Here is a 55774-nt window from a genome sequence, read left to right on the forward strand (position 1 = left end):
TACCGTGCTGGGATTCCCGTGCAACCAGTTCCTGGGCCAGGAGCCGGGCAGCGAAGAAGAGATTAAAACCTTCTGCAGCACCACCTATGGCGTGACGTTCCCGATGTTCAGCAAAATCGATGTCAATGGGGAAGACCGCCATCCGCTGTATGCGAAGCTGATCGCTGCCGCGCCGAAGGCCGTTGCGCCTGAAGGAAGCGGTTTTTATGAACGCATGGCCAGCAAAGGACGCGCGCCGCTTTACCCGGACGATATCCTGTGGAATTTTGAAAAATTCCTGATTGGTCGCGATGGCCAGGTCGTTCAGCGTTTTTCGCCCGATATGACCCCAGAAGATCCGATCGTCATGGAATCGATCAAGCTGGCGCTGGCGAAATAATGTCTTTGCTGATGCAGCTCATGGACGTTGCCGAGAGGGGACGTCTTGAGCCGATGACCGGCGCCGTCAATGCGGGAGAAATCCTGCATCTTGTCGGGCCGAACGGCGCAGGAAAGAGCACGCTGCTGGCACGGATGGCAGGCATGACTGACGGAGAAGGGCAGATAACGCTGCTTGAGCATACGCTCGCCGACTGGTCACCGGTCTCGCTGGCGCATCGGCGCAGTTACCTCGTGCAGCAGCAGGTGCCGCCCTTTGCGATGCCGGTCTGGCATTATCTGATGCTGCATTTGCACGACAAACAACATACAGCACTGCTGACTGACGTGGCCGCGGCCCTCGGGCTGGAAGATAAACTATCCCGGCACGCCAGCCAGCTTTCCGGCGGAGAGTGGCAGCGGGTGCGACTGGCGGCTGTCATCCTTCAGATCCACCCGGCAGGCAATCCTCACGGGCGGATGCTGCTTCTCGATGAACCCATGAGCGGTCTGGATGTGGCGCAGCAGGCAGCACTGGATACGCTTTTAAGCGCCCTGAGCCGACAAGGCATCGCCGTGGTGATGAGCAGTCATGACCTCAACCACACGCTGCGTCATGCCCACCGGGTGTGGCTACTGTCGCAGGGAAAGATGGTCGCCAGCGGTACTCGGGATCAGGTGCTTACGCCGCCCCATCTTGCCCGCGCATACAACATGTCGTTCCGAAGGCTGGATATAGAGGGACATAAGATGCTGATTTCTACCGGGCAAACGTAACCGTTTCTTGCCTCTTAGCACAATTGCACGCTAAATTACGAAAAGAACAAAAAGAGCAGAGGATTCGTCTGAAAATGCGATTCTGGTTTATCCTGATGGCCGCACTCTTTCTTGCGGGATGCAGTAGCCATCGTGCGCCGCCGCCTAACCCACGGCTTTCAGATTCGATCACCGTCATTGCCAGCCTCAACGACCAGCTGAGCAACTGGCGCGGTACGCCTTATCGCTACGGTGGCATGAGCCGCGGCGGCGTAGATTGCTCCGGCTTCGTTCTGATGACGTTTCGCGACAAGTTTGATTTACAGCTTCCTCGCGAAACGCGCAAGCAGGCCGAAATTGGTACTGAAATTGATAAAGACGATCTACTGCCCGGGGACCTGGTTTTCTTCAAAACCGGCTCGGGTGAAAGTGGTCTGCACGTGGGCATTTATGATACAGACAATCAGTTCATTCACGCCTCGACCAGCCGCGGCGTGATGCGTTCTTCTCTTGATAATGTTTACTGGCGTAAAAATTTCTGGCAGGCACGACGTATATAGTCTTTGTCAGAAACTTCTCTTATGGCGGCATGGTAACTAATAAATCATGCCGTTTTTTCTCAAATAAGATGCTTAAAGTTAAATTTATCTAAAATTATCGAATCCTGCATGTGTCTGTTTTATCTAAAACTGGCTATTATTTTGCAACCAGGATAAAATTATTTTAGATTCAGGGATAAATCTGAAAATAAATACGGAACTAATGAAATTATTCTTATTAAAATCAAGACAGTGGAATTGTGTCGGCAATTGCTCCAGGATGTCCTCTCTCATCTTTAATGCGGAGCGAGTGCAATGATTATTACGCTAGATAATGCTTACCAGTCTGAACTGCTGCTTCTGCCCGCCCGTAATAGCGCAGGGGAGCTTAAAGGTTTAGAGGTTCTGGTTAACTTTACTGGCGTCGGCAGCGATGTGAGGATCCCCACTGAACTCGTTATCCCTCGGCTTTCAGCAGCTGAAGAGTTAGTGCTTTTTAACGAAAAACTGCAATTGCTTGATACCTGTAAACTGTTTTTTATTCAGCATCAGTTAATTGCATGGATCAATATTACACCTGCAATAGTTGAATTTTTATTAAGTAATGGAAACGCTGTTTCAATTCTTGAGCGTTATCCGTTTCTTGAGTTTACTGTTAATGAGAATTATCCAGGTTTAAATAACGGCAAGGACGATCTGCAGCTGGCGAGAATGGCAATCCATTTCCCGTTGGTGCTGGCAAACTTTGGCGCAGGCGCCGCCTCGCTCAAAGCTGTCTATGATGGATTATTTAAACGGGTAATCCTAGATAAAGGATTCATTCAGCAGCGCGCACCGGAGCTCTCTTTTGAGCCTTTTATGCGCGCCATCCTCTGGCAAATCACACCGCATTGCCAGTCAGTGATCGTCTCGGGCATTGACGATCACAGCCTGTTGCAACGCGTGTTGTCCTTCAATTTTGGCGCCATGCAGGGCGCACTTTGGCCAGCCGTCTCTGCCGAGCACGTTACAACGCTGGTTCAGCAGCGATAACCCTTGCTTTCGCCCGTGTTTAAGTCCGGGTAAACCCTCTACACTAAAAGCAGGAGGACCTATGACCCTGTCTTTTACTGCTCAATGGCATGATGAGTTGCCCGGCTTTTACACCGCACTCAAACCAACACCGTTACAAAATTCACGCCTTATCTGGCATAACGATTTGCTGGCAGAAGAACTGGCCATTCCGCCTGAGCTGTTTCAGCGTTCAGAGGGCGCTGGCGTCTGGGGAGGTGAAACGTTACTCGCCGGAATGCAACCACTGGCGCAGGTTTATAGCGGACATCAGTTTGGCGTCTGGGCGGGTCAACTGGGCGACGGCAGGGGGATCCTGCTCGGTGAACAACTGCTTCCCAACGGAGAGACGGTTGACTGGCACCTGAAAGGCGCGGGCCTGACGCCCTATTCGCGAATGGGCGACGGGCGTGCGGTTCTGCGTTCAACGATCCGCGAATGCCTGGGCTCCGAAGCGATGCATGCCCTGGGGATCCCCACCACCCGCGCGCTGTCGATCGTTACCAGCGATACGCCGGTTGTGCGCGAAACCGTGGAAAAGGGCGCAATGCTGATGCGTATCGCGCAAAGCCATCTGCGCTTCGGTCATTTTGAGCACTTTTACTATCGTCGCGAGCCGGAAAAGGTGCGCCAGCTGGCAGACTTTGCCATTCGCCACCACTGGGCGCATCTGATGGACGAGGCGGATAAATACGTTCTCTGGTTCAGGGATGTGGTGGCCCGTACCGCAACCCTGATTGCCCGCTGGCAAACGGTAGGCTTTGCCCATGGCGTTATGAATACGGACAACATGTCGCTTCTCGGGTTGACCTTCGACTACGGCCCGTTTGGTTTCCTGGACGATTATCAGCCGGGGTATATCTGCAACCACTCCGACTATCAGGGGCGCTACAGTTTTGACAATCAGCCCGCGGTGGGCCTGTGGAACCTGCAGCGGCTTGCGCAAACCCTGTCGCCGTTTATCGACGTTGATGCCCTAAATGATGCGCTCGACAGCTATCAGGACATATTACTGCGGGAATATGGCACGCTGATGCGCAACAAGCTGGGGCTGGTGACGCAGGAGAGGGGCGATAACGACATCCTCAATGGCCTGTTTGCCCTGATGGCGCGCGAGGGCAGCGATTACACGCGCACCTTCCGGATGCTGGGGCAGACGGAGCAGCACAGCGCCGCCTCCCCGCTGCGCGATGAGTTTATTGACAGACAGGCGTTTGACGACTGGTTTGCATCGTACCGCGCGCGGCTGCAGCAGGAACAGGTAGATGATGCGACTCGCCAGACGCAGATGAACGCAACAAACCCCGCAATGGTGTTGCGCAACTGGCTGGCGCAGCGGGCGATTGAGCAGGCGGAGCAGGGCGAGTATGACGAGTTACACCGTCTGCACGTGGCGCTGCGCACGCCGTTTGCCGACCGGGATGATGATTACGTCAGCCGCCCGCCTGACTGGGGCAAGCGGCTGGAGGTCAGTTGCTCAAGCTAGATATTTTTTGCCGGGAAGCGGCTTCGCCTTACCCGGCCTGAACATCACTGCGCGACCCAGCCGCCATCCATATTCCACGCTGCACCGCGAACGTTAACGGCGCTGTCGCTGCACAAAAACAGCGCCAGTTCGCCCAGCTGCTCCGGGGTAACAAACTCGCCCGAAGGCTGTTTCTCCGCCAGAAGCTGTTCCCGAGCCTGCTCCGGCGGAATGCCGTCGGCGATACGCTTGTCGATTTGCTGTTGCACCAGCGGCGTCAGTACCCAGCCGGGGCAGATCGTATTGGCGGTAATGCCGGTGCGCGCGGTTTCCAGCGCCAGCGATTTCGTAAAGCCCACTACGCCATGCTTGGCAGCAACGTAGGCTGACTTCTCTTTTGACGCGACCAGCCCGTGAACGGAGGCGATATTAATGATGCGCCCCCAGTTTTTCTCGCGCATGGCGGGCAGCGCCAGCCGGCTGGTGTGAAATACCGAGGAGAGATTAATGGCGATAATGTCGTTCCATTTTTCTACCGGAAACGCGTCAACCGGCGCCACGTGCTGTATGCCCGCGTTGTTGACAAGAATGTCCACGCCGCCAAACTGCGATTCGGCATAGCGCATCATGGCTTCAATTTGCAGCACGTCACGCAGGTCCGCATCGTGATAGCCCGGCTTTTTGCCCAGGTGCGCAATAGCTTCTCTTGCTGAGTCGCTATCGCCGAAACCGTTGAGGATAAGCTGCGCCCCGGCCTTCGCCAGTACGCGGGCGATCCCAAGGCCAATGCCGCTGGTCGAGCCGGTGACCAGGGCGGTTTTACCGTTCAGATTCATCTTTCTCTCCTTACACAATGCCGGTCAGATAAAACACGGCAATGACAAAAAGCACTGCCAGACTTTTAATGATGGTGATAGCGAAAATGCCGCCGTAGGCCTGGCGATGGCTCAGGCCTGTAATAGCCAGCAGGGTAATCACCGCGCCGTTATGGGGAAGGGTATCCATCCCCCCGCTCGCCATTGAAGCCACGCGGTGCAACACCTCTAGCGGGATATTGGCGGCATGGGCGGCGGCAATAAACGTGTCGGACATAGCGGCGAGTGCAATACTCATCCCGCCGGACGCCGAGCCGGTGATCCCCGCGAGAACGGTCACGCTGATGGCTTCATTCAGCAGCGGATTCGGAATAGCCGCCAGCGCGTGGGATAACACCAGAAAACCGGGCAGGGCGGCGATAACCGCGCCGAAACCATACTCCGAGGCGGTATTCATCGCCGCCAGAATGGCGCCGCTCACCGCCGTCCGGCTGCCTTCAGCCAGGCGCCCCTGGATATTGCGAAAGCCAAAAATCAGCACCAGCAAAATACCGGCGATCAGCGCCGCTTCCACGGCCCAGATGGCGGTGATCTTGCCCACCTCGGTCACGATCGGTTTCGCCAGACCGGGCAGGGTCAGCTCGTGGGTCGTGCCGTACCAGACGGGGATCCAGCGGGTAAACAGCAGGTTCAGTATGCCCACCACCAGCAGCGGGGAGATAGCAATAAGCGGGTGAGGAAGGTTAATGTTGTCCGGCGTTTCGGGCTCATTTTTCAGATCCGTGCCGTAACCTTCTTTGTTATTGAACGCCTTACGACGCTGGCGCTCCAGCCAGAGCAGGCCAAAGACGATAATAAACAGAGAGCCGATAAGCCCCAGCCACGGGGCGGCCCAGGCGTTGGTACCAAAGAAGCTGGTGGGGATGATGTTTTGGATCTGCGGCGTACCGGGCAGGGCATCCATGGTAAACGAGAAGGCCCCCAGCGCCACGGTGGCCGGGATCAGCCGTTTAGGGATGCCGCTCTGGCGGAACAGCTCCGCGGCAAACGGGTAAACCGCAAACGCCACCACGAACAGCGACACGCCGCCGTAGGTTAACAGCGCACACACCAGGACAATTACCGGGATGGCGTGGCGACGGCCCAGGATCTGAATCGCGGTGGCGACGATGGATCGCGAGAAGCCGGAAAGCTCAATCAGTTTGCCAAACACCGCCCCCAGCAGGAACACCGGGAAGTAGAGCTTGACGAAGCCCACCATCTTTTCCATGAACAGGCCGGTAAAGGTTGGGCCGACGGCGCCCGGATCGGTCAGCAGTACGGCACCGAGCGCCGCAATTGGCGCAAACAAAATCACGCTATATCCGCGATAGGCCGCCAGCATCAGCAGCCCCAGCGCCGCCAGGGCAATTAACACGCTCATTACGACTCCTCACTTTAATTATTATTCGGGTACCAACGAGATGCTTAACGTTCAACGGTGAGGGCGATGCCTTGCCCGCCGCCTACGCACAGGGTGACGAGTCCTTTTTTAACGTCACGGCGCTGCATTTCGTACAGCAGCGTCACGAGGATGCGGCAGCCGGAGGCGCCAATCGGATGACCCAGGGCGATCGCGCCACCGTTAACGTTCACCTTTCGCTCATCCCAGCCGAGCTGCTTACCCACCGCCAGCGCCTGCGCGGCAAAGGCTTCATTGGCTTCAATGAGGTCCACGTCATCGAGCGTCCAGCCCGCTCGTGCCAGCGCGGTCTGGCAGGCGCTGACCGGACCGATGCCCATCACCGCCGGATCAACGCCCGTCACGGCGTAACTCACGATGCGGCCCAGGATCGGCAGTCCGCTCGCCCGTGCGTTTTCGCCGCTCATCAGCAGCACCGCAGCGGCACCGTCGTTGAGGGTGGAGGCATTTCCGGCCGTGACCGTGCCTTCCTCCTGCAAAAAGGCGGGGCGCAGCTGCGCAAGCTGCTCGGCGGTGGTGCCTGGCCGGGGCTGCTCGTCACGGCTGACAATAAGCGGAGGCTTTTTACCCTGTTTCACCGTCACCGGCGCAATCTCCGGGGCAAAACGACCCGCTTCGGCGGCGGAAGCCGCTTTCTGCTGCGACCGGGCAGCGAAGGCGTCCTGCTCTTCGCGTGAAACGCCAAACTGCCGGGCGACGTTTTCAGCGGTGATCCCCATGTGGTAATCGTTGAACGCATCCCACAGGCCGTCCGTAATCATGCTGTCCTGCAGGCCCGTATGGCCAAAACGCAGCCCTGAACGCGCGCCGTCCAGTAGATAGGGGGCGTTGCTCATGCTCTCCTGACCGCCTGCGATAATCGCGTCCGCGTCGCCGCAGCGGATCGCCTGCGCGGCGAGCTGAACCACTTTCAAGCCCGCGCCGCAGACCAGGTTGACCGTTGTCGCCGGCGTGCTGACGGGCAATCCGGCGGCGATGGCCGTCTGGCGCGCAGGGTTTTGTCCGCATCCCGCCGTCAGCACCTGGCCGAAAATCACCTCGTCTATCGTCTCTGCTGGAAGACCGCTGCTTTCAAGCAGACGATGAACCGCGACGGCTCCCAGCTCGGCCGCAGAGAGGGGCGCGAGCGATCCGCGAAAACTGCCAATGGGGGTTCGCGTGGCCCCGACAATCATGACCTCTTTCATGGTGAGTCCTCAGCTAAAGCGCATCTCGCGAACGTCGTCCGCCACAATCATTTTTCCGGCCGTCTTAGCCGCTATTTCGTCGATACTGACGCCGGGGGCGTATTCCCGCAGGATGAACGCGCCGTCCGCGATCTCGAGCAGCGCGAGGTCGGTTAAGACCCGGCGGATACAGCCCGCCCCCGTGAGCGGCAGCGTGCAGCGCGACAGTAGCTTTGACTCACCGCTTTTCGACGCGTGGGTCATCACCACAATGATGTTCTGCGCTCCGGCGACGAGATCCATCGCGCCGCCCATACCCTTCACCATCTTTCCGGGGATCATCCACGAGGCGATATTGCCTTCGACATCCACCTCAAACGCGCCCAGCACAGTCAGGTCAACATGGCCGCCACGGATCATGGCAAACGACTGGGCCGAGTCGAAAATGGCCGCGCCCGTCCGTGCGGTCACGGTCTGTTTACCGGCGTTGATCATGTCCGCATCAAGGCTCTGTTCGTCAGGAAACGCGCCCATCCCCAGCAGTCCGTTTTCCGACTGAAGCATCACGTCCATTCCTTGCGGAATGTAGTTCGCCACCAGGGTAGGAATACCGATCCCCAGGTTGACGTAATATCCGTCGCGCAGCTCGCGGGCGACGCGCATGGCCATCTGTTCACGGGTTAACATCGTCACACTCCTTCCGCGCGCAGGGTGCGCTGTTCAATACGTTTTTCAAACTGGCCGACAATCAGCCTGTCGACGTAAATGCCCGGGGTATGAATGGCCGACGGGGGCAGCTCGCCCGGGGGAACAATCTCTTCCACCTCGACGACCGTTATCCGGCCCGCCGTTGCCATCAGCGGATTAAAATTTTGCGCGGTATGCCGGTAGACGACGTTACCGTACCAGTCCGCTTTCCAGCCCTTGATCAGCGCGAAATCACCGGTAATGGCTTCTTCGAGGATGTAGTGCTTACCGGCAAACTGGCGCACGTCTTTGCCGGTAGCCACGGGCGTGCCGTAGCCTGTGGCCGTGTAAAATGCCGGGATACCCGCACCGCCCGCGCGCACCTTTTCCGCCAGCGTGCCCTGAGGCGTGAGTTCAATCTCCAGTTCGCCGCTCAGCACCTGCTGCTCGAACAGCGCGTTTTCGCCGACGTAAGAGGCCACCACTTTGCGAACCTGCCGCGTCTCAAGCAGAAGCCCGAGACCGAAGCCGTCCACGCCGCAGTTGTTTGATACCACCGTCAGATCTTTCACCTGACGGCGTCTGACCTCTGCAATCAGGTTCTCCGGAATACCGCACAGGCCGAAGCCGCCCGCCAGCAAAGTCATTCCGTCCGTCAGCCCATCCAGCGCCTGCGCATAGCTGTCGACGCGCTTATCCAGTCCCGCCATCGTCATTCCTCCTCTTAACCGTGGCGGTATCATTAGGGGCGGCGACTCATTTGTTAATTTTGAATTTGTGACCCACTCATTTGGTTTTTTTATTAATTTCCTGTTAACTAAATTTTTTCAATTAGTTAACAAGGTGAAAAATGAGAATGAGTGTCAAACAGTTACGCGCGTTTTTAGCGGTAGCTCACACTCTCAATTTCGCGCACGCCAGCGAACGACTGAATCTTTCCCAGCCGGCCCTGAGCCTGACGATTAAAGCGCTGGAGGACGCGCTCGGCGGACCGCTGCTGCAGCGGAGCACGCGCAAGGTCGCGCTGACGCAGGAGGGCGAGACGTTTTTGCCGATGGCGCGCCAGCTGCTTGCCGACTGGGATAACGTCGAAGAGGCGATGCACCAATGCTTTACCCTGCAGCGCGGTAAAATTTCGGTTGCGGCCATGCCGTCGTTTGCCGCGAACGTCCTGCCCGAGGTGCTGAAAGCGTTTCGCGATCGTCATGCCGGGATTAACGTCACCGTGCATGACGTTATCAACGAGCAGGTGATAGAGATGGTGCGGGAAGGGCGCGTGGAGATGGGCATCGCCTTTGAGCCCGCGCCCACGCACAACCTGCTGTTTACCCCGCTGGGTCTCGACCGCTTTGTTGCCATTGTGCCGAAAGATTCCTTGCTGGCGGGCAAGAAGCGCCTTACATGGGAAGCGCTGCTGACGCTGGATTTCATCACCCTGCAGCGCCCCTCGGCGGTACGTCTGATGATGGAGGAGGAGCTGGCGCGAAGCGGCAGAAAGCTGGACGTGGCGCTGGAGAGCCATCAGCTGGTTACGGTCGGGCGAATGGTCGCGTGCGGGCTGGGCGGCAGCGCCGTTCCGGCGCTCTGCGAGGCGCAGATGACGGCGCTGGGCGCGGTCTGTATTCCGCTGGATAACCCGCCGATTGAAAAGTGCATTGGGGCGATCCATCCCGGGCACACGCAGCTCTCAAAAGCGGCGCATGCCCTGCTGGAAACGCTGAAGGATTTTTATCAGCCGGGTCAGGCGGTGTGACCCGGCTGACCCGCATGCTTCAGAAGCGGGTATCTACTGCTGCAGCCAGCTTCTCCAGCAGCAGCTCGCTGTCTTCCCAGCTCAGGCACGGGTCGGTGATCGACTGGCCGTAAACCATCTGCTGTCCGGCAACGATTTTCTGCGTGCCTTCCTTGATGAAGCTCTCGGCCATAATCCCGGCAACGGCGGTCGAGCCGCTGCGGATCTGCTGGCAGATCTCATCGCAGACGTCCAGCTGGCGGCGATGCTGCTTCTGGCAGTTGCCGTGGCTGAAATCCACTACCAGATGTTCCGGCAGGTCGAATTCGGCCAGGGTTTCACAGGCCGCCGCAATATCTTGTGCATGGTAATTCGGTTTCTTCCCGCCGCGCATAATGATGTGCCCGTAAGGGTTACCGCTGGTCTGGTAGATGGTCATATGACCGCTTTTATCCGGCGACAGGAACATATGGCTGGCACGGGCCGCGCGGATGGCATCAACCGCAATACGGGTGTTGCCATCGGTCCCGTTTTTAAAGCCGACCGGGCAGGAGAGGGCGGAGGCCATCTCGCGGTGGATTTGGCTTTCGGTGGTGCGTGCGCCAATTGCGCCCCAGCTGATCAGATCGGCGATAAACTGCCCGGTCACCATATCGAGAAACTCGGTCGCCGTCGGCACGCCCAGCTCGTTGACCTGCAAAAGCAGCTTCCGCGCCAGCTCGATGCCGTGGTTCACGCGATAGCTGCCGTTGAGGTCAGGATCGGAGATCAGCCCTTTCCAGCCCACCACGGTCCGCGGTTTTTCAAAGTAGGTGCGCATAACAATCTCAAGGCGGTGCTGATACTTATCCCGCAGGCCCTGAAGCCGTTTTGCATAATCCATCGCGGCATCCAGGTCGTGGATGGAGCAGGGACCAATCACCACCAGAAGACGCTTGTCTTCACCATTGAGGATTTTTTCAATGCGGCGGCGGGAGGCCGTCACGTGTTCCGCAACGGCAGCGGAAACAGGATGCCGCTGGGCCAGTTCAGCCGGCGTAACCAGGCTGTCAATGCGCGCAGTGCGGAGTTCATCGGTTTTATTCATGGAATGTCTCAGAAAATTTTTGCTTCATCGGCAGACTACCGGGAAGTGATGGGCATCACCTTAAACCAATCCCTGCTGATTTCAAGTTCGGGGCGACACCGCCCCGTGGTTGCCGATGATGATACCTGAATCTGAGTTAATGTACTAGCATATTAGTACATGCGGCGGTTTAGCCCCATGATGTCGAGAATTTTGGTGGCAATTTCTTCCACCGAATAGTTGGTGCTGTTCAGCCATGGGATCTGATTTTTGCGGTACAGGGCTTCCACTTCGGAGACCTCCATCCGGCACTGGCGCATGGAGGCGTAGCGGCTGTTCTCGCGGCGCTCTTCGCGGATAGCGGCAAGGCGCTCCGGATTAATGGTCAGCCCGAACAGCTTGTGCTGCAGCGGCTTGAGGGCAGCGGGCAGCACCAGGTTATCCATATCGTCAGCGATAAACGGGTAGTTGGCGGCGCGAATGCCGAACTGCATCGCCAGGTAGAGACTCGTCGGGGTTTTGCCGCAGCGCGACACGCCAAGCAGGATCACCTGCGCCTGGTCGAGATTGCGCAGCGAGATACCGTCGTCGTGCGCGAGGGTGTAATCGATGGCGGCGATACGCGCGTCGTACTTGGTCAGGTTGCCGGGGTTCAGCCCGTGGGTACGGTGGGCGATAGGGGTCGGGTCGAGCTTCAGCTCGCTTTGCAGCGGAGCCACCAGCGCCTGCACAATATCCTGGCAGAAGCCTTCACTCTGTAGAATGATGGAGCGAATCTCGTGGATAACGATGGAGTAGAACACCAGCGGGCGGACGCCGGTCTGCTGGTAAATGGCGTCGATCTGGTCCTTCACCGCTTTGGCGCGGCTCTCATTTTCGACAAACGGCAGCGTAATGCTGTTGATCGATACGGGAAACTGCGACATCACCGCGTGGCCCAGCACCTCGGCGGTGATCGCCGTACCATCAGAAATATAAAAAACGTGACGATCGACAGCACTATCCATTTTACCCACCCTGAATATCAGACGTAATTGTCTGAAAGCATAAATTAAAAAAGTAATTTACACAGCAAAGAACTTATCCTAATTATGAGTGAAACACTGTTTTTGATTTTCCTGAAAAGTGGATTTCATTCTTCAAATAGCGACTTTATTTTTGGGGTTTCTGGCTGAATATAGAGGAATCATCGGGTTAATCGTTGATGGGAAAGTATCCGAAAAGTTGAAATTTTAAATTGCTTACACGATTCACCGTTTTTTTAGCGGAAATAAATATGCCAGTATAAAAACGTAGTCAGGTGTTACTTACTCCGATCAAATATCACAAAAGGATTGTTTCGATGTCCAACAATGGCTCGTCACCGCTGGTGCTTTGGTATAACCAACTCGGCATGAATGATGTAGACAGAGTTGGGGGCAAAAATGCCTCCCTGGGTGAAATGATTACAAACCTCTCGGGTATGGGTGTCTCCGTACCGAACGGGTTTGCCACCACCGCCGATGCCTTTAACCTGTTTTTAGACCAGAGCGGTGTTAACCAGCGCATTTACGACCTGCTGGATAAAACGGATATTGATGACGTCACCGAGCTTGCCAAAGCCGGGGCGCAGATCCGCCAGTGGATCATCGACACACCTTTCCAGCCGGAACTGGAAAAAGCCATTCACGACGCGTACAACCAGCTCTCCGCTGACGATGCGCAGGCCTCCTTTGCCGTACGTTCCTCTGCGACCGCAGAAGATATGCCGGACGCCTCATTTGCCGGGCAGCAGGAAACCTTCCTGAACGTCCAGGGTTACGATGCGGTGCTGGTGGCGGTGAAGCACGTGTTTGCTTCCCTGTTCAACGACCGTGCCATCTCCTATCGCGTGCATCAGGGCTACGACCATCGCGGCGTGGCGCTCTCCGCTGGCGTACAGCGCATGGTGCGCTCGGACGTGGGCTCATCCGGCGTGATGTTCTCCATTGATACCGAATCCGGCTTCGACCAGGTGGTGTTTATCACCTCCGCGTGGGGTCTGGGTGAGATGGTCGTGCAGGGTGCGGTAAACCCTGACGAATTCTATGTTCATAAGCCTACGCTGGCCGCTGGCCGTCCGGCGGTAGTACGCCGCACCATGGGTTCAAAGAAAATCCGCATGATTTATGCCCCGACGCAGGAACATGGCAAGCAGGTTAAAATTGAAGACGTACCGCAGGAACAGCGCGACCGCTTCTCCCTGACCGACGCTGAAGTTCAGGAGCTGGCGAAGCAGGCGGTGCAGATTGAAAAACACTACGGCCGTCCGATGGACATCGAATGGGCGAAAGACGGTAACACCGGCAAGCTGTTTATCGTGCAGGCGCGTCCGGAAACCGTTCGCTCTCGCGGTCAGGTGATGGAGCGTTATACGCTGCACGCCCAGGGCAAAATCGTGGCGGAAGGCCGTGCTATCGGTCACCGCATCGGTGCCGGTCCGGTTAAAGTGATCCACGACATCAGCGAGATGAACCGTATTGAGCCAGGCGACGTGCTGGTGACCGACATGACCGATCCGGACTGGGAACCGATCATGAAGAAAGCGGCGGCTATCGTTACCAACCGCGGCGGTCGTACCTGTCACGCGGCGATCATTGCCCGCGAGCTGGGTATTCCTGCGGTTGTCGGCTGCGGTGATGCCACCGAGCGCATGAAGGACGGCCAGAACGTGACCGTTTCCTGTGCCGAAGGCGATACCGGCTACGTGTATGCCGATATCCTCGACTTCAGCGTGAAGAGCTCCAGCGTGGACACTATGCCGGACCTGCCGCTGAAGATCATGATGAACGTCGGCAACCCGGACCGCGCGTTCGACTTCGCCTGCCTGCCGAACGAAGGTGTAGGCCTGGCGCGCCTGGAATTTATCATCAACCGTATGATCGGCGTCCACCCGCGTGCGCTGCTGGAGTTTGACGACCAGGATCCGAAGCTGCAGAACGAAATCCGCGAGATGATGAAAGGCTACGACTCGCCGAAAGAGTTCTACGTCGGCCGTCTGACCGAAGGGATCGCGACGCTCGGCGCCGCTTTCTATCCGAAACGCGTGATTGTGCGTCTGTCTGACTTTAAGTCTAACGAATACGCCAACCTGGTAGGCGGCGAGCGTTACGAGCCGGAAGAAGAGAACCCGATGCTGGGCTTCCGCGGGGCCGGACGCTACGTGTCCGACAGCTTCCGCGACTGTTTCGCGCTGGAGTGCGAGGCGGTGAAGCGCGTGCGCAACGACATGGGGCTGACCAACGTCGAAATCATGATCCCGTTTGTGCGTACCGTCGATCAGGCGAAAGCCGTTGTTGACGAGCTGGCGCGTCAGGGTCTGAAGCGCGGCGAGAACGGGCTGAAGATCATCATGATGTGCGAAATCCCGTCCAACGCCCTGTTGGCCGAGCAGTTCCTGGAACATTTCGACGGCTTCTCTATCGGCTCGAACGACATGACGCAGCTGACGCTGGGTCTGGACCGTGACTCCGGCGTGGTCTCCGAGCTGTTCGACGAGCGCAACGAGGCGGTGAAAGCGCTGCTTTCTATGTCCATCCGCGCGGCGAAGAAGCAGGGCAAATACGTCGGGATTTGCGGTCAGGGTCCATCCGACCATGAAGACTTTGCCGCCTGGCTGATGGAAGAGGGGATCGATAGCCTGTCCCTGAACCCGGATACGGTGGTGCAAACCTGGCTGAGCCTGGCGGAACTGAACAAGTAACGCCACGCTGACCCGAAAAGGCGAGGATATTATTCCTCGCCTTTTTTATTTCATTTCTTATTTGCTCCCCATCACAAATAAAGTAAAAAACCAAATATCATAATTTGCCTGTTAATTTAGACAATTGTTAGCGCGCAACGCGTTGCTAATACTTGAGCCTTACTGCGCATTTCCCTTCAGATGATGCGCAACTGGTTGAAATACGTTTTAACCTGATAAAAAGGCAAATAACAATGACACTCTCCTCTGTATTGCGTACCAAAGATAAAATAGGTTATGGCTTAGGTGATATGGCCAGCGCGCTGGTCTGGCAAACGGCAACGTTATTTCTCGCTTATTTTTATACAGACGTTTTTGGGCTTCCCGCCGCGATTATGGGCACCATGTTTTTAGTGGTGCGCGTGGTCGATGCGTTTGTCGACCCGTGCATTGGCGCGCTGGTTGACCGCACACAGACGCGTCACGGACGTTTCCGTCCCTGGCTGCTGTGGTTTGCGATCCCGTTTGGCGTGAGCTGCCTGATCACCTTCTATGTGCCGGACGTTGGTCCAACGGCAAAAATCGTCTATGCCTGCGTGACCTACGCAATTTTAAGCCTGATTTACTCCGCGATTAACGTGCCTTACTGCGCCATGCCCGGCGCGCTGACGCTGGACCCGCGCGAGCGTCATTCTCTGCAGTCGTGGCGTTTTGGCCTGTCGTTTATCGGCGGGTTGATTGTGACGGTTATTGCCCTGCCGCTGGTCTCATTGTTAGGCCAGGGCAACGTGCAGAAAGGCTATTTCTATGCCATGAGTCTGATGGGCCTGCTGGGAATCGTTCTGTTCTTCTGCTGTTTCCTGATGACCCGCGAGCGTTATTCGCCGCGCAATGATACCTCCGGCTCGATGCTCACCGATTTAAAACTGCTGGCCGAGAACAGCCAGTGGCGTATTGTGTTCCTGTTTAATATTTTGCTGTTAACGGCGGTGGTGACGCGCGGGTCCGCCACGATGTATTACGTGAACTATGTGCTGTTGCGCCCGGATCTGGTTTTTGCCTTTATTGTTTCCGGCATGGTGGCCTCCCTAAGCGGCGCATTATTATCTGAACGGCTGCTGGGAAAATTTGACCGCGTGCGCGCCTATCAGTGGACGATAATTTCCTTCGTGATTTTTGGTGCGCTGATTTTCTTCCTGCCGCCTTCGCAGGTGTGGCTGATCTTTGGCCTCAACATCGTCTTTAGCTTTATTCAAAACCTCACCACGCCGCTGCAGTGGACCATGTTCTCCGATGTGGTCGACTACGAGGAGCATCGCAGCGGTCGCCGCCTGGACGGGCTGGTCTTCTCCACCGCGCTGTTTGCCATCAAATTTGGCCTGGCGCTGGGCGGCGCGGTCGTCGGCTGGGTGCTTGGCATGGTGGATTACGCCCCGGGACATGCAACCCAGGCTCCAGGCGTTCTCTCGACCATCAACGCGCTGTTCACCCTCATCCCTTGCGCGCTGTTCCTCTGCATGGTCGCGCTGCTGGCCATCTACAAGCTTAACAGCCGGCTGGTGGATTCCATCGCCCGTGAGCTAGCCAGCAAACGTGAAGTCAGACCCGAAGCGGGGCAGCTCAGCCCGGCAACCCCTTCCGCACTACAGGAGTAAAACATGACAGCTATCTATAAGGACGCGGGACGTCCCGTGCACGAGCGCGTCGCCGATTTACTGGCGCGTATGACCCCGGAAGAGAAGTTCGCCCAGATGCACGCGTACTGGCTGATCCTCGATGAAAACGGTAACCACCGCGAGCGCAGCGATCTCAGCGATGAATTCGCCGGCGTGAGCGAGCAGGCAGCGCTAGGCGAACGGTTAAAGCTGGGCGTCGGGCAGATCACCCGTCCGCTCGGTACCCATATCGTTGACGCGAAAACCGGCGTGCGCGCCGCGAACCGCCTGCAGCGGATGATGATGGAGGAGACGCGCCTCGGCATTCCGGCCTTGTTCCATGAAGAGTGCCTGGTGGGGCTGCTGTGCAAAGACGCTACGCTGTTCCCGTCGTCGCTGAACTACGGCTCCACCTGGGATCCTGAACTGGTACAGCGCGCGGCGGAGCAGATCGGTAAAGAGGCGCGATCCGTCGGCTGTCAGCAGGGGCTGGCGCCGGTGCTGGACGTTTCCCGCGACGTGCGCTGGGGGCGAACCGAAGAGACCTTCGGGGAAGATCCGTGGCTGGTGGGCGTGATGGCGACCGCCTACGTGAAAGGCTTACAGGGCGATAAGCGCGACCTGCTGGCGACGCTCAAGCACTACGTGGGCCACTCGTTCAGCGAAGGGGCGCGCAACCACGCGCCGGTACATCTGGGGTTCAGCGAGCTGAACGACACCTTCCTGCTGCCGTTTGAAATGGCGGTGAAGCTGGCCAATGCCGGGTCGGTGATGCCCGCCTATCACGATATCGACAATCAGCCGGGGCACAGCGACAGCTTCCTGCTGACTACCGTCCTGCGCGAACAGTGGGGATTCGACGGGATTATTGTCGCGGACTACGGCGGCATCAGCCTGCTGCACCAGCATCACGGGATTTCCCACGATGCGGCGGAATCCGCCGCGCTGGCGTACAACGCGGGGCTGGACGTTGAGCTGCCGAAAGACGACTGTGCGCGGCATCTGGCAGACGCCGTTGAGCGCGGGCTGATCTCTATGGCGAAAGTGGATGAGATCGTGGCGCGCGTGCTGACGGAAAAATTCCGTCTGGGGCTATTTGAAAACCCGTACGCGGATGAGAACGGTATCGATCTGCAAAACGACAAGACCCGCCAGATCGCGCGGGAGGTGGCGACGAAATCGCTCACGCTGCTGGAAAACAACGGTATTTTACCGCTCGGCGGTAAGCCCCGCGTGGCGGTGGTGGGGCCGACGGCAGACGATCCGCTGGCGTTACTCAGCGGCTACAGCTTCCCGGTACATCTGATCATCAGCGATATGGTGGAAGAGACCTCGCAGGTCACGACCCCGCGCGCGGCGCTGGAACAGTATCTCGGTGCATCGAACGTCCGCTATGCCAAAGGGTGCCACATCATCGAGAAACGGATGGCGGGTGCGCCGGTCTTCCCGGGCGACAGCGGCGGCAAGCCGATGCAGCAGTCGCCGGTGTCGCAGAGTACCGCCCTGATCCCCGAGGCCGTGGACGCGGCGCAGGAGAGTGACGTGGTGGTGGCCTGCGTGGGCGATCTTGCCGGGCTGTTCCAGAGCGGCACCGTGGGGGAAGGTTCCGATACCGATTCCCTGAACCTGCCGGGCGTGCAGCAACAGCTGCTGGAAGCGCTGGTGGCGACGGGCAAACCGGTGGTTGTCGTGATGACCGGCGGGCGCCCGTACAACCTTCAGGGGCTGGAGGATAAGGTCGCGGCGCTGCTGTTGGCGTGGGCGCCGGGGCAGGAAGGGGGCTGGGCGATTGCGGACGTGCTAACGGGACGCGCAGAGCCGCAGGGCCGTCTGGTGGTGAGCGTGCCGAAAAGCGCCGGGGCCATGCCGTATTACTACAATCACAAGCTCAAAAGCGGCGGCACGCCGTTTGCTTTCCACTTCGGTTCACGTTATCCGTTTGGCTTCGGCCTCGGCTGGACGACCTTTAGATGGGGCGCAGCCCGCCTCGCCGAAAGCAGCGTGCCGGTTGACGGCGAGGTGACGCTGAGCGTAGATATCGCCAATACCGGAGAGCGCAGCGGCAGCGAGGTGGTGCAGGTTTACGTCAGGGATAAGGTCGCCACCCAGGTACGACCTCTTCAGGAGCTGAAAGCCTTCCAGCGCGTCACGCTCTCGCCGGGCGAATCCGCCACGCTCAGCTTTACACTACCGGTAGAGATGTTCAACTTTACCCGCCGGGACGGGAAGCGCATCGTTGAGCCGGGCGAGTTTGAACTGCAGGTTGGCGCATCGTCGGCGGATATCCGCGAGGCGGTGACGGTCAATGTGACCGGGGAAACGCGGGTGCTGCCAGCGGAGTGGCGGATGCTCAGTACCTGTGAGGTTAAGCGCGCGTAGTCAGGATAAAAAAAAGCCCATCGTGGGAGATGGGCAAAGACTACACACAGCAATTCGTTGTTTCACTCAGGGGATTTCCATGCTTATAAATCAAGGTGTTGATTTATAACCGTGTGCTAATAGTAGGCATGTCATCTTTGAGCGTCGATCGGATTCGTCTCAATAGTTAAAGAGACGTAAAGATTTCTTGAGGTTAAGAGCAGAATGAGTGCGTGAATAGCGGGTCTGACCAGTGTGCAACGAATAAATACTTTAGCAGCGTTAAAGTATTGTGAGGGAGAATGTAGGCCGGGTGCGCGTTAGCGCCACCCGGCAAAAAACTTAATGGGTGTTTTTCTCTTCCAGCTCTTCCAGTTCGCTCAGAATCACGTCCGGGTCGGTTCCCGGCGGCGGAATTTCATGCACCCAGGCGGAGAACAGACGCCATGTGACGGCGAGCAGCACCGGGCCAATAAACAGGCCGATCATGCCAAAGGCAATCAGTCCGCCAATGACTCCGGAGAGGATCAGGATCAGCGGCAGGTCTGCACCCATGCGGATGAGGATCGGACGAATGACGTTATCCATGGTGCCGACCACGCAGCTCCAGACCAGCAGCACCGTTCCCCACGTGGTATCACCCGTCCAGTAGAGCCAGATAATACTAGGGACCAGCACCAGCAGCGGTCCCAGTTGCGCAAGACAGGTCATCAGCATGACAACGGTGAACACGGTGGCGTACGGTACGCCGGAAATCGCCAGACCAATACCGCCCAGCACCGCCTGTACCAGCGCGGTCACCACCACGCCCAGCGCAACCGCGCGCACGGCCTGCGCAGCCAGCAGTACCGCAGCGTCACCGCGTTTGCCCGCCAGGCGGGTGGCGAAGTGACGAACGCCTAAAGCCACCTGCTCGCCGCGCCAGTAGAGCAGGGCGCTGAAGAGCAGCATCAGGGTACAGTGCATCATAAATCGGCCGATATGCGCCGCCTGACCCACAAACCAGGTGGTAGTGGTGCCAATATACGGGCGGACTTTTGCCATTAGCGCGCTGCCGCCCATCTCCAGCAGGCTATGCCAGCCGCTGTAGAGCTTAGCGCCCACCACCGGAATGCTGTTCAGCCAGGCGAGATCCGGCAGCGTCAGGTCACCGCTGCTAATGGCGCGAATAACGGGGCCACTGGAATCCACCAGGCTATTGACCAGCAGGGCAATCGGAATAATAAACAGCAGGAACAGCAGGAGCGTCATGACCAGCACGGCTAACCCGCGGCGGCCAAACAGCAGCTTCTGCAAGCGCAGCAGCAAAGGCCACGTGGCAACGACAACGGTCGCAGCCCACGCGAAGCCGAGAATAAAGGGTTGAACAATCCACAGACACGCAATAATCATGAGGGCAAGAAACAGCACCGACAGCAAAATTTGCGCAACATCCCTGGGCTGGCGAAGATTGACCATAAATGAAACTTTCCTTAAAAGAACGCCAGTACAACTGGCGGGAACGGAAAACCGCGTCTCTTTAATCATTAATGATCTCAGCGGTTTTTGACAGGCGGATTTTGCCTGTAATTCAGCAGAGATTATAAGAAAAAAATGTGATAAAACTTTTAAGATACACGCAAACGATTTCATACAACTCTAATTAGGGTCGACAGTCATGATCCCACAGATTTCTCAGGCACCTGGCGTCGTTCAGCTGGTGCTTAATTTTTTGCAAGCACTGGAGCAACAGGGTTTTACAGGTGATACCGCCACGAACTATGCCGACAGGCTGACGATGGCGACCGATAACAGTATTTACCAGCTTCTTCCCGATGCCGTGGTTTTCCCTCGTTCAACGGCTGACGTGGCGCTGATTGCCCGGCTGGCCACACAGGAGCGCTTTGCCTCGCTGGTCTTTACGCCGCGCGGCGGCGGCACCGGGACCAACGGTCAGGCGCTGAACCAGGGCATCATTGTTGATATGTCGCGTTATATGAACCGCATCATTGAAATCAACCCGGAAGAGGGGTGGGTGCGGGTCGAAGCGGGCGTTATCAAAGATCAGCTTAACCAGTACCTCAAGCCTTACGGTTACTTTTTTGCCCCGGAGCTTTCCACCAGTAACCGCGCGACCCTCGGCGGGATGATCAACACGGATGCCTCCGGTCAGGGCTCGCTGGTCTACGGTAAAACCTCCGATCACGTGCTGGGCGTGCGTGCTGTTCTTCTGGGCGGCGATATTCTCGATACGCAGCCGATGCCGGTCGAACTCGCGGAAACCCTTGGCAAAGATAACACCGCCAGCGGACGCATCTATCGTACCGTACTGGAGCGCTGCCGCGACAACCGCCAGCTTATTCTTGATAAGTTCCCCAAACTAAACCGCTTCCTGACCGGATACGACCTGCGTCACGTCTTTAACGACGACCTGACCCAGTTCGATTTAACCCGCGTGCTGACCGGTTCCGAAGGGACGCTGGCGTTTATCACCGAGGCGCGGCTGGATATTACCCGCCTGCCGAAAGTACGTCGTCTGGTGAACGTCAAATATGACTCCTTCGACTCTGCGCTGCGCAATGCGCCGTTTATGGTGCAAGCTAAAGCGCTCTCGGTGGAGACGGTCGACTCCAAAGTGCTCAACCTGGCCCGGGAAGATATTGTCTGGCATTCCGTCAGCGATCTCATTACCGACGTGCCGGATAAAGAGATGCTCGGTCTCAACATCGTGGAATTTGCCGGCGACGACGCGGAGCTGATTGAGCGCCAGGTCACCACGCTCTGCCAGCGGCTGGATGAGCTGATTGCGCAGGGGGAAGGCGGCGTGATCGGCTGGCAGCTCTGTAACGATCTGGCCGGGATTGAGCGTATCTATGCGATGCGTAAAAAAGCCGTGGGCCTGCTCGGCAATGCGAAAGGGGCGGCGAAGCCGATTCCTTTTGCCGAAGATACCTGCGTGCCGCCTGAGCATCTGGCGGATTATATCGTCGAGTTCCGCGCCCTGCTGGACAGCCACGGCCTGAGCTATGGCATGTTCGGCCACGTCGACGCCGGGGTACTGCACGTGCGTCCGGCGCTGGATATGTGCGACCCGCAGCAGGAGATCCTGATGAAGCAGATCTCCGACGATGTGGTGGCCTTAACCGCCAAATACGGCGGCCTGCTCTGGGGGGAGCACGGGAAAGGGTTCCGCGCGGAATACAGCCCGGCATTCTTCGGCGAACAGCTCTACGCGGAGCTGCGCAAGGTGAAAGCGGCGTTTGACCCGCATAACCGCCTCAACCCGGGCAAAATCTGCCCTACTGAAGGCGTGGACGCGCCAATGCTGCAGGTGGATGCCGTCAAGCGCGGCACGTACGACAGACAGATCCCGATTGCGGTGCGCTCCTCCTGGCGCGGCGCGATGGAGTGCAACGGCAACGGACTGTGCTTTAACTTTGATGTGAAAAGCCCGATGTGCCCGTCGATGAAAATCACCAGCAACCGCATCCACTCGCCGAAAGGGCGGGCGACGCTGGTGCGGGAATGGCTGCGTCTGCTGGCCGACCGCGGGGTGGATCCGCTCAGGCTGGAGCAGCAGCTCCCGGAAAAACGGGCCAGCCTGCGCTCGCTGATTGAGCGCACCCGCAACAGCTGGCATGCGAATAAGGGCGAGTATGATTTCTCCCATGAGGTGAAAGAGGCGATGTCCGGCTGTCTGGCCTGTAAAGCCTGCTCCACCCAGTGCCCGATTAAAATCGACGTGCCGGAATTCCGCTCGCGCTTCCTGCAGCTGTATCACACCCGCTACCTCCGCCCGGTGCGCGACCATCTGGTGGCAACGGTAGAAAGCTACGCGCCGCTGATGGCGCGCGCGCCAAAGACCTTCAACTTCTTTATCAACCAGCCGCTGGTGCGCAAGCTCTCCGAAAAACATATCGGTATGATCGATCTGCCGCTGCTGTCGGTACCGTCTCTGCAGCGCCAGCTCGTCGGTCACCGCTCGGCAAATATGACCCTGGAACAGCTCGAGGCGCTCACCCCAGAGCAAAAAGCGAAGGTGGTGCTGGTGGTGCAGGATCCGTTTACCAGCTACTACGATGCGCAGGTGGTCGCGGATTTCATCCGCCTGTCGGAAAAGCTGGGGTATCAGCCGGTGGTTCTGCCGTTCTCACCCAACGGCAAGGCGCAGCACATCAAGGGCTTCCTGACGCGCTTTGCAAAGACCGCGCAGAAAACGGCTGACTTCTTAAACCGCGTGGCGCAACTCGGGATACCGATGGTCGGCGTCGATCCGGCGCTGGTGCTTTGCTATCGCGATGAATATAAGCAGACGCTCGGCGACAAGCGCGGTGATTTCAACGTGATGCTGGTGCACGAGTGGCTGCCGGTGGCGCTGGAAGATAAGGCGGTTCAGGATGTCAGCGGGGAACCATGGTATCTGTTCGGACACTGCACGGAAGTCACCGCGCTGCCGGGCGCGCCCGCGCAGTGGGCGTCCGTCTTTGCCCGCTTCGGCGCGAAGCTGGAGAGCGTCAGCGTCGGCTGCTGTGGAATGGCCGGCACCTACGGACACGAAGTGAAAAACCACGCCAACTCGCTCGGCATCTATGAGCTGTCCTGGCATCAGGCGATGCAGCGTTTACCGCGAAACCGCTGTCTGGCGACGGGCTACTCCTGTCGCAGCCAGGTGAAACGAGTAGAAGGTAACGGTGTACGTCACCCACTGCAGGCTTTACTGGAGATAATTGGATGATCTGGAAACGTGCCGTGACGCTGCAGGCGCTGAACGCCATGGGCGAGGGAAATATGGTGGGGCTGCTGGATATCCAGTTCATCCGCATTGGCGACGATGAGATTGAAGCCACCATGCCCGTCGATAGTCGCACCCATCAGCCGTTTGGTTTATTGCACGGCGGAGCGTCCGTCGTGCTGGCCGAAACGCTGGGCTCGGTGGCGGGCTATCTCTGTACCGAAGGGGAGCAGAAGGTGGTCGGACTCGAGGTGAATGCTAACCATATCCGCTCGGTGCGCAGCGGGCGCGTGCGCGGTGTATGCCGCGCGCTGCACGCCGGTAGCCGCCATCAGGTGTGGCAGATAGATATTCTCGATGAGCAGGATCGCCTGTGCTGCTCGTCGCGGCTGACCACGGCGGTTGTGTAAAGTTTTCAGATGTTTTGCCTTTGGTCAAAAACTAGCCAGATGGTTGTGATATACTGGTCAGGTTTTGTACATAAGCGAGGACATCATGGATACTGAAATAACCCCAACGCAGCTGGCAATTGAATATTTACGTCGCGATAAGAGCAACCTGTCTCCGGCGCAGTACCTGAAAAAGCTGAAACAGCTTGAGCTGGAGTTTACAGATTTGCTGGCGCTCTCTTCGAATGAACTAAAAGAAGAGATCTACTTTGCCTGGCGGTTGGGCGTTCACGTCCATTGAGCACTTAAGAATAAAAGGGCCGCGAGTGCGGCCTTTTTTGTGTCTGAAATTCAGTATCGGGGGACTCGTTGTTAAAAGACGGCTATAGTGTCCGGGTCAGCTCATTTTCCGTCCGGACCATCACATGCCGGTGAGATTAAAATCTTTCAGGCAATTTCCCCATATTGATTAGCACACCTCTTTCAACTTCGATATAACCCCCTTCTTTTAAAGCTGAAAGAATACGCATGACGCCGCTACGGGACAGGTGGGTTTTATCCCGGATATACCTTTCTGCAGTAATGTTCTGCCTGAATGATTCTTCTTCGTTTGAGAGTGCATAAAGCTGGGCGCGGACAATATTGTATGCGGAAGGTCCGGTTATATCTTCGTAGCTATGAAATAGCTTACCTGCAAGGCCCATCAGGTGATAAGCCAGCGGCTCCCATAGTCCATGATGCTTGATAATGTCATAAACAGAATCCATTTTAAGGGTTACGATCTCACAGTGATTAAAGGTTTTGATGTAACCGAACATCTGAGCGTAATGCAGATTACTGAGACCGAGCAAAGCGGGCGCCTTAACCGTTGCCATGGCTAAATCGTCGTTGTTACGGTGAATCATGACGCGACCGTTGAGGAGGATATAACAGAGGCGTTCGTCGCCAGCTACAAAATTTAATCGACGGCGGGGGAGCACTTTCTTCAGATTTGCACCCTGTTTTAGATAATCGATCAGTAGTTGTGTGGATGAAGAACAATCGAATATTAACGTCTGGGACATCTCATCAGCCATGTGCACGCCTATCCATTAAACCTGTCAATAGTGATGCGGTTCAGTATAGCGTGGATCCTGCTGAGTCTGTTTCAAGCAGCCCTGCTGCTAAGTATTTCAGCGGCACGGCGGATATGCAGGATGTCACAGCATGAAAAAACAAAGTATTTCGAAATGCTGGAGATAGTGAGAGATGCGTTAACTATTACCGGGTACGCATAGCGCACCCGGCATTTTCCTCAGACGTTCGCCGCACTCATCAACCGAGACTTCATGGACTGATATGCAGACGCTGCATAGTCCTCCGCCCAACGCTGATCCTCTATCGCCTCCAGCTGCACCGCGCAGTACTTCGTTTCCGGCGTTTTGGAGATGGGATCGAGGTTATCCTGGGTCAGCTCGTTGCAGGCGCCAATCCACCACTGATAGGTCATGTAAACGGCCCCGGGGTTGATACGCTCGCTGATGCTGGCGCGGGTAATCACTTTGCCGCGGCGTGAACGTACCCAGACCAGCTGCCCGTCAGTAATGCCCAGCTTTTCTGCATCGGCAGGGTTCATTTGCACCCGGCCCGGCTCGTCGGCCAGGCTTTGCAGCGCGGCGCAGTTCCCGGTCATGGAGCGACAGGAATAATGTCCCACCTCGCGTACCGTACACAGCACCAGCGGGAAATCTGCATCCGGGGTTTCAGCCGGCGCGCGCCACGGTGCGGCAAAGAGTTGCCCTTTACCGCTCGGGGTGTCGAACTGATTGTCTTTGTACAGGTACGGCGTGCCGGGGTGATCCAGGGTCGGGCAGGGCCACTGCACGTGGCCCATCTCGCCCATTTTTTCATACGTCACGCCGTAGAAAAGCGGGCACAGCTCGCGCATCTCATCCCAGATCTGCTGGTTGGAGTCATAACGCATCGGGTAGCCCATCTCGGTGGCGAGCAGGCTGATGATTTCCCAGTCGCGCTTCACGTTGCCGCTGGCCTCGATGGCTTTGCCAAAACGCTGGAAGCCGCGATCGGCACAGGTAAAAACGCCGCCGTGCTCACCCCAGGATGTGGCCGGTAGCAGAACGTCCGCCACTTCTGCCGTTTTGGTCATAAAGATGTCCTGAACCACAACAAAGTCGAGCGCCTCAAAACCGCTGCGAACGAGACCGAGATCGGCCTCGGTCTGAAGCGGATCTTCCCCCATGATGTAGTAGGCCTTGACCTTGCCTTCCAGCGCCAGATGGGGCACCTCGGTAATGCGCGTCCCGACCCGATCGTCCATTTTGTTGACGTCAATCCCCCAGGCATCGGCGAATTTCTGCCTGACCGCAGGATCGGTCACATCCTGATAGCCGGGGAACATATTCGGCAGAACGCCCATGTCGCAGGCGCCCTGGACGTTGTTTTGACCGCGTACCGGCCCGACGCCGACGGCAGGGCGGCCGAGGTTGCCGGTCAGCAGCGCCAGGCTGGAAAGCCCTTTGACCACATCAACGGCCTGACCAAACTGGGTCACGCCCATTCCCCACATCACGGTTGCGGAAGGGGCCGCCGCGAAGGTGCGCATCGCCTGGCGGACGTCACGGGCGGGGATGCCAGTGATATGTTCGACCTTCTCCGGCGCATAGTCTTTTACCGTTTGTCGGTAGGCCTCAAGCCCTTCCGTAAAGCGCGCCACGTAGCTTTTGTCATATAGCTCCTCTTCAAGCAACACATAGCCAAAGGCGTTAACCAGCGCCATGTTGCTGCCGTTTTTCAGCTGCAGATGTTGGTCGGCAATGCGTGCCGTTTCAATGCGCCGCGGATCGCAGACGATAATTTTTGCGCCGTTCTCACGTGCTTTCAGCACGCGGCGGGCAACGATAGGGTGGGAGTCCGCGCAGTTATAGCCAAACACCAGCAGGCATTTTGAGTTTTCAATATCATTGATTGAGTTGCTCATTGCGCCATTGCCGAGCGTTTCCTGTAAACCGGCGACGGACGGGCCATGACAGACGCGCGCACAGCAGTCCACGTTGTTGGTGTTCAGCACCGCGCGGGCAAATTTCTGCATCACGTAGTTGGTTTCATTGCCGGTGCCGCGAGAGGAACCGGTGGTCATGATCGACCTCGGCCCGTGCTGCGCTTTAATACTGCTGAGCCTGTGGGCGGTGTAGCGGATCGCCTCTTCCCAGGTAACGGGGGTGAATGCTTCGCCTTTGCGGTAGCGGATCATGGGCTGGGTGAGGCGAGGGGTGAGCAGACGGGTATCGTTGAGGAAGTCCCAGCCGTAAAAGCCTTTCAGACATAAGGTGCCCTGGTTTGTGACGCCCTCTGCCGCTTCGGCACGGATGATACGGTTATTTTCAACGACAAGGTTCAATTTACAGCCTGCACCGCAGTACGGGCAGACGCTGGCGATCTTTTTCATCAATAACAGACCTGTTAAGAAATGAAGCAAAGTTGACTGGAAAACCCAGTCCCGTATGCGGAGGTAAGCAGGAAGCGTGCCAGGTTGTCTTTGCGTGTATTACAGGGAGTTATGCGGGGAGGGCACGTGTCATCGTCAAGCTGTTCGTCAGTTTTGACGATGACACGTCAGGAGGCGCGGCGAGCTGGAACTTAGAGATCGTCCATCGTGTAACCCACCACGATTTCCAGCGTCTTGCGAATCACATCCGCCTGAACCACGTCGTGAGTGGCTTCCAGCGTCTGAATGAGCCAGAGGATGATCGCCTTATTAGACAGATGCCCCTCGGAGGCCAGAACACAGCGTACTGCAGTAGAAAAAACAGCGGACTCTTCAGCAAAACGATCGCCTGCGTGACGGAAGTATTCCGACAGCGCACTGTCTAAAAAAGCAGAGTGGTATTCGGGTTGAAGCTGAATATTTTGTCTCATTTGTTCTCACCGTAGCTGTAAAATTGCAGTCAATGTATTTTTTTGGGGTCGGACGGTTTTCCACTTCCAAATAACGGCACTACATTGTCTCTGTTATCGTTGAGAGGTCCCTCTCTTTTCGTTCGTCCTTGCGCGGTTCTGCGACGTGTAAAGGCGATGCTGTTTGAGCCAATTTCGGCAATCACCGCCTCAAGTGTCTCCCGCCGCCGGGGATCCTTTTCATGTTCTTTCATGCTCCGCAGACGCTGCATCAAGCCTTCGGTTGTCACTGGCCCCCGCTCTTTCAGAAGAGAAAGAACGGCTTCACCGATAAGCGTGTCAATCAGTCGGTCTGCGTCACTGCTATTCATAACCTTACCGTTCGAAGAGCAGACCAAGCAGCATGTGGTAATGCTCTTCCTCTTCTGGCCCATCGGCTCTTTCGAGGCGGCTGAGCAGTTTGGTACAGAGCGATTTGCGATTGAGGTTTCGCCCGTCGCTGAGGATTTCGACAACTACCTGGCCCAGCGTCTCTTGTTGAGTAGGTAGGGCGGCCTTTTCGAAGTACTGTGCGATCGCTGCTGCGGAATCTGTGGCGTAACCTTTCTGCTGCATGTTTCGCTCCTGTAAAATTTTGTAATCACTAACGTTACAATTAAGGTATACACAATTCCTAAATCTGTACATATAAAATGTACAAATTTTTAATATTTTTATGATATATTTTATAAAATCCTTTATTTTCAGTGAGTTGACTGGTTGACATGAACCGGTAATGTTACAGGATATATTGTACAAAAAGGTCTGGCACTGGTAAGTTGTACAGCGCAGAAAAATATTTCATTAACTGCCGTAAATGATTGAGATGTAAATTATTTGTCAGGCAATGAATGTGCTATAAATGATACTTATCCACCTTTTTTGTGGCCAAAACCCTAACCCCAGGAATCGCATGCTCACAACCATCATTTACCGCAGCCATATCTGCGAGGACGTTCCAGTGAAAGCGCTGGAAGCCATGGTCGCTGCAGCAAATAGTAAAAACCGGCAATCCAACGTCACGGGGATCCTGCTGTTTAACGGCACTCATTTTTTTCAGCTGCTTGAAGGGCCAGTGGAACACGTCTCTGCTATCTATGAGCAGATCTGCAACGATCCGCGCCACCATAACGTGGTCGAGTTAATGCGCGATCACGGGCCTGTCCGGCGTTTTGGCAACGTGGGTATGGAGCTTTTTGATTTGCGCCACTTCGACAGGGACGAAGTGCTGCAGCAGGTGCTCAACAGGGGGACGACACGCTATCAGCTGACGTATAACGACCGCCCGCTGCAGTTTTTCCGCACCTTTGTCGAGGCCACGGAAAAAGCGAACTATTTTGAATTGCCGCCTGCGGATTCCTGGGAGTTCGTTCGCGAGGAAACGCGTTTGTCTGCACAGCCTGAGGTGGTCGCGAAGGGGGCGGATTGCAGCTTCGCGTTCCAGCCGATAGTCGATCCGTTTATGCAGCAGGTTGTCTCCTGGGAGGCGCTTTTGCGCACCCCGTCCGGCGACTCGCCAGGGGCTTATTTCGCCAGCCTTCCGAATGAGGAAGTGTACGCGTCTGATTTGCAAAGCAAGCAGGTGGCGCTCTCCATGGCCAGCGCGCTGGGGTTACAGGACCAGACGTTATCCCTGAACCTGCTGCCTATGACGCTGGTTAACATTCCCAACGCCGTGGACTTTCTGCTCACCTCGATTGAAGCAAATGGGTTTGTACCCGAGCAAATCGTGGTTGAGTTCACCGAGAGCGAAGCCATTTCCCGTTTTGATGAATTCACGGATTCGGTCAGGCAGTTAAAAAGCGCGGGTATCAGCGTGACGATCGATCACTTTGGCGCCGGTTTTGCCGGGCTGCAGCTGCTGGCCCACTTCCAGCCTGACAGAATTAAGATTAATCGCGATCTGGTGGCGAACGTGCATAAAAGTGGCCCCCGACAGGCCATTATTCAGGCGATTATCAAATGCTGTTCCTCGCTTGAGATCCAGTTCTGCGCGGTAGGAGTAGAGAAGGCTGAAGAGTGGATGTGGCTGGAATCCGCGGGTATTTCCCAGTTCCAGGGACATCTTTTTGCCAGCCCGCGACACGGCGGTATTCCGGCTATAGCGTGGCCGGAGAAAAAATTCGAGTTCTGATAAAGCTGTACACAATCGGACAGAGTTAGCTGTACGAACGGCAAATTTTATACAACAATGTATTAACAGGTGAACGGAGGAGCAGCCCGTTCACCCGTTCAAAATGCGGTCTTAGTTATACAAATGGTGTGTACAATCTGATAAGGTTGGTGCAGTTAGGTATGGAAGTTCTGAGCGTGAGGGAGTTAATGGCCTATTACAGTATCGGCGAAGTGGCCGAACGATGCGGTATCAACCCCGTTACGCTGCGTGCCTGGCAGCGCCGTTATGGATTGTTGAAGCCGCAGCGCAGCGAAGGGGGCCATCGTCAGTTTGACGATGAAGATATCCTGCGTATTGAAGAGATCAAACGCCTGATGAAAAGCGGCGTCTCGGTCGGAAAAGTTAAAGCCTTGCTGGAAAACAAAGAAGTATTGACTCAGGGCAACTGGGTCTCGTTCCAGGAAGAGATGATGACCGTTCTGCGCTATGCCAGCCCGGCAAAGCTGCGCGCCAAAATCGGCGAATTCCGCCGCGATCACGCGATAGATGCGTTGATTGACAATATTCTCTCTCCCGTCCGGCAGCGCATGAATCAGGATCAAAACACCGTGCGTCACATGGCGAGCCTGTTTGACGGCGTCCTGATCGAATTCGCGATAGCAAGCCTGGCGGAATCCCGCAAAAAAGCCGGTAAAGACGCGCTTCTTATTGGCTGGGAATGCGATGACCGCACTCACCTGTGGCTGGAAGCCGCGCGCTTATCGCAGAAGGGCTGGCACATAGACGTCCTGGCGGAACCTATTGATTCGCCGCGCCCTGAACTCTTCCCGGGACAAAAAATCTTCGTCTGGACGGGGAAATCCCCAACGCCTCGCCAGCAGGAACAGCTCGACCACTGGCGTGAACAGGGGTTTGCTGTCTCATTTCATCACTAATTGTCTGAGGCCTTAAGGGCCTTTTTTTGTTTTTGTCATTTTCTGAGCAAAAGCTATCTCAAAAATAGGCATTTCCGATGCATATTTTACTTTTCTCCTCTGCGTTATAAACGTTGCGACGAAATGCATTATTAATCAATGCATTGAACAAATACATCCATCCTGACTGCATCCTCTCACAGGGTCTATGCTTAATAAAAGTAGGCAAAAAGGGCGGTTTAGCCGAATGCCCCTGCTGACAGAGGGTTGAAGTGATAATCGTTATCACTAACATGGTGTTATGCCCTGATGGCTTATCCGATGAGGTGGACCTATGGAACTGCATTCAGAAACCTTTAATCCTGCCGATTTCGCCTGGCGCGGTTTAACGCTCACGCCGGCGGCGGCGGCACATATTCACGAGCTGGTGGCGAAAAAGCCCGAGATCCTCGGCGTGCGTTTAGGTGTCAAACAGACAGGTTGCGCAGGTTTCGGCTATGTGCTCGATACCGTCACCGAACCCGAAAAAGATGACCTGGTGTTCGAGACTGACGGTGCGAAATTGTACGTTGCGCTGCAGGCTATGCCGTTTATTGACGGCACCGAGGTGGACTACGTCCGCGAAGGCTTAAACCAGTTATTCAAATTTCATAACCCGAAAGCCCAGAACGAATGCGGCTGCGGCGAAAGCTTTGGGGTATAGGCGGTACTATGTCTCGTAATACTGAAGCAACGAGTGAAGTAAATACCTGGAGCGGTGGGCACCTCAACTATAAAGAGGGGTTCTTCACCCAGCTGCAGACCGATGAGCTGGCAAAAGGCATTAACGAAGATGTCGTGCGGGCGATCTCGGCGAAACGTAACGAGCCCGAGTGGATGCTGGAGTTTCGTCTGAGCGCATTCCGCGCCTGGCTGGAGATGGAAGAGCCGCACTGGCTGAAAGCGCATTATGACAAGCTGAACTATCAGGACTATAGCTACTACTCCGCGCCCTCATGCGGTAGCTGCGATGACACCTGCGCCTCACAGCCCGGCGCGGTGCAGCAAACCGGCGCGGAAAACAGCTTCCTCAGCAAAGAGGTTGAAGAAGCCTTTAACCAGCTGGGCGTGCCCGTGCGTGAGGGGAAAGAGGTAGCGGTGGACGCCATTTTCGACTCCGTCTCGGTGGCGACCACCTACCGCGAGAAGCTGGCAGAGCAGGGGATCATTTTCTGCTCCTTTGGCGAAGCGATTCACGATCATCCGGAACTGGTGAAAAAGTACATCGGGACCGTGGTGCCCTCTAACGACAACTTCTTTGCGGCGCTCAACGCGGCGGTAGCCTCGGACGGCACCTTTATTTACGTGCCGAAAGGCGTGCGCTGTCCGATGGAGCTCTCGACCTATTTCCGCATCAATGCCGAAAAAACCGGTCAGTTCGAACGTACGATTCTGGTCGCGGATGAAGGCAGCTACGTCAGCTACATCGAAGGATGCTCGGCCCCGGTCCGCGACAGCTATCAGCTGCACGCGGCGGTGGTGGAGGTCATTATCCATAAAGACGCCGAGGTGAAATACTCGACGGTGCAAAACTGGTTCCCGGGCGACGGCAATACCGGCGGCATCCTGAACTTCGTAACCAAGCGTGCGCTGTGCGAAGGCGAAAACAGCAAGATGTCGTGGACCCAGTCCGAAACCGGCTCGGCCATCACCTGGAAATACCCGAGCTGTATCCTGCGCGGCGATAACTCCATAGGCGAGTTTTACTCGGTGGCGCTCACCAGCGGCCATCAGCAGGCGGATACCGGCACCAAGATGATTCACATTGGTAAAAACACCAGGTCAACCATCATCTCGAAAGGGATCTCTGCCGGGCACAGCCAGAACAGCTATCGCGGGCTGGTGAAAATCATGCCGACGGCCACCAATGCACGAAACTTTACCCAGTGTGACTCGATGCTGATTGGCGCAGACTGCGGGGCGCATACCTTCCCGTACGTTGAGTGCCGCAACAATACGGCCCAGCTTGAGCACGAGGCGACGACGTCACGGATTGGGGAAGATCAGCTCTTCTATTGCCTGCAGCGCGGGATCAGCGAAGAAGACGCCATCTCGATGATCGTTAACGGCTTCTGTAAGGACGTGTTCTCTGAACTGCCGCTGGAATTTGCCGTTGAAGCCCAGAAACTCCTCGCCATTAGTCTTGAACACAGCGTCGGTTAAGGAAAGCACATGTTAAGCATTAAAGATTTACAGGTCAGCGTAGAAGACAAAGCCATCCTGCGTGGCCTCAATTTTGACGTCAAGCCGGGCGAAGTCCACGCCATCATGGGGCCGAACGGTTCCGGGAAAAGTACGCTTTCTGCCACGCTGGCCGGACGCGAAGATTATGAAGTGACCCACGGCTCGGTCGAGTTTAACGGCAAGAATCTGCTGGAGATGTCGCCGGAAGATCGTGCGGGAGAGGGCATTTTTATGGCCTTCCAGTACCCGGTCGAAATTCCGGGCGTCAGTAATCAGTTCTTCCTGCAAACTGCGCTCAACGCGGTGCGCAAATACCGTGGCCTGGAGGCGCTGGACCGCTTCGACTTCCAGGACCTGATGGAAGAGAAGATCAAGCTGCTGAAAATGCCGGAAGATCTGCTGACCCGCTCGGTGAACGTCGGTTTTTCCGGCGGCGAGAAAAAGCGTAACGACATTCTGCAGATGGCGGTGCTGGAGCCCGAGCTGTGCATTCTGGATGAGACCGACTCCGGTCTGGACATCGACGCCCTGAAGATTGTCGCTGACGGAGTGAACTCCCTGCGCGACGGCAAGCGTTCATTCATCATCGTCACCCACTATCAGCGCATTCTGGACTACATCAAGCCGGATTACGTTCACGTGCTTTATCAGGGGCGTATTGTCAAATCCGGTGATTTCACGCTGGTTAAACAACTGGAGGAGCAGGGCTATGGCTGGCTTACAGAACAGCAGTAATGCGCTCCAGCAGTGGCACCGGCTGTTTGAAGCCCAGGGCGGCACGCGCTCGGCGCAGGCGCAGCAGCATCTGCAGCAGATGCTGCGTCTTGGTCTGCCGACGCGTAAGCATGAGAACTGGAAATATACCCCGCTCGATGGCCTGCTGAACGCCGAGTTTGTGACCCGTCTGGCGGATCTGACTCCTGAGCAGCGTGACGCGCTGGCAGTGCACGTGGATGCCGTGCGCCTGGTGTTTGTCGACGGTCAGTTCCGTCCGGAGCTGAGCGACGCTCTTCAGGCGAGCGGATTTGAGATTGAGATAAACGACGATCGCCAGCCCCTGAGCGCCCCGGTTCAGCCTGAGGTTTTCCTGCACCTGACCGAGAGCCTGGCCCGCAGCGTGACGCACATCCACGTGAAGCGTAACCAGCGTCCGGCTAAGCCGCTGCTGCTGATGCACATAACTCAGGGTCTGGACGGCGACGAAATCAATACCGCGCACTATCGTCACCATCTTGAGCTGGCGGAGGGCGCCGAGGCCACGATCATCGAACATTACGTCAGCCTCAATGAGACGCGTCACTTTACCGGGTCGCGTCTGACGATGAACGTGGCGGCCAATGCCCAGCTACACCATATCAAGCTGGCGTTTGAGAATGCGCAGAGCCACCACTTTGCCCATAACGACATTGTCCTGGGCCAGGATGCGGCGGCGTACAGCCATAGCTTCCTGCTCGGCGGGTCGGTGCTGCGCCACAACACCAGCACGCAGCTTAACGGTGAAAACACCACGCTGCGCATCAACAGCCTGGCGATGCCGGTTAAATCTGAGGTGTGCGACACGCGCACGTGGCTGGAGCACAACAAAGGCTACTGCAACAGCCGCCAGCTGCACAAAACCATCGTGAGTGATAAAGGGCGAGCGGTGTTTAACGGTCTGATTAACGTGGCGCAGCACGCCATTAAAACCGACGGGCAGATGACCAACAACAATCTGCTGTTGGGCCGACTGGCGGAGGTGGACACCAAACCGCAGCTGGAGATCTACGCCGACGACGTGAAGTGCAGCCACGGTGCGACGGTCGGGCGAATCGACGACGAGCAGATGTTCTACCTGCGTTCTCGCGGCATCGACCAGCAGGCGGCGCAGAAAATGATTATCTATGCGTTTGCCGCCGAACTGACGGAAGCGCTGCACGATGGTCAGTTAAAACAGCAGGTGCTGGCGCGTATCGGTCAGCGTCTGCCTGGAGGCGAAGCATGAGTTTTCCCGTAGAGAAAGTACGGGCAGATTTCCCGGTTCTGACCCGTGAAGTGAACGGTCTTCCTCTGGCCTATCTGGACAGCGCGGCCAGCGCGCAGAAGCCGAATCAGGTGGTGGATGCCGAAGCCGAGTTTTATCGCCATGGCTATGCCGCCGTGCATCGAGGTATTCATACCCTGAGCGCCGAGGCGACCCAGCGGATGGAAAACGTGCGCACGCAGCTTGCTGCTTTTCTTAACGCCCGCTCGCCGGAAGAGCTGGTCTTCGTGCGCGGAACCACCGAAGGGATCAACCTTGTCGCTAACAGCTGGGGTAACGCGCAGGTCCACGCGGGGGATAACATCATCATCACCCAGATGGAGCATCACGCCAATATCGTGCCGTGGCAGATGCTCTGCGAGCGCGTTGGTGCGCAATTGCGGGTCATTCCGCTCAACGTTGACGGGACGCTTCAGCTTGAGCAGCTTGACGTCTTGCTGGATGACCGCACGCGGCTGGTGGCGGTTACCCAGGTTTCCAACGTGCTGGGGACTGAAAACCCGGTGGCAGCGATTGTGGAAAAAGCCCATCAGGCGGGCGCAAAGGTCCTGATTGACGGCGCTCAGGCGGTGATGCACCACGCGGTTGACGTTCAGGCGCTGGACTGTGATTTCTACGTCTTTTCAGGCCACAAGCTCTATGGGCCGACCGGGATAGGCGTGCTGTATGTAAAAGAAGACATTCTGCAGGCGATGCCGCCGTGGGAAGGGGGCGGGTCGATGATCGCCACCGTCAGCCTGACGGAAGGCACGACCTACGCGCGCGCGCCGTGGCGTTTTGAAGCGGGCACGCCCAACACCGGTGGGATTATCGGCCTGGGGGCGGCGGTCTCTTACGTCTCTGCCATCGGTCTTGATCCCATTCAGGAGTATGAACGGCTGCTGATGCACTATGCGCTTGCGGAGCTTGCCAGCGTGCCGGATTTGACCCTCTACGGGCCTGCCGATCGTCAGGGGGTGATCGCGTTCAATCTCGGGAAACACCACGCCTATGACGTGGGCAGTTTCCTTGATAACTACGGCGTGGCTGTCCGCACCGGGCACCACTGCGCCATGCCGCTGATGGCGTTTTACCAGGTGCCGGCAATGTGCCGCGCGTCGCTTGTGATGTACAACACGACGGAAGAGGTCGACAGGCTGGTGGCGGGGCTTAAGCGCATTCACCAGCTGCTGGGCTAACGGAGAGGCAAACGATGGCAGAACTGCCGGACAAAGACAAATTGCTGCGCAACTTTGGGCGTTGCGCAAACTGGGAAGAGAAGTACCTTTATATCATCGAGCTGGGGCAGCGTCTGCCGCCGCTCGGTGAAGAGGCGCACAGCCCGGAAAATATTATTCAGGGCTGTCAGAGCCAGGTCTGGATTGTGATGAAGCAGTCTGATGACGGCACGATAGAATTGCGCGGCGACAGCGATGCCGCCATTGTAAAAGGGCTTATTGCGGTCGTCTTTAGCCTTTATCAGCAGATGTCGGCGCAGGATATTGTCGCGTTCGATGTTCGCCCGTGGTTTGAAAAAATGGCCTTAACCCAACACCTCACCCCGTCCCGTTCTCAGGGACTGGAAGCGATGATTCGCGCCATCCGCGCCAAAGCTTCAATCCTTAGCTAGACTTACAGAACAGCATTCATTCTGTTTCGCGAGGTGGTTCCCGCCTCGCTGGTTTTTCAGCTTTCTGGCGTTCTGTCAGTGAATAAGGAATCTCAGCATGAAGCGCGCGTCTCTCATAACTCTATTACTCCTCAGTTCGCTCGGTGCCCTTAATTCGGCCCGCGCGATGGACTATCCGTTGCCGCCCGCGGGCAGTCGTCTGATTGGGCAAAATCAAACCTACACGATACAGGAAGGGGATAATAAGCTGCAGACCATCGCCCGTCGGTTTAATACGGCGGCGCAGGTGATCCTGGAAACCAACAATACCATTGCGCCGGTTAATCCTGCGCCGGGAACCGTCATTACCATTCCGTCGCAAATGCTGTTGCCGGATACGCCGCGCGAGGGGATTGTGGTGAATCTCGCTGAGCTTCGGCTCTACTACTTCCCGCCGGGTCAAAACATTGTTCAGGTTTTCCCGCTGGGTATCGGACAGCTGGGGCTGGAAACGCCGGTGACGACCACGCGGGTGAGCCAGAAGATCCCTAATCCCACCTGGACGCCCACGCCGGGCATCAGAGCACGTTCTCTGGAGCAGGGCATCAAATTGCCTCCGGTGGTTCCTGCCGGGCCAAATAACCCCCTGGGACGCTTCGCGCTGCGTTTAGGCGTGGGCAACGGGGAATATCTCATCCACGGCACCAGCGCGCCGGACAGCGTCGGCCTGCGGGTCAGCTCCGGCTGTATGCGGATGAACGCCCCGGACATTAAGGCCCTGTTCGAACAGGTGCGGGTGGGTACGCGGGTGCAGATTATTAATGAACCCGTGAAGTTTTCCGTTGAGCCGGATGGTAAACGCTATATTGAAGTCCACCGTCCGCTGGCGCAGGTAGAAGGGGAAAATCCACAGGTCTCGCCCATTACCCACTCTGCCGACTTTGCGACCTTTGTTTCCCAGGCGGGAAGCGATAAGGCGCTGATTGATAAAGCCCTGTCACGTCGTGCCGGGATCCCGGTTATTGTATCGTCCGGTAGCGGCCCGTCAGCCAGCAATAGCGTGTTGTCGGTGCAGAACAGTCGGGTATCTGCTGCGGTAGCGGAGGATGAAGGTGAGAAGGTAACGCAGTAGCCGTTTGACGCAGGCAAAAAAAATGGCGCACAATGTGCGCCATTTTATTAACAGGTACTATTACTTACGGTATTTAGTAGCCTGGTTGTCCAGACGCTGGTTAGCGCGAGCTGCGTCGTCTTTAGCAGCCTGAACGTCGGAACGGATTGCGTTCACGTCGTTGCTCAGCTGGTCAACTTTAGCGTTCAGAGTCTGAACGTCAGAAGACAGCTGATCGATTTTAGCGTTGCTGGAGCAACCAGCCAGCAGAGTAGAACCCAGGATTACCGCGCCCAGTACCAGTTTAGTACGATTCATTATTAATACCCTCTAGATTGAGTTAATCTCCATGTAGCGTTACAAGTATTACACAAAGTTTTTTGGGTTGAGAATATTTTTTTGATGGGAATACACCTATTTTTGATCGTTCGCTCAAAGAAGCATCGAATCAGCCCTTTTCGGGCAAAAATCTAAGGAAAAAAAGGCATTTATCATCGGATTCATCTTAGATAATTCGCAATTAAATAGAAAAACCCGATTTGCATTTTGAATGCGTTTGGCTAATGCCAGGAATAAAAAAAGCGCCCGGAGGGCGCTTTTTATCCAAATTAATTCGTTCGGGAATTATTACAGCACGTGAACAGATGCGGTATTGGTAGTGCCGCTTGGTACCAGTGCGCCAGAAACCATGACCACAACGTCACCTTTCTGTGCCAGACCACGATCAACCAGCTCCAGAGCCACTTCTTTACCCAGACGGTAGAAATCATCCGTAGACGCGATCTCTTTCACCAGGTGTGGGATCACGCCTTTGCTCAGCACCAGCTGACGGGCAGTGGTTTCGTTGGTGGTCAGCGCCAGGATAGTCGCATCCGGGAAGTATTTACGCACGGCGCGAGCAGATTTACCGCCCTGGGTGGCAACCACGATCAGTGGGGCTTCCAGTTTCTCAGCCGTTTCTACCGCACCGCGGCATACCGCTTCGGTGATGCGCAGCTTGCGGCTGTCGTTGTTGTAGTCCAGACGGCTTTTCATCACGCGATCGGTACGTTCGCAGATGGTGGCCATGATGGACACCGCTTCCAGCGGATATTTACCTTTCGCGGATTCGCCGGACAGCATAACGGCATCGGTACCGTCGAGGATGGCGTTTGCCACGTCGCCTGCTTCAGCGCGGGTAGGGCGTGGGTTTTTGATCATGGAGTCCAGCATCTGCGTTGCGGTGATAACCACTTTACGCGCGCGCACGCATTTCTCGATCATCATCTTCTGCGCGAAGATCACTTCTTCAACCGGGATTTCTACACCCAGGTCGCCACGTGCAACCATGATGCCGTCAGATGCTTCGAGGATTTCGTCGAAGTTGTTCAGGCCTTCCTGGTTTTCAATTTTGGAGATGATCTGGATCTTCTCGCCGCCGTGCGCTTTCAGGTGCTCACGAATTTCAACTACGTCAGAACGCTTACGGATGAAGGATGCCGCAACAAAGTCAACGCCTTGTTCGCAACCGAAGATCAGGTCCTGTTTGTCTTTTTCAGCCAGCGCTGGCAGTGCGATAGAAACGCCCGGCAGGTTAACGCCTTTGTTTTCGCCCAGGTCGCCGTTGTTCAGTACTTTACAGATAACCTTGTTGCCTTCGATAGCGGTAACTTCCATACCGATCAGACCATCGTCTACCAGCACGGTGTTACCAACGGACAGATCGTTGGTGAAGCCTTCATAGGTCACTGCAACGATTTCGCTGTTGCCGACAACGGATTTGTCGGTGGTGAAGGTGAAGGTCTGGCCAGCTTTCAGAGAGACGTCGTTACCGCCTTCCAGTTTGATAGTACGGATTTCTGGACCTTTGGTATCCAGCAGGATCGCGGCTTTTTTACCGGTCTTGCTCATCACGTTGCGCAAGTTCTGGATACGCTGACCGTGTTCTGCGTAGTCACCGTGGGAGAAGTTCAGACGCATCACGTTCATGCCGGCATCCAGCATTTTGGTCAGCATCTCTTCAGATTCGGTTTTCGGGCCGATAGTACAAACAATTTTCGTCTTTTTCATGACAGTCTTAGTCTTTAAGTTGGGAAGGATATGGAAATCTCGCTCCGGGGGCGCACCGCCGCGGAGTCAAACCTGTGTTGCAAAAGAGTATATGACACGCACTAAGGATAGGAGACATCAAATGAGCGTGCAGAAGAAAGTGTGCCTGAGTGACAGCCCAACGAAGGAGAGGAGAAGTTGTACGTTGTTTTTTGTATTCCAAGCGCTGAAACCATTCACCAGGGATTAGGCGCGCATTATACGCTGATTTGAAGATAAAAGGAAAATGGAAACGGTGTTTCAAAAATAATCTATGCAGTTTCACATAATATTGTTATCAAGGCGTTAAGCCATGATGACAACTTATAGCGGCAGGTGAGGGACCTGCCGCATTTTGCTTATTTTTGCAGCGCCTGGCTGAGGTCGGCAATCAGGTCTTTCGGATCTTCAATCCCGACTGACAGGCGGATCAGCTGCGGCACAATGCCGTTTGCCAGGCGTTGCTCGAGCGGAATCGACGCGTGCGTCATGCTGTAAGGCTGGCTCACCAGACTTTCCACGCCGCCCAGGCTTTCTGCGAGGGTGAACAACTTCAGGTTGCGAATCACCTCGGCGGCGCGTTGCGCATCGCCTTTTACCACGACGGAAATCATCCCGCCGGGCAGGGCCATCTGGGTGCGGGCAAGCTGATATTGCGGATGCGACTCCAGGCCGGGATAGAACACCTTTTCGACCAGAGGGTGTTGCTCCAGCCATTGCGCAATCGCCAGCGCGTTGGTGCTGTGCTTTTCGACCCTCAGCGCGAGCGTGCGAATACCGCGCAGCGTCAGGAAACTGCTGAACGGATCCAGGACGCCGCCCACCGCGTTTTGCAGGTAGCCCAGCTTATCCGCCAGTTCCTTGTTATCCCCGACAATCGCCAGCCCGGCGACCACGTCAGAGTGGCCGTTAAGGTATTTGGTGGCAGAGTGAACCACGATATCGAAGCCCGACTCCAGCGGACGGTGGATCACCGGCGACGCGAAGGTGTTATCCGCCACGCTGATGACGTTATGACGACGGGCGATTGCCGCGATGGCCGCCAGATCCGCCAGCTTCAGCAGCGGGTTGGTCGGCGTCTCGACCCACACCATACGCGTATCCGGGCGGATGGCGGCCTCGAGCCCGGCGAGGTCGTCCGGTTTAACCCAGCTGACCTGCAGGCCGGTGCTGCGCTTGCGCACGTTTTCGATCAGGCGGTACGTCCCGCCGTAAACGTCATCAATGGCGACGATATGGCTGTCTTTATCCAGCAGTTCGAGCACCGTGGAGATGGCCGCCAGGCCGGAGGCGAAGGCGTAGCCGCGCGTACCGCCCTCCAGTTCGGCAATCGCGGTTTCCAGCGCGTGGCGGGTAGGGTTGCCGCTGCGCGAATACTCATAGCCGGTATGCTCGCCGGGTGACGGTTGCGCAAACGTCGAGGTGGCGTAAATCGGCGGCATGACGGCGCCGTGCTGGTCGTTGAACTCGCCGCTGTGGACGCTCAGGGTAGCCAGGTTTTTCATCATCAGTTCCTTTATTGCTGAAGACGGTTGCGCCAGGCGGTCAGAACGTCGCTGCGCGTAATCAGACCGAGAAAACGGTCGTTGTCATTAATGACGGCCACCAGGCCGCGGTCGAAGATGGCGTGCAGGGCGCTTTCCGGTGCGTGTTTATCAAGAAACTCCACCTGACGCGTCATGGCTGCCGTCACCGGCAGCGCGAAGCGATCGCCGTCGCCGCCGATATGCCGCAGGAGATCCCACTCGTCGATAATGCCCACCACCTTGCCGTTCTCCAGCACCGGCAGCTGGGAGATGTCATACAGACGCATGCGTGCCAGAACGGTGGAAAGCGTGTCGTCCGGGGCCGCGGTAACGGTGGCGCCTTCATCGTGGCGCAGGGCGATGTAGTCAGAGAGGTCGCCGGCCTGAGGACGCGTGATGAGCCCCTGCTGTCGCATCCAGTCGTCGTTGAACATCTTCGAAAGATACTTATTGCCGCTGTCGCAGGCGAAGGTCACCACGCGCTTCGGCGTGGTCTGCGCCTGGCAATACTTCAGCGCGGCCGCAAGCAGCGTGCCGCTGGAGGAGCCCGCCAGAATGCCCTCCGTTTTCAGCAGCTCGCGCGCGGTGGTGAAGGCTTCGCGGTCGGTGATGCGCCAGGCGCGATTCACCCCTTCAATGTGGGCCAGCGGAGGAATAAAGTCTTCGCCAATTCCCTCAACCAGCCAGGAGCCCGCGTCGTGGTAGCGTCCGGTTTCCACCTGGTCGGCCAGAACGGATCCGGCCGGGTCTGCCAGGACAAATTCAGTATGCGGAGAGTGCTCGGCGAACCACGCCTGCAGGCCGCCCAGCGTGCCGCCTGAGCCGACGCCCACGACGATGGCGTCGATCCTGCCGTCAAGCTGCTCGTACAGTTCCGGCGCCGTGGTTGTGCGGTGCGCCAGCGGGTTGGCTTCGTTGTTGAACTGGTCGATGTAAAACGCGCCGGGAAGTTCGTTAGCCAGGCGCTGGGCGTAATCCTGGTAATAGGCCGGGTGGCCCTTATTGACGTCGGAGCGGGTCAGCACCACCTGGGCACCCAGCGCGCGCAGGTGGAAAATCTTCTCGCGGCTCATTTTGTCCGGCACCACCAGAATCAGCGAGTAGCCTTTCTGGGCGGCGATTAGGGCCAGGCCGAGACCGGTATTGCCCGCCGTAGCCTCAATTATCGTGCCGCCAGGCTTCAGCTTACCGGTACGTTCCGCTTCGTTAATCATCGACAGCGCAACGCGATCCTTAATCGAACCGCCCGGGTTCTGGTTTTCCAGCTTCAGAAAGAGCGAGCAGGGACCGGTATCAAGCTTATGCAGCTGGATCAGCGGGGTACGACCAATCAGTTCGGTGACGGAGTGATAAATCGTCATGATGTTTTCCTTTCTGGATGTCATGACGGGATGATAGGGCGGTGAAATTTTCTCAATAAAGAACCATTCACTGCCGTTTAGAACAGAAAGGAATATAAATGCCATTTCTGGATGGCAGGACAGCAAGACGTAAAGTTGTCTGGATGTGAGGATGGCTATATCGGGATAAAATGCTGCAAAAATGACCGTTTTTTGCGCCCGTCCGCCAGCAGATATGCATCCGGCAGATAATCATTGCTGAAATTGGTCTAAATGCTGCCCACCCGGTAAATCCGCTGTTTATTTCGGAAAGTTATAACACATTCTTTTTTGTTCATTTAAAAGCTGGTAACGGCTGTTTACTATCGTTTGGACATCCATACTGCTAAACCGCCACGGGCGGCACGGATAATGAATAAGAATGATTGTACTGAGCAATATTTCGAAAGTTTTTGACAACGGAAAGGTGGCACTCACAGCCGTTGATAACGTCAATTTGACGATAGCACAGGGACAGATATACGGGATCATTGGTTACAGCGGCGCAGGTAAAAGTACGCTTATCCGCCTGCTCAACGGGCTGGAAAAACCGAGCAGCGGCAGCGTAACCATCAACGGGCAGAACATTTCTGCCGCAAAAGGTGAAGCGCTGCGCCAGGCGCGTCTGAAGATCAGCATGGTGTTTCAACACTTTAACCTGCTGTGGTCGCGCACGGTCAGCGAGAATATTGCGTTCTCGATGCAAATTGCCGGCGTACCGAAAGCCGAAATTAAGGCCCGCGTGGCCGAGCTTATTGAACTCGTTGGCCTGAAAGGCCGCGAGCATGCCTATCCGTCGCAGCTGAGCGGTGGTCAAAAGCAGCGCGTGGGTATTGCGCGTGCGCTGGCTAATCGCCCGGATGTGCTGCTCTGCGATGAAGCCACCTCCGCGCTTGACCCGCAGACCACCGATCAGATCCTCGATCTGCTGCTGGATATTAACCGCCGCTTTAAGCTGACCATCGTGCTCATCACGCACGAGATGCACGTGGTGCGCAAAATCTGCGACCGCGTGGCGGTAATGGAGAACGGTAAGGTGGTGGAAGAGGGAGACGTGCTGAGCGTCTTTACCCATCCGCAGCAGCCGATTACGCAGCAGTTTGTGCGTCAGGTGAGCCAGTACGCTGAAGAAGAAACGTTCAATACCGAACTGGCAAACGATCTGGAAGGGACGGTCATCAGGCTGACCTTTACCGGGCACAGCACGCATAAGCCGATTGTGGGCGAACTGACGCTGCGCTACGGCCTGCCGTTTAACATCCTGCACGGAAAAATGACCCAAACCGCTCACGGCGTGTTTGGTCAACTCTGGGTGCACGTCGTGGCATCTGACGAACAACTGAACAATATCCTCGCCGACCTGCAGCACAGCGATATTGAAGGCGAGGTGATTAAACATGGCTGAGAATCTCTTTCCGCATCTCGAGTGGGATCAGCTCTGGGCGGCGACGCTTGAGACGCTGTACATGACCGCGCTGTCCGGCGTGGCGACCTTTGTGCTGGGCATCGTGCTGGGTCTGGCGCTGTTTTTAACCGCGCGCGGCGGTCTGTTCCATAACCGCACGGTCTACAGCGTGATTTCGATCGTGGTGAACGTGTTCCGCTCGATTCCGTTCATCATTTTGATTGTGCTGCTGATCCCGTTCACCAAGACCGTCGTCGGCACCATTCTTGGCGCCAACGCGGCGCTGCCGGCCCTGATAGTGGGTGCCGCACCGTTCTACGCACGCCTGGTGGAGATCGCCCTGCGTGAAGTGGATAAAGGCGTGATTGAAGCGACGCGCTCGATGGGCGCACGACTGAGCACGCTCGTGTTTCGGGTTTTACTGCCGGAATCATCACCCGCACTGGTATCAGGTATTACGGTGACGCTGATTGCGCTGGTGAGCTACAGCGCAATGGCGGGGGTGATTGGCGCCGGTGGTTTAGGAAATCTGGCTTATCTGGAAGGATTCCAGCGCAACCATGGTGACGTCACGCTGGTGGCAACGGTGACCATTCTGATCATCGTTTTCATTATCCAGTTCTGCGGCGATGTCATTACTTCACTGTTAGATAAACGCTAATAAATACACACAGGAACCACATCATGAAAAAGACACTGACACTGATCGCCGCAGCAACCCTGAGCGCCCTGAGCTTCGCCTCCTGGGCCGACACCCTGACCGTGGGCGCGTCCAACACGCCGCATGCGGAAATTCTGGAGCAGGCAAAGCCGATTCTGGCGAAGCAGGGTATCGACCTGGAGATTAAACCGTTCCAGGACTACATTCTGCCGAATACCGCGCTGGCGGGTCATGACATCGACGCGAACTATTTCCAGCATATTCCTTACCTGAACAGCGTGCTGAAAGATCATGCGGGCGATAAGGACTACGATTTTGTCAGTGCGGGCGCGATCCACATTGAGCCAATCGGCATCTACTCCAAAAAATACAAGTCGCTGAAAGACCTGCCGGAAGGCGGCAAGATCATCATGCGTGACGCGGTTTCTGAAGAGGGGCGTATTCTTTCCATCTTCGAGAAAGAGGGCGTGATCAAGCTGAAGCCGGGCATCGATAAAGTGACTGCGCGCATCAGCGACATCGTCGAGAACCCGAAAAAGCTGAAGTTCACGCCTAACGTTGAAGCGTCTCTGCTGCCGCAGATGTACAACAACAACGAAGGCGATGCGGTGGTGATCAACGCCAACTACGCGATTGACGCCGGTCTGGATCCGGTTCACGACCCGATTGCGGTTGAGAGCGGTGAAAACAACCCGTACGCCAACATCATTACCGTACACCGCGGTGACGAGAAGAAGAAAGATATCGTCGCGCTGGTGAACGTGCTGCACTCGAAAGAGATTCAGGACTGGATCCGCACCAAGTACAAAGGCGCGGTTATTCCTGTAAACAACTAATTTACTGATTTTACTGATGAAGCCCGGCGAGTCTATCGCCGGGCTTCTTTTTTGTATCCGGCTGGAGAATCATTTAAGCTCAACGTTTAAAAGGCAATGGAGTGATGACGATGGGTAACGTGACCAAAGATGAAGCGCTGTACCAGGAGATGTGCCGGGTGGTCGGAAAGGTGGTGCTCGAGATGCGTGATTTAGGGCAGGAGCCAAAGCATATTGTCATTGCCGGAGTCCTGCGTACCGCGCTGGCGAACCAGCGCGTTAAACGCAGTGAATTGACAACCGAAGCAATGGAAACGGTGGTTAAAGCGCTGGCCGGGTAAGGCGCCAGCGCTTCGCAAGCTGCTCGAGCGAGCAGCAGAGCAGGTAGTAAACCACGCCCGTAAAGATAAAAATGGCCGCCGGGTAGATTTGCACCCGGTTGTTGACCTGTCCCGCCACCGTGGTCAGTTCCGGGACGTTCACGATAAACGCCAGCGACGTATCCTTCAGCAGGCTAATAAAAATCCCCACCAGCGACGGCAGAATATTCCTCAGCGCCTGCGGCAGCAGCACGCGCAACAGGGTTTGTTGGGTGCTGAAGCCCTGAGACAGCGCGGCCTCGTACTGCCCGGTCGGCAGCGCGCTCAGCCCGGCCAGCACCGAGTGCATCACGGTGGCCGCCGTAAACCAGGCCAGCGCCAGCATGACGGTCAGCGCCCCGGGCAGATCGCCCCCGGTGATGAGCGGCAGGAGATACCACATCCAGAAAATCACGAAGATAAGCGGGATACCGCGAATCAGTTCTGCCCATAAAAAGAGGACTTTTCGCACGAGCCCGGTAAAGCGCCAGGCCAGGCACGCGAGCAGTATCCCTCCGGGCAGAGCGATAACCGCAGCGCCTGCTGCCATCATTAACGAAAGCAGTACGCCTCCCGGTTCACCCGTTGCCGCGCGTCCCCACAGCAGATAATCGAGGTTATCGGTGATGACATTAAGTCCGGCAATCATGTTTTTCACTCCCTGCGATGACGACGTTCGGGCGTTTACGTTTCGCCTGTGGCCCAAGGCGTACCAGCACCATCCCCATGACCAGGCCGGTCAGCAGATAGAGCACGGTACCGAGGGTAAACGCCTCCAGCGCGTGCGCGTTATAGCTTTCGATCTGCCTGACCTGATAGGTGAGCTCGGCGAAGCCAATCCCGCTGGCGAGCGAGGAGAGCTTCATCAGATTGAGATACTGGCCCACAACGGGCTGCCAGGCGTTAGCCAGGCCCTGCGGCAGAAGGATGAAGCGAAACAAGCGCCACGTGGAGAATCCCTGGGCGAGCGCCGCCTCCCGCTGCCCGGCGGGCACGGAACGCAATCCTGCTTCCACCTCTTCGATTAAAAACGCCGAGGTAAAAACGCCCAACCCCCAGGCAGAGCATAAAAATTCGGGCGTAAACCACCAGACGTCGCCGGGCAGAATCGACCAGCTGTGATCGGCGTTGACCGCGTCGCGAAACGCCTGCGGCAGCCCGTTCCAGGCGGCAAAATACCAGAACAGTAGCTGCACCAGCAGCGGGGTATTGCGAAAGAGTGATACCCAGCCGCTGACGATCGCTTTCCCGACGCGTCCGCCGGACAGGCGCAGAAGCATAAAGAGCAGTGCGAGCAGGCTGGCCAGCACGATCCCCGCCAGCGTCACCCACAGGGTGGTGAGGAATCCGGAGAGTATCCACTGCAGAGGCTGTCCGGTCAGTACCCCCTGCCAGTCGAGCGCGGGCATTACAGATGCTCCTGATGCAGCGGGTTGAGCACCTTTTGCAGGAAGCGCTGCGCGCGCGGATGCGCTGGCTGGCTGAAAAACTGCGCCGGCGGCGCGGTTTCCAGAATTTGCCCGCCGTCGATAAAGACAATCCGGTCGGCGATTTCCCGGGCAAACTGCATCTCATGAGTCACCACGATCATCGTGATCCCGCTGTGGGCGAGGGCTTTCATCACGAACAGCACTTCACCAATCATCTCCGGATCCAGCGCGGAGGTGGGTTCATCAAACAGAATGATTTGCGGTGAAGAGGCGAGGGCGCGGGCTATCGCCACGCGCTGCTGCTGCCCGCCGGAAAGCTCCGCCGGGTAATGGTGGGCTTTTTCCAGCATCCCGACTTTCTCCAGCAGGGCCAGCGCGCGCTCCTGAGCAGGATGCGGCTTCCAGCCGTGAACGTGCTCCAGTGCCAGGGTGATGTTCTGGCTGGCGGTGAGATGGGCATAGAGATTGAACTGTTGGAACACAAACCCCACGCGGCTTCGCAGCTGACGCAGCCCGGTACCGGAGAGCTTTCCGGTAGGCTTGTTGTCGACCAGAATCTCCCCGCCGCTCAGGGTTTCAAGCTGGTTGATAAGACGGATCAGGGTGGATTTACCGGAGCCTGAAGGGCCGAGGATGGCAACCACTTCTCCGGGCGTGATGGTGAGGTTAATATCGTTTAAAACCTGATGGTCACCGTAGCGTTTGTCCACATGAAGAAACTCGACGCTGGCCTGTTCCAGATGTGAAAAATCCGCGGCACCGGCCGCGGAGTGTGAAAATAAACCTGAGAGCATAATTACCTGACTTCTATTTTAAAGGCGCGCGGCTGTGGAGCAGGGGTGCCAGGACCAAACCAGGCATCATAGATTTTTGCCGCCTGACCGGTCTTCTCGAGATTAACCAGTTCGTCGTTAACGGCCTTCAGCAGCGCCGTTTCACCTTTCTTCACCCCCACGCCAATCTCTTCTTTACTGAGCAGGTCGGGCAGGATTTTGAAGTTGGCTTTGTCCGGCGCCTGCGCCAGCAGGCCGGCCAGAATGGTGCTGTCCTGGGTAATGGCCTGGACGTTGCCATTGCGCAGTGCGGTCAACGCCAGCGGGATGTCGTCATAAGAGAGGACGCGGGACTGCGGGAAACGCTGGTGCAGCGCCTGCTCGCCCGTCGTTCCTTTGACTGCGCCGATGCGCGCCCGGCTATAGTCATCAAGCTTGTCCGGTGATTTTGCCGGAACGAGGAACTGCTGGCCGGTAACGAAGTAAGGCGTAGAAAAATCAATGACCTGCGCGCGTTCCGGGGTGATGGTGATATCCGCCACGATCAGGTCGGCTTTGCCGGACTGCAGCAGCGGAATGCGGTTGGCCGGATTGGTGGCAACCAGTTCAAGCTTCACGCCGAGCGATTTTGCCAGCGCTTTGGCAAAGTCCACGTCATAACCCACGATCTCATGCGTTTTGGCATCAATCGAGCCAAACGGCGGGTTGGCGTCAAACGTGGCCACTTTCACCACCCCTGCGGCCTTAATATCCGCCAGCTGATCGGCCTGTGCCTGCGCTGAAAGCAGGCTCCCCGCCGCCAGTAATCCCAGAACCAGTGTCCGTTTGGTAAACCCTTTCATATTTGCTGCCATAGTCATTCGCCATCCCGTTGTTTTTGTTTTACCCCGTTACGCTCCCATAAGGGAAAGCTATCGCCAAATAAGAAATCGTTCTTTGCTATGAGCAAAAAAGCATTAGTGAACAAGGTGTTAATGAAGCGTGAAAAGGACGGGGTGCTATTTGCAGATCCTGCACATAGACAGTGGATTTTGGTATTTCCCCTGCACGGGATTTGGGTGCTTAACTGAGGTCAGACACGGCGAGAGAGGGTAAGACGATGAAAAAGTGGATCAGCACGTTACGGCGGTTTTTTGCGGCCCGGCCAGCGAATGCGGAGAACAGCGCGCAACGTGTTCTTGAGTCGATACTGCCTGTCGCCAGCCTGTATGGCGTAGACGTTGCCAACATTGACCCGGAGTGGTTCCATGATAAAACGTCACGCTGAACTGCGCCGCACGCGCGAAACCTACTGGAACGAGGTGTGCGTGACGTTTAACGAGTGAAATAAAAAAGCACCGGTTTCCCGGTGCTTTTTTATTAGATCTTGCAGGCGTCGCCGCAGTCATCGTCGGCGACAATCGCCTGCGCTTTTTTGTCTGCATCGTCCAGACGTTCCGCATTACGCTCTTCAGCTTCATCCAGACCGTTAAAGACTAAGTTATCGAGATCAATTTCCATGTTGCACCTGCTCTGTTCAGTTTTCGATACTGGCACAGTATAGGGCAAAAAAAGCCAGCAATGTACCTCGCAGCACATAAGGATAATCCCTGCCATACTCAGTGCTTTATCGCTGAGGAGAGCACATGATTACACTCTGTAAAACCTGTGGAACCGCCTACGATACGCAGCCGGACAGATGCCCGATTTGTGAGGATGAACGCCAGTATGTACCCATCACGGGGCAGGCGTGGACCGATCTCGATACCATCACCGCGGCGCACAGCAACAAATGGCAGCAGCTGGAGCCGCGATTATTCGGTATCAAAACGGTTCCTGCGTTTGCGATTAACCAGCGGGCGCTGCTCCTGCAAACGCCCCACGGCAATATCCTCTGGGACTGCATCGCCAACCTCGATCCCGCAACCCAAACCCTCATCGCCGCCCTTGGCGGCATCAGCGCGATTGCGATTTCACATCCGCACTATTACACCACGATGCAGGAGTGGGCTGCGGCGTTTGATGCGCCGGTGTACCTGCACGCCAGCGACAAAGAGTGGGTGATGCGCGACAGCCCGGCCATTCATTTCTGGGAGGGGGATACGCTGGAGATTTTCCCGTCGGTTACCCTGCTGCGTCTGGGTGGGCATTTTGCCGGGGGAACGGTGCTGCACTGGCAGGAGGGGGACGGGGTATTGCTGGTTGGCGATATTCTGCAGGTCACGCCGGGTAAAGACGCCGTCTCGTTTATGTGGAGCTACCCGAATTATCTCCCGCTGCCGGCCCGAACGGTGGCGTCGGTGGTGAGTCATCTCGAAGGCAAAACCTTTGAACGTCTTTACGGCGCGTTCGAAGGGCAGAACATCCTGACCAGTGCGGACGAGATCGTGCAGCGGTCGGGCCAGAAATATATTGCTTGTCTGAAGTAAACCACGATGGGTAAACTTTACGAGTGTGATCTCGATCATGCCTAAACTAAAACAGATAAAAGAGACATTGCTATGCAACATATCATTGAAGGTTTTCTCAGCTTTCAAAAAGAGATTTTCCCGCAACGTAAAGAACTCTTCCGCAGTTTAGCGTCCAGCCAGAATCCCAAAGCGCTGTTCATCTCATGCTCCGACAGCCGTCTGGTCCCGGAACTGGTCACCCAGCAAGAGCCAGGACAACTCTTTGTCATTCGTAATGCTGGCAACATCGTGCCGCCGTTCGGACCGGAGCCAGGCGGTGTGTCCGCAACCATCGAATACGCCGTGGTGGCGCTGGGCGTCACGGATATCGTGATTTGTGGTCACTCCAACTGTGGCGCAATGAAGGCGATTGCCGATAACGCGAACCTGGAGCCGATGCCTGCGGTGTCACACTGGCTGCGCTATTCCGACGCGGCGAAAGCCGTGGTTGAGAAGAAAACCTGGGATAAGCCGATCGATAAGGTCAATGCGATGGTGCAGGAAAACGTGTTTGCGCAGCTGAGCAACATCAAGACCCATCCGTCCGTTGCGGTGGGCCTGCGTAATAACTCCATCCGACTGCACGGCTGGGTGTACGATATTGAAAGCGGCGAAATCCTCGCGCTGGATAAAGCGACGAAAAGTTTCGTTTCGCTGTCGGAAAACCCGGAAGTCTTCTTCGAGTAATTACCGACAGCAGGGCATGGAAGCCCTGTCACATCTCAATATACGGTAACCTTCTCCGCGATCCCGACGCGGGTTTTTCAGCCGCCTTCGCCATCGCTTCTGCAATCTCAGCACATTCCGCCAGCCCCTGAACGAAGGGACGGTCGTGCATCAGCCACGGTATCGCGCCGAAGGCGATGCGTCCGCGCACGGTGTCAGGCGCTTTTAAGGTGTAATCCTCGCCGATATCGGGTATCCGATCTCCCGTTGCTTCCAGCTGTTTTCGCAGCGTCGGGAAGGGCAGATCTTTCGTTTTGAGCGGCTTTTGTCCGCGTGCGTCAATAAATACGTTGAAACGATAGACGGTCTCTTTTGTGGTTATCACCGTTCGATCGCTGCCAACGTCGAGCGTGTAGTCGTCACCGAGCGCGGCCACGCTGATGATGCCGGCTTCGCGAAGTGCGAGCAGCCTGCGGATAGACTGCGGAGGAATGGCGGCATAATTGTCGATAAATACCCGAGCCAGCCCCTGACTGAAGCGTTCACCGTCTTGCTCATCGAGATGGGGGACGATCTCCTGAACCACTTCATGCAGCCGAAGCACGGTATAGCGCCAGGCCACGGTACGGCGTTCCCGTTTGTTGCGTTCAACCTCGTTGAGATTCTCTTCCGCCCAGGTAAAGGGGCCGTGGCGTTTACGATCCTCAAACCAGGCCTCACGAATAGTGTCCGCATTCAGCGTATGCAGAGACATTTTCTCGCACCATGCCGGATCGGCAAGCTGAAGCTCTTTGACCATCAGGGCAAAAATGCGGTCAAGCAGGCCATCCGGTCCTTTGGCTATCTCGCTTTCCACCACGAATTCGGTCAAAACCGACAGCGGTTCGTAAGGAATAGGGCAGTAAAAATCGGCTTCCGGCAGAATGCCCGTCCGGGACATCAGCGTAATGTGTAACCCTTCGCTGCCGTTGTCGAGGATGAATTTACCGTTACTAAACTCACCGTGCTGCATCACCACCGCCATAGCCGCGTCGAGACCGCTCAACGAGGTGCCCATAATGCCCACGCGGCAAGGGGGAATGCTGGCATCCATCAGGCCGGACCACGGGCTTGGGAAGAATGTGCGCGTGGCTTCATCCTCGTCTGGCCAGACGTGGCCGGTGGCGATAACCGCCAGGTCGAATTTATCCGGTAGGGCGCGGTCGTTGACCGAAATCGTCACGCCGGTTGTCGAAGGGTTGATGTCGGTGACCTTCGCTGATTCATGGATCTCAACCTGGAACCCCAGCTTTTTCGCCTCTTTTACGATTGATCGAAAGCTGTCGCGAAAATACTCCCCCAGCAGGATCCTCGGCAGGAACTGCCGATCGTGCAGGCGGGCTTTATCAACCTTAAAACGCAACAGATGGGCGTCGCTCTGTTCCTTGAGCCAGTCGAGGTAGGTCATAAAAATGGGCGGGATTTCAATGCTCGCAATGTTCGCCAGCATCAGCCGGGAATTATCGTCGTCGTTATAGGGCATTCCCACGCCGGCTTCATCGGCCTGTTCGAAAACGGAAACGGAGAGCGGCGTGCTGTTCTTAAGCAGGTGATAAAAGGTGTAAATCCCTGTGGGGCCGGAGCCGATAATCGCGATCTTCTTCATCAACACGTTTCCTGTGTTTTTTTCCATAGGAAAAGCGTAGCAGGAGAACAATGAAGAAAATAAGGGATTAGGAAAATTCAGGATATCAGAATAGGAGTTGCACCATTTCAGGACTGAAATGGTGCGTCCGAGTGGACTCGAACCACCGACCCCCACCATGTCAAGGTGGTGCTCTAACCAACTGAGCTACGGACGCAGAATGGTGCGTTCAATTGGACTCGAACCAACGACCCCCACCATGTCAAGGTGGTGCTCTAACCAACTGAGCTATGAACGCAACGTGTTGTCGGTGACAACGGGGACGAATATTAGCGGCACAGCATCGAGGTGGCAAGAGGGAAAATGCAATTTTCTCTATGATTTCACGCGATTGCTGTATTACCGCGCAAAGTGAAGAGAAAGTAGCCGCCAGGCGGCGGCTACTGCGTCGTTAACGTGCAGCGCGTTGCAAAATGACCGTTGATGGCTGGCGCTGCAGGAAGCGCATGCGCATCATCATCATAATCGCCGCCGAGGTCAGGCCGATGATAAAGCCCATCCAGAACCCTGCCGGTCCCATGCGCTCAACCACCAGGTCGGTCAGGGCCAGAATATAGCCACACGGCAGACCCAGCACCCAGTAGGCGATGAAAGTGATAAAGAAGATGGAACGCGTGTCTTTATAGCCGCGCAGCACGCCGCTGCCAATCACCTGAATGGAGTCAGAAATCTGGTAAATCGCGGCCAGTAGCATCAGGTGCGATGCCAGTGTGACGACTTCCGGATTGTCGTTGTAGAGCAGGGCGATCTGCTCGCGTAATGCGACGGTAAAGAGCGCAGTACAGATCGCCATGCAGACGCCGACGCCCAGCCCGGTTCGGGCGGCCGTTTGCGCATCGAGCGTTGAGCCCTGGCCCAGGCGGAAGCCCACGCGAATCGTCACCGCCGCCGCCAGCGACATCGGCAGGACGAACATCAGGGAGCTAAAGTTCAGCGCGATCTGGTGCCCGGCGACGTTCACAATGCCCAGCGGGGAGACCAGCAGGGCGACCACGGCAAACAGGGTCACCTCAAAGAATAGCGCGAGGGCAATCGGCAACCCTAACTGCACCAGACGCGTCATGATGTTCCAGTCCGGCGTGCTGAATCTGTGCTCGTTACGAATATCGCGCATGGAGCGGGCGCGCTTCACGAAGGTAAGCATCGAGAAGAACATTACCCAGTAAACGGCGGCCGTCGCCACGCCGCAGCCGACGCCGCCCAGCTCCGGCATCCCGAAATGACCGTAAATAAAGACATAGTTAACGGGAATGTTGACCAGCAGCCCGATAAAGCCCATCACCATGCCGGGCTTAGTTTTCGCCAGGCCTTCACACTGGTTACGCGCCACCTGGAAGAAGAGGTAGCCAGGCGCACCCCAGAGCAGCGCGCGCAAATAACCCACGGCTTTGTCCGCCAGTGCCGGGTCAATGTTATGCATAGCGCGAATGATATGGCCCGCGTTCCAGAGCACGACCATAATCAGCACCGAGACAAATCCTGCCAGCCAGAAGCCCTGGCGGACCTGATGGGCAATGCGCTCGCGGCGCCCCGAACCATTGAGCTGAGCGATAACAGGCGTGAGCGCGAGCAGCAGACCGTGGCCGAACAGGATGGCCGGAAGCCAGATTGACGTACCGATAGCTACGGCCGCCATGTCGGTGGCGCTGTAGCCACCCGCCATTACCGTATCCACAAATCCCATTGCGGTCTGGGCCACCTGCGCGACGATCACTGGTATAGCCAGTGCCAATAGCTGGCGCGCTTCATTCATGTACTTCTGCACGTGAACACCTTTATTTTGTAGTTATATGAGAGACTAAAAAAGCCGCCGAAACGGGCAGCAAGAAGAAAATGCAGGGGGGTGCCAGCTATTGTAGCGGGCTTTAGCTATTTATCTAGTGAAAAAATCGCCAGAATATGCGCCCCGCTGGCAACCTGTTTTTCCAACTGTTATTGTGGTGGGATTAAACGGTGCCATCACCGTTCGGAAAAAACAGGAGTTGTAAGCATGTTTACTGGTATTGTGCAGGGCACCGCCAAAGTGGTGTCCATTGATGAAAAACCTAATTTCCGTACTCATGTTGTTGAGCTGCCGGAATATATGCTTGAGGGCATTGAAACCGGCGCGTCGATTGCCCATAACGGCTGCTGCCTGACCGTTACCGAAATTAACGGCAACCAGATTAGCTTTGATTTAATGAAAGAGACGCTGCGGATCACTAACCTGGGCGAGCTGGTGGTAGGCGATACCATCAACGTTGAGCGCGCGGCGAAGTTCAGCGATGAGATTGGCGGTCATCTTATGTCGGGGCACATCATGACCACCGCCGAAGTGGCGAAAATCGTGACCTCGGAAAATAACCGTCAAATCTGGTTTAAAATGCAGGACCCGTCATTAATGAAATACATCCTCTATAAAGGATTTATTGGCATTGACGGGATTAGCCTGACGGTAGGGGAAGTGACGCCAACGCGTTTTTGCGTGCATTTAATTCCTGAAACGCTGCAGCGCACCACGCTGGGCGCGAAAAAACTGGGGCATCGCGTGAATATCGAAATCGATCCGCAGACCCAGGCTGTGGTGGATACGGTTGAGCGCGTGCTGGCAGCAAAAGAAGCCGCAATAATAAAGACCGCCGAAGAAGAATAAAAAAATAACCCCGGATATCCGGGGTTATTTTTTTTAGCGTGCGACACGCAGTCCGTGTTCTATCCCACGGCTGAATACCACCTGCCAGAGCTGAATATCCCGTGCGCGAAACGCCCCCGCGCAGGCATTCAGATA

55 protein-coding genes, 2 tRNA genes and 1 other RNA gene (2 of these 58 only partly in view) are annotated in these 55774 nt (G+C 56.4%); 29 read left to right on the plus strand and 29 right to left on the minus strand.

The genetic code is table 11. The annotated features are described in order from the left end of the window. The 5 genes from F0319_RS08995 to selO form a co-directional block, all read left to right on the plus strand. Window positions 1-379, plus strand: partial view of a glutathione peroxidase gene (locus tag F0319_RS08995; RefSeq protein ID WP_149366722.1) — the 3' portion only. It extends 173 nt beyond the left edge of the window; only the last 379 of its 552 coding nucleotides appear in the window; its start codon lies off the left edge, out of view; its stop codon occupies window positions 377-379. After that, window positions 379-1134 carry a vitamin B12 ABC transporter ATP-binding protein BtuD gene (gene btuD, locus F0319_RS09000; RefSeq protein ID WP_127730480.1) on the plus strand — a complete coding sequence of 252 codons (756 nt, stop codon included), beginning with the start codon at window positions 379-381 and terminating at the stop codon, window positions 1132-1134. The genes F0319_RS08995 and btuD overlap by 1 nt, the downstream gene beginning before the upstream one ends. A 74-nt stretch (window positions 1135-1208) precedes the next feature. Next, entirely contained in the window at window positions 1209-1673 is a 465-nt protein-coding gene (locus F0319_RS09005) for a C40 family peptidase (RefSeq protein WP_111965616.1), read from the plus strand. A gap of 294 nt (window positions 1674-1967) precedes the next feature. Continuing rightward, window positions 1968-2684 carry an EAL domain-containing protein gene (locus F0319_RS09010; protein ID WP_111965617.1) on the plus strand — a complete coding sequence of 239 codons (717 nt, stop codon included), beginning with the start codon at window positions 1968-1970 and terminating at the stop codon, window positions 2682-2684. Window positions 2685-2745: 61 nt separating this feature from the next. Then, window positions 2746-4188, plus strand: coding sequence for a protein adenylyltransferase SelO (selO, locus tag F0319_RS09015; protein WP_149366723.1), 1443 nt, complete (start codon window positions 2746-2748; stop codon window positions 4186-4188). 44 nt (window positions 4189-4232) lie between these two features. Here selO and F0319_RS09020 read toward each other — a convergent pair whose 3' ends face one another. From F0319_RS09020 to F0319_RS09040, 5 genes are read right to left on the minus strand one after another with little or no spacing between them, the layout of a single operon-like run. Continuing rightward, window positions 4233-5003, minus strand: a complete 771-nt coding sequence (locus F0319_RS09020; RefSeq protein WP_136194717.1) for a 3-hydroxybutyrate dehydrogenase — start codon at window positions 5001-5003, stop codon at window positions 4233-4235. 10 nt (window positions 5004-5013) lie between these two features. Continuing rightward, on the minus strand, window positions 5014-6405 hold the full coding sequence (locus F0319_RS09025; protein ID WP_149366724.1) for a GntP family permease: 1392 nt from the start codon (window positions 6403-6405) through the stop codon (window positions 5014-5016). Between the two features lie 44 nt (window positions 6406-6449). Further along, the gene (locus F0319_RS09030; protein WP_149366725.1) at window positions 6450-7631 is read right to left on the minus strand and encodes an acetyl-CoA C-acetyltransferase; all 1182 of its coding nucleotides are present in this window, start codon (window positions 7629-7631) and stop codon (window positions 6450-6452) included. 9 nt (window positions 7632-7640) lie between these two features. After that, complete coding sequence (locus F0319_RS09035; protein ID WP_149366726.1) at window positions 7641-8297, minus strand: CoA transferase subunit B; 657 nt, start codon at window positions 8295-8297, stop codon at window positions 7641-7643. Window positions 8298-8299: 2 nt separating this feature from the next. After that, window positions 8300-9007 (minus strand): CoA transferase subunit A, encoded by a 708-nt coding sequence (locus F0319_RS09040; RefSeq protein WP_115874835.1) that lies wholly within the window; start codon window positions 9005-9007, stop codon window positions 8300-8302. A gap of 140 nt (window positions 9008-9147) precedes the next feature. Here F0319_RS09040 and F0319_RS09045 point away from each other — a divergent pair, with 140 nt between their 5' ends. Then, complete coding sequence (locus tag F0319_RS09045) at window positions 9148-10050, plus strand: LysR family transcriptional regulator (protein ID WP_188035094.1); 903 nt, start codon at window positions 9148-9150, stop codon at window positions 10048-10050. Between the two features lie 19 nt (window positions 10051-10069). Here the strand turns inward: F0319_RS09045 and aroH are convergent, their stop codons facing one another. Further along, window positions 10070-11116 (minus strand): 3-deoxy-7-phosphoheptulonate synthase AroH, encoded by a 1047-nt coding sequence (gene aroH, locus F0319_RS09050; protein ID WP_008500645.1) that lies wholly within the window; start codon window positions 11114-11116, stop codon window positions 10070-10072. A gap of 152 nt (window positions 11117-11268) precedes the next feature. Then, window positions 11269-12102 carry a posphoenolpyruvate synthetase regulatory kinase/phosphorylase PpsR gene (ppsR, locus tag F0319_RS09055; protein WP_149366728.1) on the minus strand — a complete coding sequence of 278 codons (834 nt, stop codon included), beginning with the start codon at window positions 12100-12102 and terminating at the stop codon, window positions 11269-11271. Window positions 12103-12437: 335 nt separating this feature from the next. On the opposite strand from ppsR, the gene ppsA reads away from it, so the two are divergent. From ppsA to F0319_RS09070, 3 genes are all read left to right on the plus strand, one after another. Then, complete coding sequence (ppsA, locus tag F0319_RS09060) at window positions 12438-14816, plus strand: phosphoenolpyruvate synthase (RefSeq protein ID WP_023311316.1); 2379 nt, start codon at window positions 12438-12440, stop codon at window positions 14814-14816. Window positions 14817-15049: 233 nt separating this feature from the next. Further along, a complete protein-coding gene (locus tag F0319_RS09065; protein ID WP_149366729.1) occupies window positions 15050-16450 on the plus strand; it encodes an MFS transporter in 1401 nt (466 codons plus the stop codon). 3 nt (window positions 16451-16453) lie between these two features. Beyond that, window positions 16454-18829, plus strand: coding sequence for a glycoside hydrolase family 3 N-terminal domain-containing protein (locus tag F0319_RS09070; protein ID WP_149366730.1), 2376 nt, complete (start codon window positions 16454-16456; stop codon window positions 18827-18829). 5 nt (window positions 18830-18834) lie between these two features. On the opposite strand, the gene rprA is transcribed toward F0319_RS09070, so the two are convergent. Then, an RNA gene (gene rprA / locus F0319_RS09075) (antisense sRNA RprA) lies at window positions 18835-18942 on the minus strand. Window positions 18943-19150: 208 nt separating this feature from the next. Next, window positions 19151-20266 carry an AI-2E family transporter YdiK gene (gene ydiK / locus F0319_RS09080; protein ID WP_045910283.1) on the minus strand — a complete coding sequence of 372 codons (1116 nt, stop codon included), beginning with the start codon at window positions 20264-20266 and terminating at the stop codon, window positions 19151-19153. A gap of 199 nt (window positions 20267-20465) precedes the next feature. Here ydiK and ydiJ point away from each other — a divergent pair, with 199 nt between their 5' ends. The 3 genes from ydiJ (at window position 20466) to F0319_RS09095 (ending at window position 24209) form a co-directional block, all read left to right on the plus strand. Further along, entirely contained in the window at window positions 20466-23522 is a 3057-nt protein-coding gene (gene ydiJ / locus F0319_RS09085; protein ID WP_149366731.1) for a D-2-hydroxyglutarate dehydrogenase YdiJ, read from the plus strand. Further along, complete coding sequence (gene menI / locus F0319_RS09090; protein ID WP_023311321.1) at window positions 23519-23929, plus strand: 1,4-dihydroxy-2-naphthoyl-CoA hydrolase; 411 nt, start codon at window positions 23519-23521, stop codon at window positions 23927-23929. Before ydiJ ends, menI begins: the two co-directional genes overlap by 4 nt. A gap of 85 nt (window positions 23930-24014) precedes the next feature. After that, window positions 24015-24209: a YdiH family protein gene (locus F0319_RS09095; RefSeq protein ID WP_003857766.1), complete on the plus strand. Its 195-nt coding sequence runs from the start codon at window positions 24015-24017 to the stop codon at window positions 24207-24209. A gap of 136 nt (window positions 24210-24345) precedes the next feature. On the opposite strand, the gene F0319_RS09100 is transcribed toward F0319_RS09095, so the two are convergent. From F0319_RS09100 to ycgZ, 5 genes are all read right to left on the minus strand, one after another. Beyond that, the gene (locus F0319_RS09100; RefSeq protein WP_149366732.1) at window positions 24346-24984 is read right to left on the minus strand and encodes a winged helix-turn-helix transcriptional regulator; all 639 of its coding nucleotides are present in this window, start codon (window positions 24982-24984) and stop codon (window positions 24346-24348) included. A 218-nt stretch (window positions 24985-25202) separates the two neighbouring features. Beyond that, the gene (gene fdhF, locus F0319_RS09105) at window positions 25203-27353 is read right to left on the minus strand and encodes a formate dehydrogenase subunit alpha (protein ID WP_149366733.1); all 2151 of its coding nucleotides are present in this window, start codon (window positions 27351-27353) and stop codon (window positions 25203-25205) included. A gap of 191 nt (window positions 27354-27544) precedes the next feature. Next, window positions 27545-27823, minus strand: a complete 279-nt coding sequence (locus tag F0319_RS09110) for a biofilm/acid-resistance regulator YmgB/AriR (RefSeq protein WP_023311323.1) — start codon at window positions 27821-27823, stop codon at window positions 27545-27547. 29 nt (window positions 27824-27852) lie between these two features. Next, window positions 27853-28173: a hypothetical protein gene (locus F0319_RS09115; protein WP_111965630.1), complete on the minus strand. Its 321-nt coding sequence runs from the start codon at window positions 28171-28173 to the stop codon at window positions 27853-27855. Window positions 28174-28177: 4 nt separating this feature from the next. After that, window positions 28178-28417: a regulatory protein YcgZ gene (gene ycgZ / locus F0319_RS09120; protein ID WP_029739771.1), complete on the minus strand. Its 240-nt coding sequence runs from the start codon at window positions 28415-28417 to the stop codon at window positions 28178-28180. A gap of 337 nt (window positions 28418-28754) precedes the next feature. Here ycgZ and F0319_RS09125 point away from each other — a divergent pair, with 337 nt between their 5' ends. From F0319_RS09125 to ldtE, 9 genes are all read left to right on the plus strand, one after another. Then, window positions 28755-29975: a diguanylate phosphodiesterase gene (locus F0319_RS09125; protein WP_149366734.1), complete on the plus strand. Its 1221-nt coding sequence runs from the start codon at window positions 28755-28757 to the stop codon at window positions 29973-29975. 188 nt (window positions 29976-30163) lie between these two features. Next, window positions 30164-30892 (plus strand): MerR family transcriptional regulator, encoded by a 729-nt coding sequence (locus F0319_RS09130; RefSeq protein ID WP_127730503.1) that lies wholly within the window; start codon window positions 30164-30166, stop codon window positions 30890-30892. A 313-nt stretch (window positions 30893-31205) separates the two neighbouring features. Then, window positions 31206-31574 carry a Fe-S cluster assembly scaffold SufA gene (sufA, locus tag F0319_RS09140; protein ID WP_008500631.1) on the plus strand — a complete coding sequence of 123 codons (369 nt, stop codon included), beginning with the start codon at window positions 31206-31208 and terminating at the stop codon, window positions 31572-31574. A gap of 8 nt (window positions 31575-31582) precedes the next feature. Further along, window positions 31583-33073 carry a Fe-S cluster assembly protein SufB gene (gene sufB / locus F0319_RS09145; protein WP_111965634.1) on the plus strand — a complete coding sequence of 497 codons (1491 nt, stop codon included), beginning with the start codon at window positions 31583-31585 and terminating at the stop codon, window positions 33071-33073. A 9-nt stretch (window positions 33074-33082) separates the two neighbouring features. After that, window positions 33083-33829: a Fe-S cluster assembly ATPase SufC gene (gene sufC, locus F0319_RS09150; protein ID WP_029739774.1), complete on the plus strand. Its 747-nt coding sequence runs from the start codon at window positions 33083-33085 to the stop codon at window positions 33827-33829. Next, complete coding sequence (gene sufD, locus F0319_RS09155) at window positions 33804-35075, plus strand: Fe-S cluster assembly protein SufD (RefSeq protein WP_149366735.1); 1272 nt, start codon at window positions 33804-33806, stop codon at window positions 35073-35075. The genes sufC and sufD overlap by 26 nt, the downstream gene beginning before the upstream one ends. Further along, complete coding sequence (sufS, locus tag F0319_RS09160; protein WP_149366736.1) at window positions 35072-36292, plus strand: cysteine desulfurase SufS; 1221 nt, start codon at window positions 35072-35074, stop codon at window positions 36290-36292. Before sufD ends, sufS begins: the two co-directional genes overlap by 4 nt. A gap of 14 nt (window positions 36293-36306) precedes the next feature. Then, on the plus strand, window positions 36307-36723 hold the full coding sequence (sufE, locus tag F0319_RS09165; protein WP_149366737.1) for a cysteine desulfuration protein SufE: 417 nt from the start codon (window positions 36307-36309) through the stop codon (window positions 36721-36723). A 97-nt stretch (window positions 36724-36820) separates the two neighbouring features. Further along, window positions 36821-37834 carry a L,D-transpeptidase LdtE gene (gene ldtE / locus F0319_RS09170; RefSeq protein ID WP_115874848.1) on the plus strand — a complete coding sequence of 338 codons (1014 nt, stop codon included), beginning with the start codon at window positions 36821-36823 and terminating at the stop codon, window positions 37832-37834. 60 nt (window positions 37835-37894) lie between these two features. Here ldtE and lpp read toward each other — a convergent pair whose 3' ends face one another. The 5 genes from lpp to F0319_RS09190 form a co-directional block, all read right to left on the minus strand. Continuing rightward, window positions 37895-38131: a murein lipoprotein Lpp gene (gene lpp / locus F0319_RS09175; protein WP_010430241.1), complete on the minus strand. Its 237-nt coding sequence runs from the start codon at window positions 38129-38131 to the stop codon at window positions 37895-37897. A gap of 309 nt (window positions 38132-38440) precedes the next feature. Next, a complete protein-coding gene (pykF, locus tag F0319_RS09180) occupies window positions 38441-39862 on the minus strand; it encodes a pyruvate kinase PykF (protein WP_029739779.1) in 1422 nt (473 codons plus the stop codon). A gap of 7 nt (window positions 39863-39869) precedes the next feature. After that, the gene (gene ynhH, locus F0319_RS22525) at window positions 39870-40166 is read right to left on the minus strand and encodes a protein YnhH (protein ID WP_420889903.1); all 297 of its coding nucleotides are present in this window, start codon (window positions 40164-40166) and stop codon (window positions 39870-39872) included. A 73-nt stretch (window positions 40167-40239) separates the two neighbouring features. Next, window positions 40240-41385, minus strand: coding sequence for a trans-sulfuration enzyme family protein (locus F0319_RS09185; protein ID WP_149367123.1), 1146 nt, complete (start codon window positions 41383-41385; stop codon window positions 40240-40242). Between the two features lie 11 nt (window positions 41386-41396). Further along, window positions 41397-42767 (minus strand): pyridoxal-phosphate dependent enzyme, encoded by a 1371-nt coding sequence (locus tag F0319_RS09190; protein WP_133294231.1) that lies wholly within the window; start codon window positions 42765-42767, stop codon window positions 41397-41399. Between the two features lie 400 nt (window positions 42768-43167). Between F0319_RS09190 and F0319_RS09195 the strand changes: the two genes are divergently transcribed. The 4 genes from F0319_RS09195 (at window position 43168) to fumD (ending at window position 46007) form a co-directional block, all read left to right on the plus strand. Further along, on the plus strand, window positions 43168-44190 hold the full coding sequence (locus F0319_RS09195; protein ID WP_045910313.1) for a methionine ABC transporter ATP-binding protein: 1023 nt from the start codon (window positions 43168-43170) through the stop codon (window positions 44188-44190). Next, window positions 44183-44851 carry a methionine ABC transporter permease gene (locus tag F0319_RS09200; protein ID WP_149366738.1) on the plus strand — a complete coding sequence of 223 codons (669 nt, stop codon included), beginning with the start codon at window positions 44183-44185 and terminating at the stop codon, window positions 44849-44851. Before F0319_RS09195 ends, F0319_RS09200 begins: the two co-directional genes overlap by 8 nt. A 23-nt stretch (window positions 44852-44874) precedes the next feature. Beyond that, window positions 44875-45687: a MetQ/NlpA family ABC transporter substrate-binding protein gene (locus tag F0319_RS09205; protein WP_008500616.1), complete on the plus strand. Its 813-nt coding sequence runs from the start codon at window positions 44875-44877 to the stop codon at window positions 45685-45687. A 110-nt stretch (window positions 45688-45797) separates the two neighbouring features. Continuing rightward, the gene (fumD, locus tag F0319_RS09210; protein WP_008500615.1) at window positions 45798-46007 is read left to right on the plus strand and encodes a fumarate hydratase FumD; all 210 of its coding nucleotides are present in this window, start codon (window positions 45798-45800) and stop codon (window positions 46005-46007) included. Here the strand turns inward: fumD and F0319_RS09215 are convergent. From F0319_RS09215 to F0319_RS09230, 4 genes are read right to left on the minus strand one after another with little or no spacing between them, the layout of a single operon-like run. Continuing rightward, the gene (locus F0319_RS09215; RefSeq protein WP_149366739.1) at window positions 45988-46674 is read right to left on the minus strand and encodes an amino acid ABC transporter permease; all 687 of its coding nucleotides are present in this window, start codon (window positions 46672-46674) and stop codon (window positions 45988-45990) included. The genes fumD and F0319_RS09215 overlap by 20 nt on opposite strands. Further along, the gene (locus F0319_RS09220; RefSeq protein ID WP_149366740.1) at window positions 46658-47434 is read right to left on the minus strand and encodes an amino acid ABC transporter permease; all 777 of its coding nucleotides are present in this window, start codon (window positions 47432-47434) and stop codon (window positions 46658-46660) included. The genes F0319_RS09215 and F0319_RS09220 overlap by 17 nt, the downstream gene beginning before the upstream one ends. Then, window positions 47434-48249, minus strand: a complete 816-nt coding sequence (locus F0319_RS09225; RefSeq protein WP_111965643.1) for an amino acid ABC transporter ATP-binding protein — start codon at window positions 48247-48249, stop codon at window positions 47434-47436. Before F0319_RS09225 ends, F0319_RS09220 begins: the two co-directional genes overlap by 1 nt. Before the next feature lie 2 nt (window positions 48250-48251). Beyond that, complete coding sequence (locus F0319_RS09230) at window positions 48252-49082, minus strand: ABC transporter substrate-binding protein (RefSeq protein WP_188035102.1); 831 nt, start codon at window positions 49080-49082, stop codon at window positions 48252-48254. A 245-nt stretch (window positions 49083-49327) separates the two neighbouring features. Here F0319_RS09230 and F0319_RS22255 point away from each other — a divergent pair, with 245 nt between their 5' ends. Continuing rightward, window positions 49328-49495, plus strand: a complete 168-nt coding sequence (locus tag F0319_RS22255; protein WP_038419198.1) for a hypothetical protein — start codon at window positions 49328-49330, stop codon at window positions 49493-49495. A 92-nt stretch (window positions 49496-49587) separates the two neighbouring features. Here the strand turns inward: F0319_RS22255 and F0319_RS09235 are convergent, their stop codons facing one another. Further along, entirely contained in the window at window positions 49588-49728 is a 141-nt protein-coding gene (locus tag F0319_RS09235; protein WP_003857665.1) for a hypothetical protein, read from the minus strand. A 125-nt stretch (window positions 49729-49853) separates the two neighbouring features. Here F0319_RS09235 and F0319_RS09240 point away from each other — a divergent pair, with 125 nt between their 5' ends. Both F0319_RS09240 and F0319_RS09245 read left to right on the plus strand, forming a co-directional pair. Beyond that, window positions 49854-50636: an MBL fold metallo-hydrolase gene (locus F0319_RS09240; RefSeq protein WP_149366741.1), complete on the plus strand. Its 783-nt coding sequence runs from the start codon at window positions 49854-49856 to the stop codon at window positions 50634-50636. 72 nt (window positions 50637-50708) lie between these two features. Further along, on the plus strand, window positions 50709-51344 hold the full coding sequence (locus F0319_RS09245) for a carbonic anhydrase (protein WP_109844381.1): 636 nt from the start codon (window positions 50709-50711) through the stop codon (window positions 51342-51344). Between the two features lie 28 nt (window positions 51345-51372). Here F0319_RS09245 and F0319_RS09250 read toward each other — a convergent pair whose 3' ends face one another. From F0319_RS09250 to mdtK, 4 genes are all read right to left on the minus strand, one after another. Next, complete coding sequence (locus F0319_RS09250; RefSeq protein WP_149366742.1) at window positions 51373-52968, minus strand: FAD-NAD(P)-binding protein; 1596 nt, start codon at window positions 52966-52968, stop codon at window positions 51373-51375. A 119-nt stretch (window positions 52969-53087) separates the two neighbouring features. Further along, window positions 53088-53164: transfer RNA gene (locus F0319_RS09255), tRNA-Val, on the minus strand. A 4-nt stretch (window positions 53165-53168) separates the two neighbouring features. Beyond that, window positions 53169-53245: transfer RNA gene (locus F0319_RS09260), tRNA-Val, on the minus strand. A 153-nt stretch (window positions 53246-53398) separates the two neighbouring features. Continuing rightward, a complete protein-coding gene (mdtK, locus tag F0319_RS09265) occupies window positions 53399-54772 on the minus strand; it encodes an MdtK family multidrug efflux MATE transporter (RefSeq protein ID WP_111965646.1) in 1374 nt (457 codons plus the stop codon). Window positions 54773-54997: 225 nt separating this feature from the next. On the opposite strand from mdtK, the gene F0319_RS09270 reads away from it, so the two are divergent. Further along, a complete protein-coding gene (locus F0319_RS09270) occupies window positions 54998-55639 on the plus strand; it encodes a riboflavin synthase subunit alpha (protein WP_095442481.1) in 642 nt (213 codons plus the stop codon). Window positions 55640-55672: 33 nt separating this feature from the next. On the opposite strand, the gene cfa is transcribed toward F0319_RS09270, so the two are convergent. Beyond that, window positions 55673-55774, minus strand: the end of a protein-coding gene (cfa, locus tag F0319_RS09275; protein ID WP_149366743.1) for a cyclopropane fatty acyl phospholipid synthase. It continues 1047 nt past the right edge of the window; the window shows 102 of its 1149 coding nt (coding positions 1048-1149); its start codon lies beyond the right edge, outside the window; it ends in the stop codon at window positions 55673-55675.

This window comes from Enterobacter vonholyi, from assembly GCF_008364555.1.
GTDB lineage: Bacteria > Pseudomonadota > Gammaproteobacteria > Enterobacterales > Enterobacteriaceae > Enterobacter > Enterobacter vonholyi.

What these genes read in the sequence shown, in the direction of transcription:
- btuD (WP_127730480.1), top strand. Translation starts at nt 379, where the DNA reads ATGTCTTTGCTGATGCAGCTCATGGACGTTGCCGAGAGGGGACGTCTT.
- F0319_RS09005 (WP_111965616.1), top strand. Translation starts at nt 1,209, where the DNA reads ATGCGATTCTGGTTTATCCTGATGGCCGCACTCTTTCTTGCGGGATGC.
- F0319_RS09010 (WP_111965617.1), top strand. Translation starts at nt 1,968, where the DNA reads ATGATTATTACGCTAGATAATGCTTACCAGTCTGAACTGCTGCTTCTG.
- selO (WP_149366723.1), top strand. Translation starts at nt 2,746, where the DNA reads ATGACCCTGTCTTTTACTGCTCAATGGCATGATGAGTTGCCCGGCTTT.
- F0319_RS09020 (WP_136194717.1), bottom strand. Translation starts at nt 5,003, where the DNA reads ATGAATCTGAACGGTAAAACCGCCCTGGTCACCGGCTCGACCAGCGGC.
- F0319_RS09025 (WP_149366724.1), bottom strand. Translation starts at nt 6,405, where the DNA reads ATGAGCGTGTTAATTGCCCTGGCGGCGCTGGGGCTGCTGATGCTGGCG.
- F0319_RS09030 (WP_149366725.1), bottom strand. Translation starts at nt 7,631, where the DNA reads ATGAAAGAGGTCATGATTGTCGGGGCCACGCGAACCCCCATTGGCAGT.
- F0319_RS09035 (WP_149366726.1), bottom strand. Translation starts at nt 8,297, where the DNA reads ATGTTAACCCGTGAACAGATGGCCATGCGCGTCGCCCGCGAGCTGCGC.
- F0319_RS09040 (WP_115874835.1), bottom strand. Translation starts at nt 9,007, where the DNA reads ATGGCGGGACTGGATAAGCGCGTCGACAGCTATGCGCAGGCGCTGGAT.
- F0319_RS09045 (WP_188035094.1), top strand. Translation starts at nt 9,148, where the DNA reads ATGAGAATGAGTGTCAAACAGTTACGCGCGTTTTTAGCGGTAGCTCAC.
- aroH (WP_008500645.1), bottom strand. Translation starts at nt 11,116, where the DNA reads ATGAATAAAACCGATGAACTCCGCACTGCGCGCATTGACAGCCTGGTT.
- ppsR (WP_149366728.1), bottom strand. Translation starts at nt 12,102, where the DNA reads ATGGATAGTGCTGTCGATCGTCACGTTTTTTATATTTCTGATGGTACG.
- ppsA (WP_023311316.1), top strand. Translation starts at nt 12,438, where the DNA reads ATGTCCAACAATGGCTCGTCACCGCTGGTGCTTTGGTATAACCAACTC.
- F0319_RS09065 (WP_149366729.1), top strand. Translation starts at nt 15,050, where the DNA reads ATGACACTCTCCTCTGTATTGCGTACCAAAGATAAAATAGGTTATGGC.
- F0319_RS09070 (WP_149366730.1), top strand. Translation starts at nt 16,454, where the DNA reads ATGACAGCTATCTATAAGGACGCGGGACGTCCCGTGCACGAGCGCGTC.
- ydiK (WP_045910283.1), bottom strand. Translation starts at nt 20,266, where the DNA reads ATGGTCAATCTTCGCCAGCCCAGGGATGTTGCGCAAATTTTGCTGTCG.
- ydiJ (WP_149366731.1), top strand. Translation starts at nt 20,466, where the DNA reads ATGATCCCACAGATTTCTCAGGCACCTGGCGTCGTTCAGCTGGTGCTT.
- menI (WP_023311321.1), top strand. Translation starts at nt 23,519, where the DNA reads ATGATCTGGAAACGTGCCGTGACGCTGCAGGCGCTGAACGCCATGGGC.
- F0319_RS09095 (WP_003857766.1), top strand. Translation starts at nt 24,015, where the DNA reads ATGGATACTGAAATAACCCCAACGCAGCTGGCAATTGAATATTTACGT.
- F0319_RS09100 (WP_149366732.1), bottom strand. Translation starts at nt 24,984, where the DNA reads ATGGCTGATGAGATGTCCCAGACGTTAATATTCGATTGTTCTTCATCC.
- fdhF (WP_149366733.1), bottom strand. Translation starts at nt 27,353, where the DNA reads ATGAAAAAGATCGCCAGCGTCTGCCCGTACTGCGGTGCAGGCTGTAAA.
- F0319_RS09110 (WP_023311323.1), bottom strand. Translation starts at nt 27,823, where the DNA reads ATGAGACAAAATATTCAGCTTCAACCCGAATACCACTCTGCTTTTTTA.
- F0319_RS09115 (WP_111965630.1), bottom strand. Translation starts at nt 28,173, where the DNA reads ATGAATAGCAGTGACGCAGACCGACTGATTGACACGCTTATCGGTGAA.
- ycgZ (WP_029739771.1), bottom strand. Translation starts at nt 28,417, where the DNA reads ATGCAGCAGAAAGGTTACGCCACAGATTCCGCAGCAGCGATCGCACAG.
- F0319_RS09125 (WP_149366734.1), top strand. Translation starts at nt 28,755, where the DNA reads ATGCTCACAACCATCATTTACCGCAGCCATATCTGCGAGGACGTTCCA.
- F0319_RS09130 (WP_127730503.1), top strand. Translation starts at nt 30,164, where the DNA reads ATGGCCTATTACAGTATCGGCGAAGTGGCCGAACGATGCGGTATCAAC.
- sufA (WP_008500631.1), top strand. Translation starts at nt 31,206, where the DNA reads ATGGAACTGCATTCAGAAACCTTTAATCCTGCCGATTTCGCCTGGCGC.
- sufB (WP_111965634.1), top strand. Translation starts at nt 31,583, where the DNA reads ATGTCTCGTAATACTGAAGCAACGAGTGAAGTAAATACCTGGAGCGGT.
- sufC (WP_029739774.1), top strand. Translation starts at nt 33,083, where the DNA reads ATGTTAAGCATTAAAGATTTACAGGTCAGCGTAGAAGACAAAGCCATC.
- sufD (WP_149366735.1), top strand. Translation starts at nt 33,804, where the DNA reads ATGGCTGGCTTACAGAACAGCAGTAATGCGCTCCAGCAGTGGCACCGG.
- sufS (WP_149366736.1), top strand. Translation starts at nt 35,072, where the DNA reads ATGAGTTTTCCCGTAGAGAAAGTACGGGCAGATTTCCCGGTTCTGACC.
- sufE (WP_149366737.1), top strand. Translation starts at nt 36,307, where the DNA reads ATGGCAGAACTGCCGGACAAAGACAAATTGCTGCGCAACTTTGGGCGT.
- ldtE (WP_115874848.1), top strand. Translation starts at nt 36,821, where the DNA reads ATGAAGCGCGCGTCTCTCATAACTCTATTACTCCTCAGTTCGCTCGGT.
- lpp (WP_010430241.1), bottom strand. Translation starts at nt 38,131, where the DNA reads ATGAATCGTACTAAACTGGTACTGGGCGCGGTAATCCTGGGTTCTACT.
- pykF (WP_029739779.1), bottom strand. Translation starts at nt 39,862, where the DNA reads ATGAAAAAGACGAAAATTGTTTGTACTATCGGCCCGAAAACCGAATCT.
- F0319_RS09185 (WP_149367123.1), bottom strand. Translation starts at nt 41,385, where the DNA reads ATGAAAAACCTGGCTACCCTGAGCGTCCACAGCGGCGAGTTCAACGAC.
- F0319_RS09190 (WP_133294231.1), bottom strand. Translation starts at nt 42,767, where the DNA reads ATGACGATTTATCACTCCGTCACCGAACTGATTGGTCGTACCCCGCTG.
- F0319_RS09195 (WP_045910313.1), top strand. Translation starts at nt 43,168, where the DNA reads ATGATTGTACTGAGCAATATTTCGAAAGTTTTTGACAACGGAAAGGTG.
- F0319_RS09200 (WP_149366738.1), top strand. Translation starts at nt 44,183, where the DNA reads ATGGCTGAGAATCTCTTTCCGCATCTCGAGTGGGATCAGCTCTGGGCG.
- F0319_RS09205 (WP_008500616.1), top strand. Translation starts at nt 44,875, where the DNA reads ATGAAAAAGACACTGACACTGATCGCCGCAGCAACCCTGAGCGCCCTG.
- fumD (WP_008500615.1), top strand. Translation starts at nt 45,798, where the DNA reads ATGGGTAACGTGACCAAAGATGAAGCGCTGTACCAGGAGATGTGCCGG.
- F0319_RS09215 (WP_149366739.1), bottom strand. Translation starts at nt 46,674, where the DNA reads ATGATTGCCGGACTTAATGTCATCACCGATAACCTCGATTATCTGCTG.
- F0319_RS09220 (WP_149366740.1), bottom strand. Translation starts at nt 47,434, where the DNA reads ATGCCCGCGCTCGACTGGCAGGGGGTACTGACCGGACAGCCTCTGCAG.
- F0319_RS09225 (WP_111965643.1), bottom strand. Translation starts at nt 48,249, where the DNA reads ATGCTCTCAGGTTTATTTTCACACTCCGCGGCCGGTGCCGCGGATTTT.
- F0319_RS09230 (WP_188035102.1), bottom strand. Translation starts at nt 49,082, where the DNA reads ATGGCAGCAAATATGAAAGGGTTTACCAAACGGACACTGGTTCTGGGA.
- F0319_RS22255 (WP_038419198.1), top strand. Translation starts at nt 49,328, where the DNA reads ATGAAAAAGTGGATCAGCACGTTACGGCGGTTTTTTGCGGCCCGGCCA.
- F0319_RS09235 (WP_003857665.1), bottom strand. Translation starts at nt 49,728, where the DNA reads ATGGAAATTGATCTCGATAACTTAGTCTTTAACGGTCTGGATGAAGCT.
- F0319_RS09240 (WP_149366741.1), top strand. Translation starts at nt 49,854, where the DNA reads ATGATTACACTCTGTAAAACCTGTGGAACCGCCTACGATACGCAGCCG.
- F0319_RS09245 (WP_109844381.1), top strand. Translation starts at nt 50,709, where the DNA reads ATGCAACATATCATTGAAGGTTTTCTCAGCTTTCAAAAAGAGATTTTC.
- F0319_RS09250 (WP_149366742.1), bottom strand. Translation starts at nt 52,968, where the DNA reads ATGAAGAAGATCGCGATTATCGGCTCCGGCCCCACAGGGATTTACACC.
- F0319_RS09270 (WP_095442481.1), top strand. Translation starts at nt 54,998, where the DNA reads ATGTTTACTGGTATTGTGCAGGGCACCGCCAAAGTGGTGTCCATTGAT.